This is a genomic window from Alloprevotella rava, assembly GCF_014195585.1.
GTDB classification, from domain to species: Bacteria; Bacteroidota; Bacteroidia; order Bacteroidales; family Bacteroidaceae; genus Alloprevotella; species Alloprevotella rava.
The window spans coordinates 115,343-173,013 of record NZ_JACICA010000002.1; the positions used below are offsets into that span (position 1 = coordinate 115,343).

The 57,671-nt window shown below is 45.3% G+C and carries 52 protein-coding genes, 2 tRNA genes and 2 pseudogenes (2 of these 56 running past the window's edge); 36 read left to right on the forward strand and 20 right to left on the reverse strand.

What is annotated here, in order from left to right; genetic code table 11:
- The 19 genes from pnp to FHS60_RS02545 form a co-directional block, all read left to right on the forward strand.
- Positions 1-823: the final stretch of a polyribonucleotide nucleotidyltransferase gene (gene pnp / locus FHS60_RS02455; protein ID WP_183694518.1), read on the forward strand. 1,466 nt of this gene lie to the left of the window's left edge; only the last 823 of its 2,289 coding nucleotides appear in the window; its start codon lies beyond the left edge, outside the window; its stop codon occupies positions 821-823.
- A 241-nt stretch (positions 824-1,064) separates the two neighbouring features.
- Positions 1,065-2,333 (forward strand): phosphoribosylamine--glycine ligase, encoded by a 1,269-nt coding sequence (purD, locus tag FHS60_RS02460; protein WP_183694521.1) that lies wholly within the window; start codon positions 1,065-1,067, stop codon positions 2,331-2,333.
- 109 nt (positions 2,334-2,442) lie between these two features.
- The gene (locus FHS60_RS02465) at positions 2,443-3,408 is read left to right on the forward strand and encodes a hypothetical protein (RefSeq protein ID WP_183694524.1); all 966 of its coding nucleotides are present in this window, start codon (positions 2,443-2,445) and stop codon (positions 3,406-3,408) included.
- 13 nt (positions 3,409-3,421) lie between these two features.
- A complete protein-coding gene (locus FHS60_RS02470) occupies positions 3,422-3,874 on the forward strand; it encodes a YqaA family protein (protein ID WP_009347657.1) in 453 nt (150 codons plus the stop codon).
- 4 nt (positions 3,875-3,878) lie between these two features.
- Positions 3,879-4,751 (forward strand): metal ABC transporter solute-binding protein, Zn/Mn family, encoded by an 873-nt coding sequence (locus FHS60_RS02475; protein ID WP_183694528.1) that lies wholly within the window; start codon positions 3,879-3,881, stop codon positions 4,749-4,751.
- Entirely contained in the window at positions 4,726-5,364 is a 639-nt protein-coding gene (locus tag FHS60_RS02480; protein ID WP_183694531.1) for a metal ABC transporter ATP-binding protein, read from the forward strand. The genes FHS60_RS02475 and FHS60_RS02480 overlap by 26 nt, the downstream gene beginning before the upstream one ends.
- A 178-nt stretch (positions 5,365-5,542) precedes the next feature.
- The gene (locus FHS60_RS02485) at positions 5,543-8,932 is read left to right on the forward strand and encodes a DUF2723 domain-containing protein (RefSeq protein WP_183694534.1); all 3,390 of its coding nucleotides are present in this window, start codon (positions 5,543-5,545) and stop codon (positions 8,930-8,932) included.
- Between the two features lie 88 nt (positions 8,933-9,020).
- Entirely contained in the window at positions 9,021-9,632 is a 612-nt protein-coding gene (locus FHS60_RS02490) for a polysaccharide deacetylase family protein (RefSeq protein ID WP_009347653.1), read from the forward strand.
- A gap of 441 nt (positions 9,633-10,073) precedes the next feature.
- Entirely contained in the window at positions 10,074-11,009 is a 936-nt protein-coding gene (locus FHS60_RS02495) for an IS982 family transposase (protein ID WP_183694537.1), read from the forward strand.
- A gap of 417 nt (positions 11,010-11,426) precedes the next feature.
- Positions 11,427-11,582 carry a hypothetical protein gene (locus FHS60_RS02500; RefSeq protein ID WP_009347652.1) on the forward strand — a complete coding sequence of 52 codons (156 nt, stop codon included), beginning with the start codon at positions 11,427-11,429 and terminating at the stop codon, positions 11,580-11,582.
- On the forward strand, positions 11,563-12,522 hold the full coding sequence (queG, locus tag FHS60_RS02505; protein ID WP_183694539.1) for a tRNA epoxyqueuosine(34) reductase QueG: 960 nt from the start codon (positions 11,563-11,565) through the stop codon (positions 12,520-12,522). The genes FHS60_RS02500 and queG overlap by 20 nt, the downstream gene beginning before the upstream one ends.
- A gap of 119 nt (positions 12,523-12,641) precedes the next feature.
- Positions 12,642-13,154 carry an RNA polymerase sigma factor gene (locus FHS60_RS02510; RefSeq protein ID WP_183694542.1) on the forward strand — a complete coding sequence of 171 codons (513 nt, stop codon included), beginning with the start codon at positions 12,642-12,644 and terminating at the stop codon, positions 13,152-13,154.
- A complete protein-coding gene (locus FHS60_RS02515; RefSeq protein ID WP_183694546.1) occupies positions 13,144-13,662 on the forward strand; it encodes a hypothetical protein in 519 nt (172 codons plus the stop codon). Before FHS60_RS02510 ends, FHS60_RS02515 begins: the two co-directional genes overlap by 11 nt.
- On the forward strand, positions 13,659-14,129 hold the full coding sequence (locus FHS60_RS02520; RefSeq protein WP_183694549.1) for a DUF4252 domain-containing protein: 471 nt from the start codon (positions 13,659-13,661) through the stop codon (positions 14,127-14,129). Before FHS60_RS02515 ends, FHS60_RS02520 begins: the two co-directional genes overlap by 4 nt.
- A gap of 448 nt (positions 14,130-14,577) precedes the next feature.
- Positions 14,578-15,849 (forward strand): TolC family protein, encoded by a 1,272-nt coding sequence (locus tag FHS60_RS02525; protein ID WP_183694552.1) that lies wholly within the window; start codon positions 14,578-14,580, stop codon positions 15,847-15,849.
- Between the two features lie 15 nt (positions 15,850-15,864).
- Complete coding sequence (locus FHS60_RS02530) at positions 15,865-16,797, forward strand: HlyD family secretion protein (protein ID WP_183694555.1); 933 nt, start codon at positions 15,865-15,867, stop codon at positions 16,795-16,797.
- A 15-nt stretch (positions 16,798-16,812) separates the two neighbouring features.
- The gene (locus FHS60_RS02535; protein WP_183694558.1) at positions 16,813-18,279 is read left to right on the forward strand and encodes an ATP-binding cassette domain-containing protein; all 1,467 of its coding nucleotides are present in this window, start codon (positions 16,813-16,815) and stop codon (positions 18,277-18,279) included.
- 33 nt (positions 18,280-18,312) lie between these two features.
- Positions 18,313-19,371, forward strand: a complete 1,059-nt coding sequence (locus FHS60_RS02540) for an ABC transporter permease (RefSeq protein WP_183694561.1) — start codon at positions 18,313-18,315, stop codon at positions 19,369-19,371.
- A gap of 6 nt (positions 19,372-19,377) precedes the next feature.
- Complete coding sequence (locus FHS60_RS02545; RefSeq protein ID WP_183694564.1) at positions 19,378-20,463, forward strand: ABC transporter permease; 1,086 nt, start codon at positions 19,378-19,380, stop codon at positions 20,461-20,463.
- 426 nt (positions 20,464-20,889) lie between these two features.
- Here FHS60_RS02545 and FHS60_RS10510 read toward each other — a convergent pair.
- The 12 genes and pseudogenes from FHS60_RS10510 to FHS60_RS02600 form a co-directional block, all read right to left on the reverse strand.
- Positions 20,890-21,054 (reverse strand): annotated as a pseudogene (locus FHS60_RS10510) (IS982 family transposase); the annotation flags it as partial.
- 9 nt (positions 21,055-21,063) lie between these two features.
- Complete coding sequence (locus tag FHS60_RS02550; protein ID WP_183694567.1) at positions 21,064-21,696, reverse strand: WbqC family protein; 633 nt, start codon at positions 21,694-21,696, stop codon at positions 21,064-21,066.
- 28 nt (positions 21,697-21,724) lie between these two features.
- Positions 21,725-22,327: a S26 family signal peptidase gene (locus FHS60_RS02555; protein ID WP_183694570.1), complete on the reverse strand. Its 603-nt coding sequence runs from the start codon at positions 22,325-22,327 to the stop codon at positions 21,725-21,727.
- A 100-nt stretch (positions 22,328-22,427) separates the two neighbouring features.
- Complete coding sequence (locus FHS60_RS02560; protein ID WP_183694573.1) at positions 22,428-23,909, reverse strand: S26 family signal peptidase; 1,482 nt, start codon at positions 23,907-23,909, stop codon at positions 22,428-22,430.
- A 5-nt stretch (positions 23,910-23,914) separates the two neighbouring features.
- Positions 23,915-24,667: a 4-hydroxy-tetrahydrodipicolinate reductase gene (gene dapB / locus FHS60_RS02565; RefSeq protein ID WP_183694576.1), complete on the reverse strand. Its 753-nt coding sequence runs from the start codon at positions 24,665-24,667 to the stop codon at positions 23,915-23,917.
- A gap of 96 nt (positions 24,668-24,763) precedes the next feature.
- A complete protein-coding gene (gene dusB / locus FHS60_RS02570) occupies positions 24,764-25,822 on the reverse strand; it encodes a tRNA dihydrouridine synthase DusB (RefSeq protein WP_183694579.1) in 1,059 nt (352 codons plus the stop codon).
- Entirely contained in the window at positions 25,819-26,640 is an 822-nt protein-coding gene (locus FHS60_RS02575; RefSeq protein WP_183694582.1) for a CPBP family intramembrane glutamic endopeptidase, read from the reverse strand. The genes dusB and FHS60_RS02575 overlap by 4 nt, the downstream gene beginning before the upstream one ends.
- The gene (gene ribF, locus FHS60_RS02580) at positions 26,637-27,584 is read right to left on the reverse strand and encodes a riboflavin biosynthesis protein RibF (RefSeq protein WP_183694584.1); all 948 of its coding nucleotides are present in this window, start codon (positions 27,582-27,584) and stop codon (positions 26,637-26,639) included. The genes FHS60_RS02575 and ribF overlap by 4 nt, the downstream gene beginning before the upstream one ends.
- Before the next feature lie 75 nt (positions 27,585-27,659).
- Positions 27,660-28,319, reverse strand: a complete 660-nt coding sequence (locus FHS60_RS02585) for an HAD family hydrolase (protein ID WP_183694588.1) — start codon at positions 28,317-28,319, stop codon at positions 27,660-27,662.
- A gap of 10 nt (positions 28,320-28,329) precedes the next feature.
- Positions 28,330-29,574 (reverse strand): peptidase U32 family protein, encoded by a 1,245-nt coding sequence (locus FHS60_RS02590; RefSeq protein ID WP_183694591.1) that lies wholly within the window; start codon positions 29,572-29,574, stop codon positions 28,330-28,332.
- Between the two features lie 617 nt (positions 29,575-30,191).
- Positions 30,192-31,277, reverse strand: a complete 1,086-nt coding sequence (locus FHS60_RS02595; RefSeq protein WP_183694595.1) for a mannose-1-phosphate guanylyltransferase — start codon at positions 31,275-31,277, stop codon at positions 30,192-30,194.
- Positions 31,204-31,509: a hypothetical protein gene (locus FHS60_RS02600; protein WP_183694598.1), complete on the reverse strand. Its 306-nt coding sequence runs from the start codon at positions 31,507-31,509 to the stop codon at positions 31,204-31,206. The genes FHS60_RS02595 and FHS60_RS02600 overlap by 74 nt, the downstream gene beginning before the upstream one ends.
- 25 nt (positions 31,510-31,534) lie before the next feature.
- Here FHS60_RS02600 and FHS60_RS02605 point away from each other — a divergent pair.
- The 3 genes from FHS60_RS02605 to FHS60_RS02615 all read left to right on the forward strand — a co-directional run bounded on the left by FHS60_RS02605 (position 31,535) and on the right by FHS60_RS02615 (position 33,214).
- Positions 31,535-31,616: transfer RNA gene (locus tag FHS60_RS02605), tRNA-Leu, on the forward strand.
- 202 nt (positions 31,617-31,818) lie between these two features.
- On the forward strand, positions 31,819-32,436 hold the full coding sequence (locus FHS60_RS02610) for a DUF559 domain-containing protein (RefSeq protein WP_244957406.1): 618 nt from the start codon (positions 31,819-31,821) through the stop codon (positions 32,434-32,436).
- Positions 32,437-32,692: 256 nt separating this feature from the next.
- Complete coding sequence (locus tag FHS60_RS02615; protein WP_183694601.1) at positions 32,693-33,214, forward strand: pyridoxamine 5'-phosphate oxidase family protein; 522 nt, start codon at positions 32,693-32,695, stop codon at positions 33,212-33,214.
- 3 nt (positions 33,215-33,217) lie between these two features.
- On the opposite strand, the gene FHS60_RS02620 is transcribed toward FHS60_RS02615, so the two are convergent.
- The 3 genes from FHS60_RS02620 to FHS60_RS02630 form a co-directional block, all read right to left on the reverse strand.
- Positions 33,218-33,775 carry a sugar O-acetyltransferase gene (locus FHS60_RS02620; protein ID WP_183694604.1) on the reverse strand — a complete coding sequence of 186 codons (558 nt, stop codon included), beginning with the start codon at positions 33,773-33,775 and terminating at the stop codon, positions 33,218-33,220.
- Between the two features lie 294 nt (positions 33,776-34,069).
- Positions 34,070-36,031: a DNA topoisomerase (ATP-hydrolyzing) subunit B gene (gyrB, locus tag FHS60_RS02625; protein ID WP_183694607.1), complete on the reverse strand. Its 1,962-nt coding sequence runs from the start codon at positions 36,029-36,031 to the stop codon at positions 34,070-34,072.
- Positions 36,032-36,405: 374 nt separating this feature from the next.
- The gene (locus tag FHS60_RS02630) at positions 36,406-39,825 is read right to left on the reverse strand and encodes a hypothetical protein (protein WP_183694610.1); all 3,420 of its coding nucleotides are present in this window, start codon (positions 39,823-39,825) and stop codon (positions 36,406-36,408) included.
- Positions 39,826-40,077: 252 nt separating this feature from the next.
- On the opposite strand from FHS60_RS02630, the gene FHS60_RS02635 reads away from it, so the two are divergent.
- Positions 40,078-40,827 carry a tetratricopeptide repeat protein gene (locus FHS60_RS02635; RefSeq protein ID WP_183694613.1) on the forward strand — a complete coding sequence of 250 codons (750 nt, stop codon included), beginning with the start codon at positions 40,078-40,080 and terminating at the stop codon, positions 40,825-40,827.
- Between the two features lie 192 nt (positions 40,828-41,019).
- Complete coding sequence (gene greA, locus FHS60_RS02640; RefSeq protein WP_183694616.1) at positions 41,020-41,487, forward strand: transcription elongation factor GreA; 468 nt, start codon at positions 41,020-41,022, stop codon at positions 41,485-41,487.
- Between the two features lie 597 nt (positions 41,488-42,084).
- Here the strand turns inward: greA and FHS60_RS02645 are convergent.
- On the reverse strand, positions 42,085-43,293 hold the full coding sequence (locus FHS60_RS02645) for a GDP-L-fucose synthase family protein (RefSeq protein WP_183694619.1): 1,209 nt from the start codon (positions 43,291-43,293) through the stop codon (positions 42,085-42,087).
- 3 nt (positions 43,294-43,296) lie between these two features.
- On the reverse strand, positions 43,297-44,391 hold the full coding sequence (gene gmd, locus FHS60_RS02650; RefSeq protein WP_183694622.1) for a GDP-mannose 4,6-dehydratase: 1,095 nt from the start codon (positions 44,389-44,391) through the stop codon (positions 43,297-43,299).
- A gap of 240 nt (positions 44,392-44,631) precedes the next feature.
- Between gmd and FHS60_RS02655 the strand changes: the two genes are divergently transcribed.
- The 12 genes and pseudogenes from FHS60_RS02655 (at position 44,632) to FHS60_RS02710 (ending at position 53,369) form a co-directional block, all read left to right on the forward strand.
- On the forward strand, positions 44,632-45,033 hold the full coding sequence (locus FHS60_RS02655) for an HIT family protein (RefSeq protein WP_183694625.1): 402 nt from the start codon (positions 44,632-44,634) through the stop codon (positions 45,031-45,033).
- Between the two features lie 79 nt (positions 45,034-45,112).
- Positions 45,113-45,186: transfer RNA gene (locus FHS60_RS02660), tRNA-Ile, on the forward strand.
- Positions 45,187-45,952: 766 nt separating this feature from the next.
- Positions 45,953-46,831, forward strand: a complete 879-nt coding sequence (locus FHS60_RS02665) for a WG repeat-containing protein (RefSeq protein WP_183694628.1) — start codon at positions 45,953-45,955, stop codon at positions 46,829-46,831.
- A 15-nt stretch (positions 46,832-46,846) separates the two neighbouring features.
- On the forward strand, positions 46,847-47,263 hold the full coding sequence (locus FHS60_RS02670) for an aspartyl protease family protein (protein WP_183694631.1): 417 nt from the start codon (positions 46,847-46,849) through the stop codon (positions 47,261-47,263).
- A 2-nt stretch (positions 47,264-47,265) separates the two neighbouring features.
- Complete coding sequence (locus FHS60_RS02675) at positions 47,266-48,720, forward strand: hypothetical protein (RefSeq protein ID WP_183694634.1); 1,455 nt, start codon at positions 47,266-47,268, stop codon at positions 48,718-48,720.
- Positions 48,721-48,745: 25 nt separating this feature from the next.
- The gene (locus tag FHS60_RS02680; RefSeq protein WP_183694636.1) at positions 48,746-48,994 is read left to right on the forward strand and encodes a hypothetical protein; all 249 of its coding nucleotides are present in this window, start codon (positions 48,746-48,748) and stop codon (positions 48,992-48,994) included.
- A gap of 24 nt (positions 48,995-49,018) precedes the next feature.
- Complete coding sequence (locus FHS60_RS02685) at positions 49,019-49,321, forward strand: hypothetical protein (RefSeq protein ID WP_183694638.1); 303 nt, start codon at positions 49,019-49,021, stop codon at positions 49,319-49,321.
- Positions 49,299-49,751: a hypothetical protein gene (locus FHS60_RS02690; RefSeq protein WP_244957407.1), complete on the forward strand. Its 453-nt coding sequence runs from the start codon at positions 49,299-49,301 to the stop codon at positions 49,749-49,751. Before FHS60_RS02685 ends, FHS60_RS02690 begins: the two co-directional genes overlap by 23 nt.
- A gap of 357 nt (positions 49,752-50,108) precedes the next feature.
- Positions 50,109-51,200 carry a TraB/GumN family protein gene (locus tag FHS60_RS02695; protein ID WP_183694643.1) on the forward strand — a complete coding sequence of 364 codons (1,092 nt, stop codon included), beginning with the start codon at positions 50,109-50,111 and terminating at the stop codon, positions 51,198-51,200.
- A 61-nt stretch (positions 51,201-51,261) separates the two neighbouring features.
- Positions 51,262-51,804, forward strand: a complete 543-nt coding sequence (gene rbr, locus FHS60_RS02700) for a rubrerythrin (protein ID WP_183694646.1) — start codon at positions 51,262-51,264, stop codon at positions 51,802-51,804.
- Positions 51,805-52,749: 945 nt separating this feature from the next.
- Positions 52,750-53,080 (forward strand): annotated as a pseudogene (locus tag FHS60_RS02705) (type II toxin-antitoxin system RelE/ParE family toxin).
- Positions 53,064-53,369 carry a helix-turn-helix domain-containing protein gene (locus FHS60_RS02710; RefSeq protein WP_183694649.1) on the forward strand — a complete coding sequence of 102 codons (306 nt, stop codon included), beginning with the start codon at positions 53,064-53,066 and terminating at the stop codon, positions 53,367-53,369. The pseudogene FHS60_RS02705 and the gene FHS60_RS02710 overlap by 17 nt, the downstream one beginning before the upstream one ends.
- A gap of 325 nt (positions 53,370-53,694) precedes the next feature.
- Here the strand turns inward: FHS60_RS02710 and FHS60_RS02715 are convergent, their stop codons facing one another.
- From FHS60_RS02715 to FHS60_RS02725, 3 genes are all read right to left on the reverse strand, one after another.
- Positions 53,695-53,862, reverse strand: a complete 168-nt coding sequence (locus tag FHS60_RS02715) for a hypothetical protein (RefSeq protein WP_183694652.1) — start codon at positions 53,860-53,862, stop codon at positions 53,695-53,697.
- A 39-nt stretch (positions 53,863-53,901) separates the two neighbouring features.
- Positions 53,902-56,277 (reverse strand): hypothetical protein, encoded by a 2,376-nt coding sequence (locus FHS60_RS02720; RefSeq protein ID WP_183694655.1) that lies wholly within the window; start codon positions 56,275-56,277, stop codon positions 53,902-53,904.
- A gap of 156 nt (positions 56,278-56,433) precedes the next feature.
- Positions 56,434-57,671 carry the 3' portion of a histidine phosphatase family protein gene (locus FHS60_RS02725; RefSeq protein WP_183694658.1) on the reverse strand. The gene runs 52 nt beyond the window's last position, so 1,238 of the gene's 1,290 nt are visible here — the last part of the coding sequence; the start codon falls outside the window, past its right edge; its stop codon occupies positions 56,434-56,436.

Sequence of the window (57,671 nt, forward strand, 5' to 3'; positions counted from 1 at the left end):
CATCCTCGGCGATGAGGACCACTTGGGTGATATGGACTTCAAGACTACAGGTACTGTAAACGGTCTGACTGCAACGCAGATGGACATCAAGTGCGATGGTCTGAGCTACGAGATTCTCGAAAAGGCGCTCGAACAAGCCAAACAGGGTCGCGAACATATCCTGGGCGAGATGCTTCAAACGCTCCCCGCTCCTCGCGAAGACTTCAAGCCGCAAGTTCCTCGCATCGTACAGTTCACTATTCCCAGAGAATTTATTGGAGCTGTCATTGGCCCGGGCGGTAAAATTATCCAGGGTATGCAGGAAGAAACTGGTGCTACTATCACTATCGACGAAGACGAGAGAGGTGGTGTCGTACAGGTTAGCGCTCCCAACAAGGAAAGTATCGACGCAGCAGTTGGTAAGATCAAAGCCATTGTTGCTGTTCCCGAAGTGGGCGAAGTTTACGATGCAAAAGTTATTAGTATCATGCCTTACGGCTGCTTCGTAGCATTCATGCCGGGCAAGGAAGGTCTGCTCCACATCTCTGAGATTGCTTGGAAGCGCCTCGAAACAGTTGAGGAAGCTGGCATCAAAGAAGGCGACACAATCCAAGTGAAGCTCCTCGAAGTTGATCCGAAGACAGGCAAGTTCCGCCTCTCTCATCGTGTGCTCGAAGAGAAGCCCGAAGGTTGGGAAGATCGCCCACAGCGTCGTCCACGCCGCGAGGGTGACAACCACGGCGAACGTCGTCCGCGCCGCGAAGGCGGTTTCCGTGACCACCACGAGCGTCGCAACTTTGGCGAAGAGCAGCAAAAGCCGGAAGGCAGCAGCTTCGACTTCTAATCAGAAAATTTATATGATAAAATAGCCATAGGCACTTTGGAATTCCCCGCAGGTATAACCACCAGCGGGGAATTTTTGTTGATCGCTTTCTCTCTTGAGTTTTCTTCCTATCAGTTGGGCTAATCTGACATTTCCAACCTGTTCAAGCTCTGCTCCCTGCGACACAAAAAAGTATAAAACTTTTGTTATGCAGGGATATTGGCGTAATTTTGCTTCTCAAACCTCTATAAACATCAACGTTATGAAACTCTTGCTTTTAGGGAGCGGCGGACGCGAACATGCTTTAGCGTGGAAAATAGCACAAAGTCCAAAAGTCGAAAAACTCTACATCGGTCCTGGCAATGCTGGAACGGCTACCGTTGGAGAAAATGTGGAGCTGACGCCAACCGACTTCGATGAGGTGGCAGACTTTGTTATCAACTACGAAATTGACATGGTGATCGTTGGGCCAGAAGTACCGCTCGTTAAAGGTATTACAGATTATTTCCAAAACCATAGTTTGCTCCGCAAAGTGAAGATTATCGGTCCTTCCAAGGTGGGTGCTCAACTGGAAGGCTCTAAGGATTTTGCCAAGGGCTTCATGAAACGCCACAATATCCCCACGGCTGCTTACGCTACCTTCGATGGCGAACACGTGGAAGAAGGTTGCCGCTTCTTAGAGACACTCTCAGCACCTTACGTCCTTAAAGCCGACGGGCTTGCAGCAGGAAAAGGCGTTCTGATTGTCCCAACGCTGGAAGAAGCCAAGAAAGAACTCCGCGAAATGCTCGGCGGAATGTTTGGCAACGCCAGTAGCCGAGTGGTTATCGAAGAGTTTCTGAGTGGCGTTGAATGTAGTGTTTTTGTTCTGACCGACGGTAAGAACTATCAGTTGCTCCCCGAAGCCAAGGACTACAAACGCATTGGCGAAGGCGACACAGGACTAAACACAGGCGGTATGGGGAGTGTCACTCCCGTTCCTTTTGCCACTCGCGAATGGATGCAGAAAGTAGAAAAAGAAATTATACGCCCAACAGTGGACGGTCTTGCAGAAGAAGGCATCGACTATAAGGGTTTCATTTTTTTTGGCCTCATCAACTGCGATGGTCAGCCAAAAGTTATCGAATACAACTGCCGCATGGGCGACCCCGAAACAGAAAGCGTTATGCTTCGCTTGAAGAGCGACATAGTAGACCTCTTTGAAGGTGTGGCCGAGGGCAACCTCGATCAGCGCAAAGTGGAATTTGACGAACGCGCGGCAGTCTGCGTCATGCTTGTCAGTGGTGGCTATCCCGGCGATTATAAGAAAGGATTCCCCATTACGGGAGCCGACGTTGAGGGAAGCGTTGTGTTCCACGCTGGAACAACCATCAAGAATGAGCAACTCGTTACGGATGGTGGGCGCGTCATTGCCGTCAGCTCTTATGGTAAGACGCAGCAAGAAGCCCTTGCTCAAAGCATGAAGGGGGCAGAACAAATCCAATACGAAGGTAAATACTTCCGTCGCGACATCGGAAAAGATGTACTGTAAGTAGGTACAGAGAAATCGGCGCAAAATGTTGCTGCTCCGCACGCTTCTTCGCGCTGTTAGGCTCTTTGGGTAGTTTCCCAATAGCTCTCTCGCGACTTTATTCATAAGAATGATTGACAGAAGTTTCAGAAACAAAGTAGTCACTGGGCCGCTCACGTTGCCCATCATGGTCGTCATCGCCAGCGTTCTCTGGTTTGTAGTCGACCCCATAACTATTTGGAGTGTCGGAGGTTTGGCCTCGACACTCCTCATGGCTTATTTGCTGATGGAGCTCAACAATCGCAACCAACTGCTACGCATTCGCTCTCGCATGGTGAGTTGCTCCTTTTTGGCACTCTCCCTTGCTTGCACATTCACACATCCGCTCAGTTGGCAAATAGTGCCTGCCTATTGCTTACTCGTTTCCTATCTTCTTTTCTTTAACTCCTATCAACAGTCGCGTCCAGAAGGCATCATCTTCCACACCTTCTTCTTCCTCGGTCTCGGAAGCCTTGTTTTCCCACCGATGCTTTTACTTCCCATTCTTTTCTACCTCGAAATGGCTGTTCAGTTGCGTTCGCTCACTTGGCGCACATTCTTAGCGGGCATTTTCGGACTTATTATCCCCTATTGGTTTCTTGCCGGCTGGGCTGTGTGGAAGAACCAGCTCGATACGGCTTTTCTCTATCTCCTCCCCTACTTTGAATATCAAACTCCCGACTACAAGAGCATTCCTCTGTGGCAGTACATCAACTTCGGTTTTATACTGATGCTCGTTTTGTTAGGACTCATCCACTACTATCGCACGAACTTCAATGACAAGATTCGTGTAAGGATGTGTTTCTACATATTTATCATACAAGAGCTGGCTATTATCGGCGGAATGGTGGCTTACCCTTGTTTCTTCCATTATCTCTTCCCTCTTCTGCTCGTCAATAGTTCTCCACTCATTGCTCACTATTTCACCCTTGCAAAAGGGCGAGTGCTCATGAACATCTGGTTCATCTTTTGGTTACTCATCACCATCGCACTCTATTGTTATAATTCAGGATTACTCCCTTTGGAGAGTTGGTTGAAAGACCTACTCCCTCTATAAACAAACTCACACTATGCTCGAATCCCTCCAACAACTCCTCATCGAAAATGGTGCTCTCGGAATGTTCCTTGCGGCCTTTCTGGCAGGAAGTTTCCTCCCGTTCAGCTCCGAAGTTGTGATGGTTGGTCTGCTCACAGCAGGTACTCCCGCAACTGGGCTTCTCATTTGGGGAACGCTGGGAAATGTTCTTGGCGCACTCTTCAACTATGGTATCGGTTCTTTAGGAAAAGAAGAATGGATACAGCAATGGACGAAGGTTTCCCCCGAAAAGTTAGAACGAGGAAAACGGAAAGTACGCAAATACGGCTCTTGGGCGGGACTCTTAGCATGGATTCCTCTCTTGGGAAGTGTCATCACAGTGGCCATGGGCTACCTCCGCACCAATCTTCTCTACTCTGTGTTCAACATTGCCGTAGGGAAATTTGCCCGTTATGCCATACTTATCTCCGCCTACAAAGCACTATAAAGAAATGAAAAAAACTCGTTTTGTCCTCCTCCTTATCATCAGCGTCCTCCTCACAGGTTGTGCTGGCGAATTGACGGACACCCGTCCGCGCATTGCCGTCAGTATCGAACCGCTGCGCTACTTCACAGAACAGATTGCAGGCGATCGCTATAAGATCACTACACTCATGCCAACAGGAGGAAGCCCTGAAACTTACGAACCCACGCCCCACCAGATGGTAGAACTCAGTCAGAGTCAGCTCTTCTTTGCGGTGGGCACGCTGGGCTTCGAACAAACCCAATTGGGCAAAATGGCAGAAACAGCCCCCGAACTGAAAATCGTTCCGCTCATGAAGGGCGTCAATCTCTTGGCGGCACATCATGGCGGCAACACTTCCAACTCGGCCGACCCACATGTATGGATGTCTACGAACAACGCCCGCATTCTGGCCAGCAACATTTGCGACGCATTGTGTGAAGCCGACTCCGCCAATGCCAAAACATACACAGACAACCTCAAACGTTTCGATGCAAGCGTCGACAGTATTGATGCCGTGATTCGTGCAGAGCTCAAAGATGTGAGTCACCGCACTTTCCTCATCTATCACCCAGCTCTCGGCTATTTTGCTCGCGATTATGGTCTGCGCCAACTGGCTGTGGAGCAAGACGGCAAAGAATCTTCCGCCGCGCGCATGCAACAACTCATCACAACGTGTAAGGCCGAAAACGTTAGAGTGGTATTCATAGAAAAGGAATATAGCGGGAAATCCGCCCGCCGCATAGCGGAACAATTGGGTGCAAAAGTAAGTATCATCAATCCGCTCGGCTACGACTGGCCTGCGGAACTTTCCACTATTTCAAAGGCTTTGAAAAATGAAGGAACTACTCAAGTTCGATAACCTCTGCCTTACTTACGGGCGGAATACCATTCTCGACCATGTCAGCGCATCCATATCGGAGCGCGACTTCATCGTTCTGACAGGTCCCAATGGTGGAGGTAAGACCACATTGCTGCAAATCATTGCAGGACTATTGCCCCCTACTGCAGGAAGTATCGTTTGCCGACCAGGACTCACGCTGGGCTATCTACCACAGTATAGAGGTATCGATCGCGACTTTCCTATCACTGTGGGCGAGGTAGTGCTGAGCGGACTGCAAAACCGCAAACGCCTCTTTGCAAGCTTTTCGCGTCAACAAGAAGAACAAGTCGACCGTGTGCTCGAACGCCTACAAATCAGCCAGCTGAAGGAGCGACCCATCAAAGGCCTTAGTGGCGGGCAGTGGCAGCGCGTTTTGCTGGGGCGTGCCATTGTTTCGCAGCCCGATCTCCTTCTCCTCGACGAGCCCGACACGCATCTCGACCTCGAAGGAAAGGATTTTCTCTACAATCTCTTGCGCGAAGAAAACAGTCGCAGTGCTGTGCTCCTTGTTAGCCACGATGCCACAGTTAGCAACACCATTATGTGGGAAGTTAAAGACGGTCAGCTCCGTTCCGTTCGCGAGATAGTGTAAAGCGCCCTTATTTTTACCCTCAAAGTCCCTCACCTCCTTTCGCCCAAACCGCTCACGCAATAAGGCTGTCGGCTCAATAATCCCGACTTCCTTATTGGAATGCCGAAAAATCTTTCTACTTTTGTAAATTGTATTAGATTGCAAATCAAAAACTATCATAATATATTCAAACACATCAATGAAGCAGTACAAAATTACCAACAACATCATCGGTTGGATTGTTTTTGCTATCGCCGCCTTTACCTACTGCATGACAGTAGAACCTTCGGCGAGCTTCTGGGATTGTCCTGAGTTTATCTCCACGGCAACAAAACTGGAAGTAGGTCACCCGCCCGGTGCACCATTCTTTATGTTAACGGGTAACTTCTTTACCCAATTCACAGGCGACCCTGCCAAGGCGGCTTTTTGCGTCAATATCATGTCGGCGCTCCTTTCTGCCTTGTGTATTTTGTTCCTCTTCTGGACCATCACCCACCTCACGCGGATGCTCATCTGCAAGGACGGAACGGTCACCACTTGGGGACAAATCATCACCATTATGGGTTCGGGCGTTGTGGGCGCTTTGGCCTACACTTGGAGCGACACATTCTGGTTTTCAGCCGAGGAAGGTGAGGTTTACGCCTACTCCTCCATGTTCACCGCCTTGGTGTTCTGGCTCATCCTTAAGTGGGAAGACCACGCCGACGAGCCACACAGCGACCGCTGGATTGTACTGATTTTCTATCTTACCGGATTGAGCATTGGCGTTCACTTGCTCAACCTTCTCTGCCTCCCCGCCATCGCTTTGGTTTACTACTACAAGCGCCATCCGCAAGCCCAGACAAAAGGCTCTTTGGTGGCTCTGCTCGTAGGCTTCCTACTGGTAGCCGCCGTGCTCTATGGCGTTGTTCCGGGCATTGTGAAGGTGGGCGGCTGGTTTGAGCTGTTCTTTGTCAACATGCTCGGAATGCCGTTCAACACAGGTATGGTGGTCTACATCCTTGCTCTCATCGCAGTTGTCTTAACGGCCATTTGGAGCACCACAAAGACCAACCGCACCCTCACCAACGGACTCTACCTTGCCAGTGTCGGAATGCTCGGTATTCCGTTCTTCGGAAAAGGTTTCATGTCCGTGCTCATCGGTATCATACTGCTGAGTACGCTCTACTTCTTGCTCAACATGAAGCGCAAGGACGGAAAGATGCTGCTGCGCAAGCGAATTCTCAACACGAGCCTCCTCTGTATGCTCATGCTGATGATTGGCTACAGTTCTTATGCTGTCATCGTGATTCGCTCCGAGGCCAATCCGCCAATGGATCAGAACTCCCCCGAGGACATCTTCTCGCTGGGTAGCTATCTGAGTCGTGACCAATACGAACAAGCTCCGCTTTTCTTCGGCCAAGCTTTCACTTCTCAACCCGATTTCGATGCCAGCGGACACGCCATTTATAACAACACAATAGAACATCACCGCAAAGAAAAGACGCAAGCTGACGAAGCCGACACTTATGAAGATGTTGAGAGTCTGGAATCTCTGCAATATCCGTCGGGTATGAAGATGCTCTTCCCTCGTATGTATTCCAGCGTACATGCGCAGGCTTACAATGATTGGATGGGTGGAAATCTCCATCTCCGTGATGTCAACTACACCACCTCTGGTGGCGACTTCCAGTATGGCCAAATGCCCTCGCAGTGGGACAACCTGAATTTCTTCATGTCCTATCAGATCAACTTCATGTACTGGCGCTACTTCATGTGGAACTTTGCGGGTCGTCAGAACGGCTTTCAAAGCAATGGCGAGAAGGAACACGGCAACTGGCTAACTGGTATCCCATTCATCGACAATGCCATGTATGGCAACCAGAAAGAGCTGCCCAACGAATTGCAGCAGGATAAGGCTCACAACGTGTTCTATATGTTGCCACTCCTCCTCGGCTTGCTCGGCCTTTTCTGGCAAGCTTTCCGCGGCGACAAGGGCGTGAAGCAATTCTGGGTGGTATTCTTCCTCTTCTTCATGACAGGTCTTGCCATTGTGCTCTATCTGAACCAGACACCGATGCAACCTCGTGAGCGCGACTATGCCTATGCTGGTTCGTTCTATGCCTTTGCCATCTGGATTGGTATGGGCGTGGCTGCTTTGGCCGATCTCTTGGGCCGTGCGTTAAAGGCAAGAAAGAAAGCCACGGAAGAGTTTGGCGTACTGCCAGCTGCTATCGCCTCTGTGCTTTGTGTACTCGTACCGCTCCAAATGGTGAGTCAGACGTGGGACGACCACGACCGTTCTGGTCGTTATGCTTGTCGCGACTTCGGTTTGAACTATCTCGACACTATGCCCGAGAAGTTGGCCGACGGAACACCTGCCAACCCGATCATCTTCTCGAATGGTGATAACGATACCTTCCCCCTCTGGTACAATCAAGAGACCGAAGGTAAGCGTACGGATGCCCGTGTTTGCAACTTGGAGTATCTACAGACGGAATGGTACACCGACCAGATGGTGCGCCCTGCCTACAATTCTCCATCGCTCCCCATTGCGTGGAAGCGTGCCGAATATGTGGACGACGGCAAGCATGGATTCTTCCCCATCGTGGATCGCAAGGCCGAGCTCGACGCCTTCAAGAAGGCCAACCCCAATGGTCCAGATCCCTACGAGCTCACTTATATCATGGACAACTATGTCCGCACGAAGCAGATCTTCCCTACCGACTCTGTTGTGGTGAAAGTGAACAAGCAGAACATTATCAATCAGGGCATCACCGTACCTGCAGGTATGGAAATCCCCGACCACATCAGCCTTTCGCTGAAATGGGCCGGCAGAGGAATGTACCGCAAGCAAGTGATGATCTACGAAATGTTGGCGCGCAACGACTGGAAGCGACCCATCTATATGAGTGTAACGCTTGGTACTGAGAATTATGCCGGCTTGCAGGACTACTTCTGCCTCGAGGGTTTGGCTTATCGTCTCACACCGTTCAAGCTCGGCCAAAGCCGCATTGATACGGACAAGATGTACACCAACCTCATGACGCGCTTCAAATATGGCAACGTAGCCATGCCGACAATCTATCTCGACGAGACCAACCTGCGCATGGCACAGACCCACCGCCGTATGTTCTCAATTCTCATAGAACGATTGCTCAACGAAGGCAAGAAAGACAAGGCGCTCGCCGCTCTGCGCATGTGCGAGAAAGTGTTGCCACAAGCCACCGTGCCTTACGAATATGCGGATGTTGATCTTGCTACGCTCTGGTTCCGTGCTGGCGATAAGGCCAATGCAGCAAGAGTGGCAAAAGAGGTGGCGCGCCAAAACTGGCAGTATCTCAATTGGGCCAACACGCTGCCGCAGGAAACAGCGTATGCCTATGCCAACAGTTGCACAAAGACCTTCCTCTACCTCTACCGCTGCGTAGCCCTCCTTCAGGATATGAAGGACAAGGACTTCGCCCTGTGGAACAACCGCGTCAATGCACTGAGCCGCACCACGGCAGGTAGCATCGGTTCACAAGGTGTGATGAAAATGATGCAACAGCAGGAAGCTCCACAATCGGAGGCTGATGCAGACGAGAATAGCTATAATCTCGCAGATTAACCCCATACTCATGGAGAGAAACGGCCCTTATGGGGTCGTTTCTCTCTTTTTCTTTTTAGCACAACACTCATAAAATCTCTCCCGAAATATGTTTATCGAACAACCCACCAAATGGCTCCGATGGCTCTACCCGCTGGCTCTCTGGCGGATGGACAAAAACGTTCGTGCCGTTTATCTCACCTTCGACGATGGACCTATCCCTGAAGTGACGCCGTGGGTGCTCGACGTATTGGACCATTACGGCATCAAGGCCACCTTTTTCATGGTGGGCGACAATGTGAGGAAGCATCCCGAGATTTATGAGATGGTCAAGCAGCGCGGACATCGCATCGGAAACCATACTTTCAACCATATCGGCTCGCTGCGCCATGGCATCAACAGCTATATGCGCAACGTGGAGAAGGCCAACGCCTACCTCCGTACCGATCTCTTCCGACCGCCCCACGGCTGGATGAAACCCGCTCTCTATGTGGCCGCCCGCTTAAAGTATCGCGTGGTGATGTGGGACCTCGTGACGCGCGACTACAGTAAGCGCCTCAATGGCCGCGATGTGTTACGCAACGTGCAGCGTTATGCTCGCAACGGGAGTATCATCACTTTCCACGATTCGCTCAAATCCCACGACAAAATTCTCTATGCCCTCCCTCGCGCCATCGAATGGCTTCGCGATCAGGGCTATGAATTCAAAGTGTTCGATTAGGGCACGGCAAGCGGCAAAAGTTCTCGCATTCCTTGACATTGTTCTACACACAAAGAGATGGCAAAAAATCTCCATTCAGCGCCATCTGCGGCTTTCTGCATGAAATCTGCCCTTGTGGGTGATAGATGTAACATGCAAAAAGCCCCAGATGGCGCTGATTTTCTTGTTTTTCCACGGATTTTCTCTAAAACAAAGCAAAATTAAGCGGGAGATAGCAACAGTTTTCCTTATTGTGTCAGCCAACGCAATAAGGATGTCAGCTGGGGCAATAAGGGTGTCAGCCCATAGCCTTATTGTATCTGCCAACAACCTTATTACCCCAATTCGGGATAAGCAGTTCTTCTTTTTCCTCAAAAAAAGTTTCAATAAAAGCCTAAAAAGAGGATTGTTTTTTGTATATTTACTGTTGATTATCAATCATATAACAAAAGAACAATCCTCATGAAACTTGTCAGCAAAGTTACGGAAATCTATTGTATTGCAGATGATTTCTGCAAAGAATATCATTTAGAATTGAACAAAACCTCTCTTTCGCTCTCAAATCCCTCTGCCAATAGTCCAAAACATCGCAAGAGAAAAGGACGAATGAGTGATGCTGAAATGATCACAATTCTTATATTGTTTCACAGCAATACATTTCGGAATTTCAAACATTTCTATCTCTTCTATGTTTGCCGAGAACTAAAAAAAGAGTTTCCCAATCTACTCTCCTATACACGCTTCGTTGAACGTATGCCTCGTGTTGCAATCCCTCTCTTGCTTTTTCTCAAACTGGGATTAATGGGAGAATGCACAGGGATAACCTTTATCGATTCCACACGTATTCCCGTGTGCGACAATAAGAGACAATCCCGTAATCGCGTATTCAAAGGGTACGCCCAGAAGGGGAAAAGTACGATGGGATGGTACTATGGATTCAAACTTCATCTTTTGTGTAATGAACGAGGCGAACTACTCAATTTTGCACTAACCCGAGCCAATGTAGACGACCGTAACCCAAAAGTATTCAACGATTTGACGAAGGATTTATTTGGAAAATTATATGCCGATAAAGGGTATATTTCTCAATCTCTTTTTGCTTCACTCTTTGACAGAGGTGTACATATCGTAACAGGGATACGGACTAATATGAAGAACAGATTAATGGATGTGCATGATAAAATCATGCTTCGCAAGAGAAGTATCATAGAGACTATCAATGATATGTTGAAGAACGTTGCACAGATAGTTCACACACGCCATAGAAGTATCGCTAATTTCATCGTTAACCTTTTAGCTGGCATAGCTGCATATGCTTTCTACGACACCAAACCTTCCATCAACATGGAGTTTGAGAGGGATGCAAAGCAGAGTGTAAAACAGCTTACTTTATTCTAACCTATAATTTGCGTGAAACAATTATACTTCGGTTTTAGGTCAAGGCCGAAAGGATGCGTGTGCGGTTTAAGAAACTCATGAAAGAGCGTTTCTTAAACCGAATTGGGGTTTATTCTCCCACTCATCCAGCAGGCCTCATCCAAAAACTAATTTACTTCCTGATGAATTTAGAACCATTCGCAGAGCCTGAAAAACAAGAATTGAATTGACAGAAAAAGGCAGCTTAAGAAAAGCTCCGTTCCACTGAAAAAGTAGAACCTGTCAGACCTATCTGAGAGCCACTAAATATCGAAGAGAAATGAGCAAAATTTCAGTGTTTCAAGATTTTTAAGAATAAAAAGTTGCACGATAGACGGATAAAAGCATAAATTTGCCTTATTCCTTCCAAAGAGGGAATAACATCTAAAAACTATTGCTATGGATTACGTTAGAGAAGACTACAACGACCGCGACGAACGCTATCGCGAAGAGGCTGAAATGGACGACATGAAGCTCCAAACTGCCTACGAACGCCGGCGGCGCATGCAAGAGAAAGACGACTGGTATTCGATTCATGACGAAGAAAACCCCTGATGAGCCTTCTTTTCTGACAGAAGGCATACTGAAAGCATCACTTATCAAAGCCGAGGCACTGCGTCTCGGCTTTTCGGCGTGCGGACTGGCACCGGCAGAACCGGTGGATAAGGTTCATGCCGAAAGAAGGCTACAGTGGATCAGCGAGGGACGACATGCCGATATGCAGTATCTGGAGCGCAACATGGACAAACGGCTTGACCCGCGATTGCTGGTAGAGGGAGCACGAACAATAGTTTCCGTGGCGCTCAACTACTATCCGGCTGAAAAACTCAGCGGGTGGGCGCTCTCGCGCTACGTTTATGGGCAGGACTACCACGAAGTGATGAAAGCACGCCTCCGACAACTGGCTGAGCATATCCCGCCCAAAGAGGGGTATGAAACGCGCGTGTTTGTGGACACCGCTCCGCTTGATGAGCGCTACTGGGCCTGGCGGTGCGGACTGGGCTGGCAGGGACGCTCTGGACAGCTCATCCTGCCGAAAGGTGGGACATATTTTTTCCTGGGAGAAATCGTTCTGCCCTATGAAGCCGACATCTACGACACGCCGATAGAGAACCGCTGCGGCACGTGCCATGCGTGTGTCGACGCCTGCCCTGGCCAAGCGCTTCGGGGCGATGGCACGCTCGACGCCAACCGCTGCTTGAGCTATCTGACCATAGAAAATCGTGGCGACCTACCACCGGGGACGGGACAGAAAATGGGGACGTGCTTCTACGGTTGCGACCGCTGCGCCGAAGTTTGCCCGTGGAATCGATTCGCCAAACCCACCGAAGTGGAAGAGTTCCGCCCCAGTAAGCAACTGCTACAAATGACACGCGAGGATTGGGAACAACTCACCGTCGAACAGTACCGCGCCATTTTCAAAGGGTCGGCAGTGAAGCGCGCCAAGTTTGAAGGATTGAAAAGAAATATAAAAGCTTTAGCTAGAAAAAAATAAAATTTATTTTTCCCTGTGTTTCAGAACATTAGATACAACATACAGAAAAATGTGAGAAAAAGCATTCGTGGGAGTGTAACTTTTGTCGGGGTTCTCCGTCCATATAACAGAGAGTGATTATGCAAGACATTGACTTCAGATATGATTTGTTGCCTCTGAAGAATAAACTCTTCAGACTTGCCCTGCGCATCACACTCGATTCGGCAGAGGCCGAAGATGTTACGTCTGACACACTGATAAAAGTTTGGAACAAACGGGAAGAACTGAAAGGCGTTGAGAGCATCGAAGCTTACTGCATGACCGTTTGCCGCAACCTTGCCCTCGACCGCCACGAAAAGAAGGAAGCACAAAACCTTTCGCTCGAGGCCTACGAGATAGACGCCACCGACAATTCCTTTACGCCGGATGAGCAACTGGAACGCGACGAAAAACTACGCAAGGTGCACGAACTCTTCAACCAACTCCCCGAGCGACAGCGCACCATCATGCAGCTCCGCGACATTGAGGAAAAATCCTACCGCGAGATAGCAACCATCATGGGAGTGAGCGAAGAAGTGGTCAAAGTGACACTCTTCAGAGCACGCCAAGCCATCAGAAAGCAATACGATAAAATTGAGAACTATGGATTATAAGTATATAGAACAACTCCTGGAACGCTACTGGGTCGCCGAAACGACCGAGAAAGAGGAAAGTATCCTCCGCGCGTTCTTCAGCCAGCCCGATGTGCCCGCACATCTGCTGCAATACAAGGGTTTGTTCTCCTACGAACAATCCCAAGCCGAAATATCCTTGAGCGACGACTTCGACGAGAAGATTCTCAAAAAGATAGGCGCAGCAGAACCTCAAATAATCGTGGTTCGCGCAAAGCGACAGAGCTTTTTCCGCTCTCTGCGCCCGCTCTACGAAGCTGCCGCAGCCATCGCCATCGTTGCCATGGTGAGCTACAGCGCAAGCAGCTATCTCAACAAACAGAATAGCCAAAGCCCATGGGACTACAATCCCGCAAGCTATCAGGACTCCTACCAGTCGGCCCAACAATCCTATAAAGTGGTGCAGGACGGATTGGAAATGTTCCAGAAGACAGCCAGCGCTGACTCAACAAAACAAAACAACAACCTAAACAGCGCGCACGAAGAATGAAACGCCTTCTCAGCATACTACTGCTGGCGCTGATGTCCATGGCAGTTGCGGCACAGAATGAAACCGACTTTGCGCTTCACTTCATGAAGATGTACGCCCAGGGCACAAGCCTTACGTGCAAAACAGTGAGCCCAACCATGATGTCCGCCATGTTGCAGTCCGACGCTATCAACAAAGACAAGGACACGGAGAGCCTCCTACGACAAATCCGCAGCATCCGCACCATCTCTAACGACAAAAGTTCGGAAACGCAAGCTCTCCACGAAAAGGCCGAGACTCTCATCAAAACCAACAAAGGACGCTACCAGCTCTACGATACTTTCGATGGCAAGAACCTCTACACACGCAAACGCGGCGAGACCTTCGTGGAAGTGGTGCTCATAACAAAACAAGAGGGACATCTCTACATCATCGATCTGACAGGAAGAATGACGGAGGCCTTCATCAAAAAGATTACAAACACATAAAAGATATACATTGGTTAGCCCCGAACCGCGGGGCTTTGAAGAAACAAACATCGCTGCTCAATTATTAAAACAATCAATCACGACCCAGCCCCCACGGCGACAACGGTTGGACGAAATCCGATGGGATTACAAAAAAGGGAGACTCTAACGAGCCTCCTTTTTTCGTGTATTCAGACAGGTTATTACAGCATCTTCATTAAAAAAAACTTCACCTTGTTACTTGAAAAGATCCTCTAAATCAATATCCTCTAAAGAAAACTGACTAACAACTTTTGATTCTTTCATAACTTGCCTTTTTGTACGATATATTTGCAAAATAAACTGATTCTCTTGAAGAGAAAAAAAGAAAACAAGAAGAATCGTACAAAAAGGAAAATATATCAGTGTAAAATATAATTATATAATATAAAATCACCGTACTTTTGCCACAACAAAACACTTTAGAGAAATGGAAAAGAAAATAATAACCATCGCCCTAATAATGATGGCTATCATCAGCCAAGCACAGACATTAGAAGAATGTCAGCAAGCTGCAAAGAAAAACTATCCTTGTATCAAAAAGTATGATCTAATTGATCAGACAACAGAACTAACGGTTAAAAACATAAAAAAAGGATGGTTGCCACACTTTACTGCATCAGCACAAACCACCTACCAAAGTGAAGTTGCATCCTGGCCTCAAAGTATGCAAAGTATGTTTCAGCAAATGGGGCTTAAGATGAAAGGGTTGACCAAGGAACAATATAAAGTGGGAATAGAACTGCAACAAACCATTTATGATGGCGGCATAATTAGCAATCAAAGCCAGATAGCACAACAAGAAGGAAAAATTCAAGCAGCACAAAACGAATCGGACCTGTATCAAGTGCGAAAAAGGATCAATGAGATGTATTTTTCTCTCTTACTATTGGACGAACAAATTAAGCTAAATGAAAATCTTAATGCGCTGCTACTTTCGAGTGAAAACAAACTTGCAGCCTGGGTCAAAGTTGGAACAGCTTCCATCAGCGATTTTGATAATGTAAAGGCAGAACGCTTAAGCACAGAGCAACAAATGGCAAATTTGAAATCGCAACGCAAAATATTACAGCATGTATTAAGTACTTTTTGTGGCATAGAAGTAAGTCAAACTCAAAAGCCAAGTATCCTCCACTCTACAATATCTACGAACAACCGCCCAGAACTAAGAATTTTCGATAATCAGCTAAAACTTACAGATATACAAGAGAGGGCCTTAAATGCACAATTAAGACCCAAGTTTGGTCTTTTTGCCCAAGGCTATTATGGCTATCCAGGATTGAACATTTTTGAGGACATGATGAGTAATAAGTGGAGACTGAATGGTATTGTAGGGCTAAAGCTTTCGTGGAATATAGGAGCTCTCTATACTCGAAAAAACGACAAGGAGAAGTTGAAGAAACAACGAGCCATGATTGAAAACATACGTGACGTCTTTCTCTTCAACAATAATATAGAACAGATACAACAGACAGAAAATATTAGCAGACACCGCAGTTTGATGCAAAGTGATGATGAAATAATTGTACTGCGCACCAATGTTCGAAAGGCTGCTGAATCGAAGCTCACCCATGGGATCATTGATGTCAATAGTTTGCTGCGAGAAATATATAACGAGAATTCGGCAAAGACACAACGAGCAATACATGAGATTGAGATGCTCCAGGAAATGTATAATCTGAAATATACCAACAACGAATAAAAACAACCGACAAATATGAAAAAGATTTTTCTATTAGCCAGTATTACTTTTCTGCTGGCATCGTGTAGCGACCATAAAAAAGATTATGATGCAACAGGAACGTTTGAAGGTACGGAGGTGACGGTTGCAGCAAAGTCTTCGGGAGAACTTAAAAGTTTCAACCTATCAGAAGGACAAAACGTACAAGCAAACCAAGTTGTAGGAAAGATAGACGACTTTCAGCTACAACAGAAACAAGAAGAACTAACAGCAACAGAACAACAATTGGACGAAAACGCCTCAGCAACAAGTAGTCGCCAATTGAATATACAGGAACAGTTAGCATCACTGTCTGAGCAAATCTCTAATGAAGAAAAAGAACAAAAGAGATACGCCGAATTGGTAAAGGATGGTGCTGTTCCACGCAAGCAACTCGATGACATTAACAATCATATAAAAGTATTACAACGACAATATGATGCCACACGCAATCAAATTAATAGTAACAACACTTCACTTAAAAAGCAAGCTCTTGCTATCAATGCACAAAAGCAGGGTATAAAAGCACAGAAACGTCAGATAGAAGATCAAATCAACAACACTCAAATATCCTCCCCCATATCAGGTGTAGTTTTGGAGAAATATGTAGAAAAAGGCGAATTCATTTCCATGAGCAAGCCGCTCTTTAAGGTTGCAGATACAAAAACAATGTTCATCCGAGCCTATGTTACCTCTAAACAGCTAAAAAATATCAAACTGGGACAAAAGGCGACAGTTATGGCAGACTACGGAAATGGACAAAAGAAACAATACAATGGCATTATCACATGGATTTCAAGCCGCTCAGAATTCACACCCAAAACAATTCTCACCGATGATGAGAGAGCCGATTTGGTTTATGCTGTTAAAATACAATTCCAAAACGATGATTATGTAAAGATAGGAATGTATGGAGAAGTGAAGTTTTAAGCTTTTCTCAAAACAATGAAAGCAATCGAAGTAAATAATATATCTAAGCACTATGGTAAGGTGCAGGCACTACGCAATGTCAGTTTCTCTGTGAACAAAGGCGAGGTGTTTGGAGTTATAGGTCCTGATGGAGCTGGCAAGACATCCATGTACAGAATTCTTTGCTCGTTGCTTCTTCCCGAATCAGGTACGGCTGAAATTGACGGTTTTGACGTTGTGTGCCAAATGAACGAGATACGTAAGCGAGTGGGATACATGCCAGGCAAATTTTCACTTTATCAAGACTTGACGGTAGAAGAAAATCTTCACTTTTTTGCGACACTCTTTAATACGACAGTAGAAGAAAACTACGACTCTATCAAAACCATCTATTCACAGATTGAACAATTTAAGGATCGCAAGGCAGGAGCGCTCTCTGGCGGTATGAAACAAAAGTTGGCGCTCTGTTGTGCACTTGTACATCGTCCGAGTGTTCTATTTCTTGACGAACCTACGACAGGTGTTGATCCTGTCAGTCGTAAAGATTTCTGGGAAATACTTGCACAACTAAAAGAGCGCAACATAACAATCGTTGCATCCACACCTTATCTCGATGAAGTGAGAAATTGTGAGCGTGTAGCTTTTCTTTCAGAAGGCATTATAAAGGGAATTGGATCTCCTGAGGAAATTCTTACAGAGTTTAGAGATATCTTTAATCCTCCTGGTATCGAACATAGAGAAAGCTATAACATCAACAAGACGTCTGAAAATGTCATTGAAGTAGAACATCTCGTCAAAGCCTTTGGTACTTTCCATGCAGTAGACGATATTTCCTTTACCGTCAAGAAGGGAGAAATCTTTGGTTTCCTTGGTGCTAACGGAGCAGGTAAGACCACGGCAATGCATATGCTCACGGGGCTCAACCAACCAACAAGTGGAACAGGCAGAGTGGTAGGTTTTGACATACGAACCGAGTATGAACAGATAAAGAAACACATCGGGTACATGAGTCAGAAGTTCTCGCTCTATGAAGACCTTACTGTTGCAGAAAACATCTCTCTCTTTGCAGGCATCTACGGTATGACAGATAAGGAGATTCGACGCAAGACAGATAGGTTATTGCAGAAATTGGATTTTTCCGAGCATCGCAACACCTTGGTAGCCAGTTTACCTTTAGGATGGAAGCAGAAATTGGCTTTCTCTGTCAGCATTTTCCATGAACCAGGAGTTGTGTTTCTCGACGAACCAACGGGAGGAGTTGATCCAGCAACGCGCCGCCAGTTTTGGGAGCTTATCTACGACGCTGCTAAGCGAGGAATAACGGTCTTTGTCACTACTCACTATATGGACGAAGCTGAATACTGTGATCGTATTTCTATTATGGTAGATGGTAAAATCAAAGCCTTAGGTACACCCAACGAACTTAAGCAAAAACTCAACCAGCCCGATATGGACCACGTCTTCACTTATCTGGCACGCCAGGCAACGAGAAGTTCAGACTAACGATTATATTCAAAAAATAATGCCCAACATAGAATGAAGCAGTTTATTTCATTTGTCATCAAGGAAGCTAAACACATTGTTCGCGATAAGCGCACAATGCTGATACTATTTGGAATGCCTATTGTCATGATGCTTCTCTTTGGCTTTGCTATCACCAACGACATAAAGAACGTACGGATAATTATAGTCACGAGCAATGCTGACTATGCCACCCAACAAGCAACAGATCGCTTAGCTGCATCTGAGTTTTTTACGATTGCAAAAGTAGTTGCCACACCTTCCGAAGCAGAACAATCCATTCGAAACCAAGAGGCTGATATGACAATTGTCTTTTCTCAAGACTTTGCAAGCAAGAAGTCGGGTTTTCAACTCATTGTTGATGGTGCAGACCCTAACATGGCGCAGCAGTGGTCAAACTATGCCCATTCTATTCTTATGAATCCGAAAGAAAACATCATAAACACAAAGCTGCTATACAATCCGCAAATGAAATCCGCCTACAACTTCGTACCTGCAATTATGGGTATGCTCCTAATGCTGATTTGTGCCATGATGACTTCTATTTCCATTGTCCGCGAAAAAGAAAAAGGAACAATGGAAGTATTACTGGTTTCACCTACGCGCCCCCTGATGATTATCATTGCTAAAGTAGTACCCTATTTAGTGCTTGCTTTCGTCATCTTGATAGCAATACTTCTTATGGCCACTTTTGTATTAGGCGTACCGGTACAAGGTTCTCTATTTTGGATATTCCTTATTTCCACCATATATATTCTCTTAGCTCTTTCGTTGGGTTTACTTATTTCTACGGTTGCCCAAACTCAACTTGTGGCATTGTTGCTATCAGCGATGATATTACTAATGCCCATTGTCATGCTTTCAGGCATGATCTTTCCTATTGAATCAATGCCTCAAATTTTGCAGTACGCATCAGCCATCATCCCCACACGCTACTACATTAGTGCTATGCGAAAACTAATGGTAATGGGGGTTGGAGTGGAGCAAGTATATCATGAAATGATAATCCTTACAAGTATGCTTGTTGCATTACTTCTTCTCTCGCTCGCTAAGTTTAATAAAAGATTAGAATAGAATTCTATGATACTGAAATATCTCTTACGGAAGGAATTCACTCAAATTCGCCGAAACTCATTTATTCCAAGGCTTATCATCGTCTTTCCCATTATAATTATGTGTGTTACGCCATGGATAATGAACATGGAGGTGAAAAATATTGTGGTTGATGTAGTAGATAACGATCGCTCCACACTTTCTCAACAATTAGTACATGAAATAGAAGCAAACAAATACTTCATCTTCCATGGGCAACAACCCACATACGCGGCGGCACTCAACAATATAGAACATTCCGAGGCTGATATAATAATGGTAATCCCGCAGCACTACAATCGAGACATCACCTTAGGGCGTATGCCGCAAGTTCTCATTGCTACTAACGCCGTTAATGGCACAAAAGGTTCAATGGGAGCAGCTTATCTTTCCCAAATTGTATATACCAATGCTTCACCTTCTGCTGCTGCCATACAATCTAAAGTATCTACACTATACCTCTACAACAAACACTTAAACTTCAAGTTATTCATGATTCCGGCCCTCTTTGCCATCGTGATGATGCTAATAACAGGATATCTACCAACGCTCAACATTGTGAGCGAAAAAGAAGCGGGCACAATCGAACAGATAAACGTAACCCCTATAAGCAAGTGGACATTTATTCTTGCCAAACTCATTCCTTACTGGTTTATAGCTTTCTTCGTCATTACAGTCTGTCTATTCTTAGCTTGGATTATATATGGCATAACCCCAAAAGGTAATATTGCCCTTATCTATTTATTGGCAATGCTGCTAGCACTTTTCTTCTCATCCTTCGGACTGATCATTTCCAACTACTCCGACACCATGCAGCAGGCTATCTTCGTGATGTGGTTTTTCGTGGTCTTTCTCCTTTTACTTTCAGGTCTCTTCACGCCTACGCGTTCTATGCCTTCGTTAGCCTACCTCACGACATACATCAATCCTGTAAGCTACTTCATAGACGCAATGCGCACTGTCTTTATTCGTGGTGGTAATTTTAGCAATATTATTCACCAAGTATTTGCGCTTTTCTGCATAAGCATATTTATGGGAGGTTGGGCTGTAATAAGCTATAAGAAGAACAATTAATCTAAGTGCTCTTTTTACAATCATTGTATATATGAACGTAAATATCCTTATTGCATTTCTAAATACAATAAGGCTGTCGGCTCATATCCTTATTGTGTCAGCCGACGCGCTTATTGTAGGTGTACATAGAAATAAGAGAAGAAGAAAGAGGAAGTATATACGCTTCTCTCCTGTATTGTTTTTTTGTTGTCACGTCGTCACGTTGTCACATACAGCCATTATCTCTCTGAAAAACAGCCAACTACAAGCGTGACAACAAGGTGACAACAAAATCAGGGTCAAGAAGTGTTGTCACACAGTTAAGCATTTAGTTATCAGAACATTTCTAACATCTGTGACAACGTGACAACAAAATACAACTTTTTTTAATGGGTGTAGGAAGAAGAGCATACAGCAAAGTGAATTCGACGAATTCCAAACAGAACAAGCTATGTGTGTATTGATGGTTCTTTGTACATTGATGCACGGCTTCTTTGGCAACAGACAATAGGCAGCAATAGCACCTAATAAGTTGACTATGAAATTGTCAAAGCATCTCTGTCTGGAGTACTCCACTTGTGCAATATTCTTAAATTCATTATTCACCGTTTTCTATTTTACTCAAACCAAGCTCTTCTTCAGCACTAAGCGCGATTCGGGGCCCATATTGAACAAAAGATCTACGATGCTCAAATTGGGGAGAAAGCCCAAACGGGATTGGAAAACTTGATAGTATGGCACGATGCGGAAACGCGCGTCTTCCGAAAAGCTCACCTTCGGACGGATAAGATCGCGACAGTCTTCAATCTCGGGCGCGGGAGTTTTGACATACTCCGTGGTGGGACGTATATCAGGCGTCAGCATGAGTAGTTCACAAATCTTGGTTTGCAAGGCGTCGTTGAAATCAATCAGATATTCGTAGGGCTCTTCATAGAACTGGCGAAAATCGTCCTCATAATAAGGGAAATATGGACTTTGTTCGTAGGCCGACACCAGAGCTGTCCAATGCAGACGGCGCCAACGACCGTGGTCGCTAATACGTAGGGCGCGCATGGGCTGATTGTTCTCACCCGTGCGAACAATGGGGACGGTCAGTGCCAGCGGCCCGTTGCTCGATGCGATAACAGCTCGGTTGCGATAAGTTTGCTTGACATAATGATCGCAACGTTCGGCCAGTATCTGATCGGCAGCATAGAGGCGCGCGAAATACTGAATGGGAGGAAGATACGCGGAGGAGAGTAAGACTGTGTTCAAGGGAAAAACGAAGAATAAAAAGGAGCAATCATAGAGGGCGCAGGAAACGATTCCAGCGCGGTTGCCAATCGCGACTGCTATAAGTGATGCAGAGCGCGGGACCAAGGATAAAACTCTCGGGAAGAAGGCCTACACCTTCGAGCCAATAATAGTTCTGACTGAAATGTAGGCGCGTTGCGGGAACACCGCCTATATGCAAACGCTTACCTACCATCTGCACCGCTCGCGCCTTTTCGTAATGGCGAAGCACATAACACAGTAGCGAGGCACTCTGCAGTTGCACATCAACAGGTTCGCAATGACCTGGCACCATAAAGGAGCTCTCTATGCCTGCGCGCTTCTGAAAAAAAACTCTCTGCTGCTGATTGTCCACCCAGAGGGAGTCGCCAGGGCGGGCAATGATGCGCGCTAACTCTATCTTTGCTGTTGAGGGATGACGGAAAGCCACTATCGTTCCGCGCTTCATTCCTGCCGAAACGTATCGCCCTACCAGCAAGCGATCGCCCTCTTGCAAACGCAGCTCGGGCAGAGCTGTTTGCACCTCGTAGTGGGTGACGAAGCAGCAGCGCACGAGCAAGAGCAGGAAGATGGCTACAAGCAGAGGCAATATGTAGACTTTCAGTAGATGCAAACTTTGGAGAAATGAAAAAAGTGCAAAAGATGGAATATGCTAATAGGCTAAGACGCGAGCGTCTTATGGGACTGATTAGCACATTCCAGCTTTGGTAGATTTACTTTATGTTGCTAACATTTTTGAAAAAGCGATCCCAGCGAATTTTACCACTCAGCCAGCCGTAGTCTTGATTGAGCGACATCCAAACAAAGAGCGGTTTACCCACTACATGGTCTTCTGGAACAAAGCCCCAGAAACGGGAATCGGCAGAATTGTCGCGATTGTCGCCCATCATCCAGTAGTAGTCCATTTTGAAGGTGTAGCGATCCGTTTGACAGCCGTTAATATAGATTTTCCCATTGCGAACTTCCAACGTATTACCTTCGTAGACGCGGATGCAGCGTTCATAGAGCGGCAACGTTGAGAGCGACAGCAGTTTGGTGGCTCCGCGCTTCGGAATCCAAATAGGACCGTAGTTTGAAGTAGACCAATTTTTGGCCATATTCTGCGGGAAGAGCCAGTCCGTTGCACTGGGGAAAGGTTCGATATTCGCAACCAGCCCTTTCTGGCTCGTGAGGTATTTCTTCACGACCTGAGTGAGCGGCATGACATAGGTGTTCGTTTGCGGAACGTTTGAAGAGAGATCCTCAGCCGTTATGCCCAAATCTTTTATCTCATCGGCACTCGGCAGCGAGTTGAATGTCACGCTATAGTTATACTGTACGTTTTCAGGTTCAGGGTTCGGTTTACCATCAAGATAGATGCGATTGTTGATGATTTGGAGTGTCTGTCCCGGCAGTCCTACGCAGCGCTTCACATAGTTCTCGCGGCGGTCCGTTGGACGGCTCAACACTTCGCCAAACTCCTGCTCGTTGGCATCCATATAAGCCCGTCCGGCAGCATATATCTTACTATAAACAGCTTGCTGCTCTGCATAGGGCGTTGTCGGGGTCAGCGTGGCCGAGAAAGGCTGCTGAAGTCCCAGTTGTTGCGTAAGCATTTGGTCGCCCAACTGATATGCCAAGCGATAGAAGTCTTGCTGCTGCACATTGGCTACCACCGTGTCGCCAGCAGGATAGTTGAAAACGACGATATCATTCACTTGTACATGGCCCAGTCCCTTCACGCGGCGGTAATCCCAATGCGGATGTTCCAGATAGCTCTTACAGCCAAAGATGGGAAAGGTGTGCTGCATAAGGGGCATAGAGAGCGGCGTTTGCGGAATGCGCGGGCCGTAGCTCAACTTACTCACGAGGAGATAATCGCCCGTCAGAAGCGTCTTTTCCAAAGAGGAAGACGGAATGACAAAGTTCTGGAAGAAGAATTGATTTAAGAAATAAACGGCCACTAAGGCAAAGACGATGGCGTCGACCCATGCCATGGCGGACCGAGCTGTCTTGTTCTTGAGTTGCTTCCACCAACTCCAATTTATCTTACGAGTCACATAAGCATCGAAGAGGAAAGGGAGAACGATAAGTCCCCACCAACTGCCCACCCAATAAAGGAAAGCGAGGTAGAGAACGGTATAGATGCTAAACTTCACCCAGTTGGGCTTTTTCGGTGTGGCTTCCACCTGAGTCTGTGTTTTTTCTGTCGTCATCTTTCTTAAAATTTAAAAAGGTCGTCAGTAGTGAGCAAACCTGTATGAGTAGCAGTGAATTCGGCAGCTAAGACAGCACCGAGTGCAAAACCTTTGCGACTATGAGCATCGTGCGTAATGGTGATGCTATCTGCCTCGCTGTCGTAGGTGATACTGTGAATACCGGGCACTTCATCGCGGCGAATGGCATCGATGCGCAGCTTGTCGGTCGCTACATCTTTCGTGCCTTCCACTGTTCCATCGGCTTTATGAAACTCGCCCAATACCCAGTCGGTTTTGCGATCGAGGCGCGCCACAATATCTTCGGCCAACGTGATGGCAGTTCCGCTGGGCGCATCGAGTTTATGGACATGGTGCACTTCCTCCATACTCACCTCATAGCCAGGATAAGCGTTCATGATACGGGCTAAATACTGATTGACAGCACTAAAGATGGCTACACCCAGAGAGAAGTTGGACGCCCAAAAGAGCGTATTGCCCTCGGCAATCAGCGCCTCAACCTCGTGGAGATGGTCTTTGCGCCATCCCGTAGAACCACTCACCACTTTCACACCCTGCGCAAAAGCTTTCTTATAGTTGCCAAAAGCCGCGGTAGGATTGGTGAATTCGATGGCCACCTCGGCCGAACGGAAAGCGTCAGTATCAAAATCGTCGGGGTTATTGATGTCGATGATAGAAACTATTTCGTGACCACGACTGCGAGCTATCTCCTCAATCATGTGTCCCATCTTGCCGTAACCAATCAAAGCGAATTTCATATCTTCCTTATTTTATAATGCCACAAATATAATTATTTCTCAAATGATAGCGAAACATTACCCGACACAAGTAGCGAACAATGAATTGCTTCCGTTTTATTCTTCCACCACTGCTTTCATTTCTTCCGGCCGCTTACCGTCGTAGCGTCTTACCAAGGGGCGCACCTGCTCCATGAGGTCGAAGAGCTCGTCTTGTGTAGTGGCGCGAAGAATGGCTATGCGGGTGTCGCGGAAATTGGGGATTCCCTTGAAGATCGGACTAGCAGCCAGATGGCGACGAACATGGAGTATGCCGCGGTATTCATCGATACGGGCAATGCTCTGCCGCACCTGTTCTTTGAGCACATCAAGTTTCCAATCGGCCGATAAAGGTGCGTAGTCACTCTCTAAAGCGTGTTCCAGCAGATGTTCGCCAGAATGAACGGTATCTACCATCTCTTTGAAAATCCAAGGCTGGCCGAACGTGGCACGTCCCACCATGACGGCGTCAACGCCGTAGTCATCGAAAGCACGACGGGCTTCTTCACCCGTACAAATATCGCCGTTACCAATAATGGGAATGTGCATACGAGGATTCCGTTTCACTTCTCCAATCAGCGACCAATCGGCATCACCTTTATACATCTGTGCGCGGGTTCGTCCGTGAATGGTGAGGGCTTGAATACCGCTATCCTGCAACTGCTCTGCGAGGTCTACGATGATCTCATGTCCGCTGTCCCAGCCCAGGCGTGTCTTTGCCGTCACGGGTATCTTCACGGCGTCCACCACGCGGCGAGTGATTTCCAGCATCAGCGGAACGTTCTGCAACAGGCCCGCACCTGCGCCTTTCCCTGCTACGCGCTTCACGGGGCAACCGAAATTCATGTCGAGAACATCGGGATGGGCCACTTCCTCAACGATTTTGGCGGCTTCGGCCATTGCATCGGGATTTTTCCCATAGATCTGGATGGCCGTGGGGCGTTCGTCGTCGCTGATCTTTAGTTTCTCGAACGACCGCTTCACGCTGCGCACCAGCGCATCGGAGGCCACAAATTCCGAATAGACCATGGCCGCCCCCATGCGGTGGCAAAGCAAGCGAAAGCCTGCATCCGTCACATCCTCCATCGGAGCGAGCAAGAGGGGGCGCTCGCCTAAATCTATCTTTCCTATTTTCATTCTATAGCAGGGGGATTGTTCTGAGGCTCACTCTTCTTCCACCAATGACTGAAGAGGAGAAAACCTGAGATTAGCAGTACTGAACTAAAGGCTACCAAGGGATAAACGCCAACAATCTTAGTCAGGTCGTCGGCTTCCGATACTTGGAACAAGAGTACAGCCAAGGTATTGTTTAGCACATGAGCAGCGGCCGACAAACGTATGTCGCCCGTTCGAGCATAAAGCAGGCCCAAAGCATAACCCAAAAAGAAGGCGGGCACAGATTGTGCAAGATTCAGATGAATCACACTAAAGAGGGCAGCAGATATAATTATGGCCCATTTCATCGGCACTTTTGAAGCCACTAAATGGCGCTGGATACCCTCGCGGAAAACAAACTCTTCGGCAATAGGACCTATGAGCGTGAGCGACAGAAAGCAGATGGGATTATCTGCCATTCCTTGAAACATTTGCGTTGTCCCACCATCGCTCAAGTCAAGAGGAGAGAACACTCCGTTTACCCCAAAGACCACGAGGAAGAAGGCAACAATGCCCCAGCCCCAACCATGTAACGTTCCGGCGGGAGGAGAGGGGAGAAAATTGCGCCGCACCAAGCGGAAGACCCACATAAGAACCATCATGATAAGATTACCAAAAAATAAGGCGATGCCTACCCAACGAGCATCAGCCAATAAGGCTTTCTGATCTAAAGGCAGCCCTGCCATCAGATTGTTCCAATTTCCGGCAACCAAAGCTACAGCTCCAGCCAGCACCTGAACTATCAAATAAAGACCTATAATAATGGCAATCTTTGCCACATACGATTGTTTTTCTGTCATTTCAGTATTTCTTTAGCAGCTTCTGCGTCCTGTTGAAGCTGGAGTTTAAGTTCGTTGAGAGAATCAAATTTCTGTTCGTTGCGCAAACGGCTTTCAAAACTCACCGTTAGGTTTTTGTCATAGAGATCTCCATCGTAGTCGAAGATATTAACTTCCACCGTGATGTCTTCTTCATTGTTCAGCGTGGGGCGCGAACCGATGTTGAGCATTCCTTTATGTTTTTCTCCGTCCCAACAAACATAAACGGCATAAGCTCCGCGAGCGGGCAACTGCTTGTTGGGGTCGTCCACTTCTATATTGGCTGTGGGGAATCCCAGTTCACGCCCCAGGCGATACCCCTCCACCACTCGGCCAGAGAGGGAATAGGACCTACCGAGACATGCGCGGGCCATATCCACATTTCCGCCTTCAAGGAAGCGGCGCACAGCACTCGAACTGACGTGTAAGTCGCGCCCGTCAAATTCTTTTGCCCGCACCACGTCCATTCCAAGTTCTTTGCCGTAGAGCTTGTACTGCTGAAAACCATTCTGCACATCAGAGCCGAAACGATGGTCATAGCCAATGACGAGACACGTCACGCCCATTTTGTCGCGCAGATACAGTTCCATAAACTCACGACTGGTGCGCATGGCCATGAGCGGTGAGAAATCGAGCACCACGCAAATGTCGATACCCGCAGCCTCGATGAGTTCGATTTTTTCGTCTAAAGTGGTGAGCAACAGTGGGCGGTAGTCGGTTTGCACCACCGAGCGCGGGTGTTCGGCAAAGGTCACCACCATCGACAGGCAGCCTCTGCGCGTAGCTTCCTCCTTCACTTGGTCGAGCAGAAAGCGGTGGCCGCGGTGCATCCCGTCGAAAACGCCAATCGTTCCTACGGCAGGTTGCAACGTCCGCAAGATGTAATTCTGTTTGCTGTATTTGGTATATTCTCTTATAATGAGCATAATCGTTTGTATTACTTTTCGCTTCGGCTTCTCAATGCCGTTTTGGATGAAGTATGATAGGCCGACACATTGGGACTATTCACCTATAAAAATCCCGCTTTCATCGAAGAATTTCAACCATTCTCCGTCTTTCTTTGCTTCGATTGCTTGAAAGCCCAAGGCACAAGCAGCAGCACAATTGACGGGGGAATCATCAAGGAATAAGACTTCGCCGGGCGCAAAAGGCAGGCCGTCGCGCACTTTCTTAAAGATGAGCGGCGAGGGTTTCTCAACGCCGAGTTCGTAAGAAAGGAAGATTTCATCGAAGAAATCGTACACTTCATGACCGTCATATCGGAAATAACGCTCACGCCCCAACGCCCAATGCACGGGATTGGTATTGCTCAGCAAAGACAGGTGATAGTGGTGCTTTGCTTTGAGCAACAAGCGAAGACGATTCTCTGGAACATCCACCAGGAACTGCTCCCAAGCAGACAGAATCATTTCATCGGTCAGCTCGGGCTTTGCAAATGTTGAGCGAATGGCACTGCAAAATTCATGGGTATTGGCTTGTCCACTTTCAAAAGCGGACAAAACGCCCGACTGCTTATAAGTGCCTATAAATGGGCGCAGATCTATGCCCAATTCATCGAAGGCTCGGAAACAGCGCTCTTTATCGAGATCAACGAGTACTCCACCAAAATCGAACATCAGTGCGCGCACTTCTCGGGGGTTCACTTGCAGTTTTTCTCCCATGATAGTTGGTTTAGTTATTCTCTACGGGACAAATGCGATAGAGCTTATCGGAAGGACGGACTTTCTCGGGCACGGGCAGCGAAACATTTCTGCCTTTTCCGCCAACTTCAACGGGGTCGAGATCGTAACGGATTTCTTCCGCAGTGAAATAGAGTGCACCGGTGGTAGGTCCAGTGACGAGCAGTTTGTCGCCTTTGCGAATTTCGCCGGCTTCCAACTTAAACTCGGCCACGCCCAACTTGGAGAAATATTTCACGCCTTTACCAACATAGGCCTTCTTTTCTGTTGCCATCGAACCATAGCGGTCATTCCATTCGCCCAAACGTTGACCCAAATAGTAGCCATCCCAGAAACCACGATTGAACACTGTGCTCAGACGCGTGTTCCACTCATCTACTTTCTCCTTTGAGTAGGTGCCGTGGAGCACTGCATTGATGGCTTCGCGGTAGCACGATACCACTTGCAACACATACTCTGCCGGACGAGCACGCCCTTCAATCTTGAAGACGCGAACACCGGCTTCCATCATTTTATCGATGAAACCGATGGTATTCAAGTCCTTCGGACTCATGATATACTTATTGTCCACATCCAGTTCGACGCCGGTTTCACGATCCTTCACCGTATAGCCACGCCGACAAACTTGCATACACTCACCTCGGTTGGCCGAATGGTTGAGATTATCGAGCGAAAGATAGCACTTACCGCTAACGGCCATGCAAAGAGCACCGTGGCAGAACATCTCTATACGTATCTGTTTCCCACTGGGGCCGCAGATGTTCTGCTCCACAATCTGGCGATGAATATCAGCCACTTGCTCAAGATTCAGCTCACGCGCCAATACTACGACATCGGCAAATTGGGCGTAAAACTTGAGGGATTCGATATTAGTGATATTGAGCTGTGTGGAGAGATGCAGTTCCTGGCCAATCTGATGACAATAGGAAAGCACAGAAACATCGGAGGCTATAATCGCACTGATCTTTGCTTCTTTCGCTGCATCACAAATTTTGCGCATCAAGGTGAGGTCCTCACCATAGATAATTGTGTTCACCGTCAAGTACGACTTCACACCATGTTCTGCCGTGATTTGGGCAATTTCATGCAAGTCGTCGATGGTGAAATGATTGGCAGAATGAGCACGCATATTGAGCGACTCTATACCAAAATAAATAGAATTTGCACCTGCTTTTAAGGCTGCTGCCAAGGACTCTCGAGAGCCCACGGGGGCCATTATTTCGTATTCTTCGTTCATAATACTATTTTAGAGGACAAAAGTACGACAAGCGGCCCGTAACACAAAAAACATTCTGTGAAATAGTGTTGTAAGTAGGCAGAAGTAGGCCCTTTGTGGACTTTCTGAACCTACAAAATACGATGATTCAAAACCAAAACGAGCAAAAAGAGATACTTTCTGACAAGAGGAAGAAAAAAAATCACCTTCTGCTGAAACTTCATCTTTCCCGCTTGCACCTCATCATTACATATATAGAAAAATGGCGCACATCTGAAACAACCTTCACCATGCAAAGTTTTATCTTCCACATACCTTATTGCATATCAATACATTACAGAGAAGACAACAAATCCAAAGCTTTTCCCAATCAGTTTCCATGAGAGAGGAAAACAATACTTAAAAGGGCGTCGTAAATATCCTTATTGCGTTTGAAAATACAATAAGGCTGTCAGCTGACATCCTTATTGCGTCAGCTGACACAATAAGGATATTTTTCGCCAGGTGCTTTATAAGGAAATCGCATATAAAAAGACCATCCGCAATGCCTTCTCTGCGACATTGCGGATGGTAATAATTCTTTATTGAGTCAGCACATTCTGTTTTGTCCAACTCTTCTGATTTCTCACAGTTTCTTATTATGCAAAATCTTCGCCCAATTGGATGCGAGCTTCTTTGGCCAAACGCTTGACAAGGCCAGGATCGTTGTTCGGACAAATAAGTAGGACATTTCCCTTGTCAGCTACCAAATATCCGTCCAAACCACAAACGATGGCGGCTTTCTGCGAAGGTATCATCACGAGATTATTCTGACTGTCGGAGAGTTCCACGTGTCCTCCACCTATCACAGCATTACCATCAACGTCCTTATCAACAACATGATAGAGTTCGGGCCAACAACCAATATCCGCCCAGCCGAAACTGCACTGCATAACATAGACATTCTCACACTTATCCAAGATAACGAGGTCTATACTGCGGTGTAAGTTAGCAGGGTAGAGTTGCTGAACAAGATCCAGCTCACGTTCGGTTTTTATGCTGCCATTTTCCTGCAACAACTGCTCTTCCAGCACAGGCATCATCTCGTGTAGCAGTTTCCGGAATGTGCGAGCGTTCCACACGAAGAGACCTGTGTTCCAAAGAAACTCTCCACTCTGCACAAAAGTCTCAGCGTATTCCGCATCAGGTTTTTCCAAAAACGATTGAACTTTATAGAGCTTTTCCTCGATGGAATCGCCCATTTGGATATACCCGTAAGCCGTATTGGGCTGTGTAGCTTTCACGCCCAAAGCCAGAAATACGCTGTGGCTACTCGCGAAATCGAGTGCCGCCCGCATCTCTTTTTCAAAAAGGTCTTCGTTGAGAATCATCTGGTCGCAAGGCGTCACGAAAATAGTAGCATCGGGATCGCGCAGAATGATGTGATAAGCCGCCCAAGCTGTAGCGGGCGCAGTGGACAACTGCACCGGCTCGGCCAATATTCGCTCCACTGTCACCTCCGGCAACTGCTGCTCAACGAAAGGCACATATTCCTCGAAAGTGGATATATAAATATGGTCGGTAGGCACAATCCGTGCAATGCGATCATACGTCTGTTGCAACAGAGTACGCCCCGTACCAAAAAAGTCCAAAAACTGCTTCGGCATATTCTTACGACTGCTCGGCCAAAGGCGCTTGCCAAGCCCTCCAGCAAGAATCACGCAATAGTCTTTGTGTTTCCCCATTTTGTGTAAGTTTTATTGATACCGCTAAAATAGACCTATTTTCTATTCTTTGCAACTCCTTTGCCATTAAAAAAACAAAAAAACGCCTCCCTGCCAATACCTTCCCCGCAACATCCCTCACTTTTCCCTCAACCTCACAACGAGCCTCACCGCCACCTTTCGCCCTTTTTTCGCCCACTTTATCCCCTCCACCCTCACATTTTTCTAATTTTATTTTGCCATTACTATACATTCCCCTATCTTTGCACCCGAATCAAGCCCAGATGGCGGAATCGGTAGACGCGATGGTCTCAAACACCATTGGAGCAATCCGTGCCGGTTCGACCCCGGCTCTGGGTACTAAGTAAAAAGCTAAGTAATTGACTAATCAATACTTAGCTTTTTCTTATTTTAGAAATCTTCCCAGATTATTCCCAATCAGTCTTGACTCTGACTCCAGAAGCTATAGGGGATAATGGAAAAAGCTATTTTATAAAAGCTAATTAAGAGGCCTATAAGCTATTGAACTATCATCATTTCAAAACTATGAAAGATAATTAATATGGATGTTAAAAAGCATAAGTGGGGTTTCCTTAGAGAAACGAAAGGCATGGCTGAGAAAGCTGGAATAGACAACGTCACAGGTCTTCATAGAACAGGAATGGAAGACTATCTTAAAGTAATATTTCCAGAAATCCCTACCGAAGAATGGATTCATAACAAGACTATTAAAGGATACAATCGCAAAAGTAGACCAGATTATAGGTGTGAACGTCTAAAACTTATTATTGAGTTTGATGGTGTGCAACATTATCAGAAACCTGAACGCATAAAGGCAGATTTTGAAAATCAAAAGTTTTATGAAGAGATTGGATATAAAGTTGTGAGAATTCCTTATTTTATTCAATTAAGTAATAATGTTGTTAAATCTATATTTGGCAGAAATATTGAAGAACCTTTATTTGATGAGTCTATTCCATCAATGGGTATCAAAGGGAAAAACACCCCAGCCTATTGCTGTTATGAGGGGCTTAAAAGAATGGCAAGAGAATTTCGTCAGAGTCCAGAGCAATATGATGTAAATCTAAAAGCTTTAGAAAATGAAAACGATGAGATTCTAACAGGAGTATCAATACTTAAAGAAGAATATATCAAAGCAGGTTATGAAAAGACTACATGAAATTATAAGGTTCATCCCCGAATTGTATAGGTATTTATGAGTAAAGAAAAGTACCAAGGCAATTCGGAGAAGAACCACAAATATTGAGTTGATAGGCGGATGGATTCTCTTTTGGGGAATCGTTCTCTATGGGTTAAAAAAATACGAATACTGTGAGAAAAGGACAAACGGAGATTTGAAGAAAAACTTATAAAATCAAGCAACAGAACTGTGGGAGTTGGTGTATCTTTGCCAGTATAAAACAAAAGAAGGAAAAATGAAGTACGATAATTCTGGGGTACGGCGACAGGATAGGTTGCTGGATGAGGAGAGTGCGCTGGAGTTGCTCAAGGCTGCTGACTTCGGATTTTTGGCGATGCAGGCAGAAGATGGCGGCGGGTATGGCGTTCCACTCAACTATGTTTATGACGAAAGTAAAGAGGTGGTATTTCTACACTGTGCGCCAGAGGGGCGGAAGTTGAGATGTATAGAGCGGGAGCCGCGCGTGACATTTACGATTATCGGGAAAGACTGCCACGTAGTGCCTAATAAGTTTACAGAAGCTTACAAGAGCCTTGTATTAACATGTAGGGCGGAGATGGTAAAAAATGAAGAAGAGCGGCGGCGAGCGATGCGGCTTTTCGTGGATAAACTGAGCCCGAACTATCGTATTGTGGGCTACAAATACGTAGAAAAGAGCCTACACCGTACGGCTATCATCTGCCTGCACGTGGAACACTTCACAGGAAAAACGAAGCGCGTTACGGCGCAAACGCCTATTATCAGTAAGGGAGATTAAGGATTAGAGTTTTCGAAGTACTCGACAAGGATTGCCGGCGGCAACAACGCCGGCGGGAATATCGCGCGAAACAACACTGCCTGCACCTATGACAGAATTGTCACCAATGGTGACACCCGGAAGCACACAAACCTGCGCTCCAATCCATACATTATTGCCCACACGGATGGGCTCGGCACGCTCTTCGCCACGATTGCGCTGCTCAACATCGAAGGGATGAATCGCTGTATGAAAACCACACATAGGACCGACGAAAACATTATTGCCGAAAGTTACACGCCCGCCATCGAGGATTTGGCAGCCTTTGTTCATAAAAAAATGATGACCTACGCTGATATTCACGCCATAATCGCAAAGGAAAGGTTGGAGAATGCAGCACTCCTCGCCCACCTGCCCCAGAATCTGACGAATGAGCGCATCGCGCCCCTCACTATCGGACGGGTGCAGGCGGTTGTAGTCGTAGAGCAAAGCTTGCGTACGCTTCATTTGCTGCCGGAGTTCGGGGTCGGCTGCAGGATTATACCACTGCCCCGATAATGCTTTTTCTCGGTCTGTCATCATTCCGCAAAGATACACAAAATATAGAAAAAGTTCGAGGCCCTCGGTATTCGCATACGGAGGGCCCCTAGATGGTATTATTAAAACTTTACAAAATTTACTGTACTTGAGATTCGCATCTGAAGAGACAGCGGAGATGATAAATACTATAATAGATGAGTGTTATTATCATATTCCTCGGAAGGAGAGTCTTTTGCTCTCTTTTCCTTATTGTTGACGCAAAGATATAGGTTAAATCCAAAACTACCAAGCGTCTGCTCAATTATTTCTCAAGATTTACCTATATTTTTGTAAAGTCTATGCATCAATATTGGCATATGTAGCATTTCGCTCAATAAACTCGCGACGAGGTCCAACATCTTCACCCATGAGCATAGAGAAGGTGAAATCGGCGTTGGTAGCGTTTTCGAGCGTTACTTGCTTGAGAAGGCGCGTTTCGGGGTTCATGGTAGTTTCCCAGAGCTGACTGGGATTCATTTCACCCAAACCTTTGTAGCGCTGCGTCACGATATTGTCTTCTGAGCCTTCGCCGTAGTCTTTGATAAACTGCAAGCGTGCTTGTTCATTATAGCAATATTCTTCGTGGTTTCCCTTCTTACTTTTGCAACGATAGAGGGGCGGCATGGCAATGTAAAGATAACCATCCTCAATGAGTTGTGGCATATAGCGATAGAAGAGAGTCATGATGAGCGTTGCGATGTGCTGACCATCGACATCGGCATCGGCCATGATGATAACCTTGTGATAGCGCAGTTTCTCAATGTTGGCTTCTTTACTTTCACCGTCCAGGCCGAAACGAACGCCCATAGCCTGAATGATGTTGTTGACCTCATCGCTCTCGAAAGCTTTGTGCCACATGGCTTTCTCTACGTTGAGAATCTTACCACGGAGCGGCAGAATGGCTTGCGTGCGGCGACTGCGTCCCTGCTTGGCAGAACCACCTGCTGAGTCACCCTCGACAAGGAAAAGTTCGCATTCAGCAGCATCTTTGCTAGAGCAGTCGGCCAACTTACCTGGCAAACCGCCACCCGTGAGCGGACTTTTGCGCTGCACACTCTCGCGTGCCTTTCGCGCAGCGATGCGGGCTGTTGCTGCCAGAATCACTTTGTCGACAATGAGCTTTGCCTCCTTAGGATGCTCCTCCAAATAGTTGGTGAAAGCCTCACCCACTGCTTGATTGACGGCACCTGTCACTTCACTGTTGCCAAGACGCGTTTTGGTTTGCCCCTCAAACTGAGGTTCGGCCACCTTAACGCTGATGACAGCTGTAAGACCTTCGCGGAAGTCTTCACCACTGATTTCGATTTTAGCTTTCTCAATCTGTTTTGCTGCTGTCTGCTCAGCGTAGTTTTTAAGCACACGCGTGAGAGCCTGGCGGAAACCTGTCAAGTGAGTACCACCTTCTATTGTGTTGATATTATTGACATAGGAATGAATATTTTCAGCATATCCTGTGTTGTACATCACAGCCACATCGATGGGCAAGCCATTTTTGTTGGTTGAAATATGGATAACATCGTCGAAGAGATGTGAACGACTACTGTCCAGATAGCGAACAAACTGCGGCAAACCTTGCTCGCTGAAGAACTCCTGCTGACGAATGTTACCTTCATCGTCCTTGCGAAGATCGGTCAGCGTGATTTTCAAGCCCGCATTGAGGTAGGCTAACTCACGCATACGGTTGGAAAGAGTTTCGTAGTTGTAAGTCGTTGTAGAGAACACCGTATCGTCGGGCCAGAACTGCTGGCGAGTGCCTCTAACATCGGTTTCGCCAACAACCTTTACGCTGTAGAGCGGCTTTCCTTTTTCATATTCCTGTTGGTAGATTTTACCATCGCGGAACACTTGCGACTTCATGTGACTGGAGAGAGCATTAACACAGCTCACACCAACGCCGTGAAGACCGCCGCTGACTTTATAGGAACCTTTGTCGAACTTACCACCGGCATGGAGCACGGTCATAACAACTTCGAGGGCAGAACGATGCTCCTTGGGGTGCATATCTACGGGAATACCACGACCATTGTCTTGCACAACGATAGAATTGTCCTCACAAATCGTCACTTCAATGTGAGTACAATAGCCAGCAAGGGCTTCGTCGATAGAGTTGTCCACCGTCTCATAAACCAGATGGTGTAAGCCGCGTTCACCTGTGTCACCAATGTACATAGCAGGGCGTTTGCGCACCGCTTCCAGACCTTCAAGAACCTGAATATTGGAGGCGGAATAATTGGAGCCTTTCTGTTCGATTTCTTCCATATTTATGCTTTGTTTTTGTCTTGTCTTATATAGGTTACAAATATACGATTTTTCCCAAGTAACAACAAAGGTTTAAGCACAAAAAGGACGATACCGCTCTGCTAAAAATTACACTTCTCTACACCTCTTTGCCTTCGAGGCGTAAATACAATAAAGATGTTGGCTGACAGCCTTATTGTATCAGCTGACGCAATAAGGATATCCGCCAGCTTCCTTATTGCATTTTTAAGCCTAATAAGCGCGTTTCTCTGCAGCTTGAAAGTAGGAAAGATTAGGACAATACGACCGACGCAAAAAAACAAGGTTTTAAACAAAAAAAGGACTGCCTCCGTTGTGGGAGACAGCCCTTGAGAAATATTAAAGAAATGATTTGATTACTTTACCAAAACCTTCTTACCATTGATGATATAGAGGCCAGACTTCACGTTCTGTACGCGACGACCCTGGAGGTCATAAATTACGTTAGCCTTGTTAGTCTCTATCACACGACCAATACCTGTGAGGTTCTCATCAAGAAGTTCCTTAGCAGTAACATTGTTAGGCAGAGCAACCTGGAGGTCGCCAGCTTCAGTTGTCATTGCCAAGCCAGAGAAGTAACCGCTATTTGCACCTACATTTCTCATGTATTCGGGGTTAGAAGCACGTACGGGAGAGAGAGTTGCAGAGTAGAAGTTCAGAGAAGTGAACTTAGTGATCTTTGCACCATCTACAGTACCATACATACCGTTGTTGTTCTTACCCTCGAAAGCAAATGTCGGTTGACCATTGCTATTGAGCGTTACACCAACGCTAACTTCGTTTTCGTCAGCAGCAGCTACGTAGTAAACAGGAGTACCTGCAGGGATTGCGCCAGAAATTTCCTGGAATGCAAGAACGGTGTCAGTGCCAGTAGCATAGAGACCCAAGAATGAGTAAGCCTTACCATTACCATAGTAACCCTCGATATCGAACGGCATAGTAAGAATCTGGCCCTTACCCTTAGCAACTGCCAAGAAAGTACCGTCAGTGCTGAGAGCAGACTCAGTCATTGTAAATGCACCATTATTCAAACCGCCCTTGATATCACCTGTATAAGCTACGATACGACCAGCAGCACCAGTGTTGAGATACTTATCAGTACCCACCTTGATATTCATTGCGCCAGAGTTAGCATCATAAGCAGAAGAGAGCTGGATGTCGCGAGCTGTGTCAGAGAGAGTAACACCTGCGTTCAATTGGTTCTGGAGATCCATATAGCGGCCAGTACCCATATTCTTCAGACGTACAGTCTGGTTAGCAGCATCAACGCTTTCAACAAGCCAGTTGTAACCATAGTGGTCGTCCACCTTCACTGAGTCAGCACCAGCCTGGTTAGGAGCCATGTAGCGAATTGCAGTACCAAAGCCGTTATTTACAGCGTAAACAGGAGCGTTAGCTGCACGACCGTCAGCAGTGCTGTTGGTTGCAGTGCGGATGGTGTAGATCTTACCAGCTGTTGGGAGAACCATCGTAGCTTCGAGATTCTTCTTAGCCTCAGCCAACTTAGCTTGAGTAGCCTGAAGTTCAGCAACAGTCCAGTCAGTAGCGTTAGGCTTGCTGTTTGCAAGAGCAGAAACCTCGTCTACAACAGTCTGCGCTGCTGCCTTAGCACTTGTGGGGAAGAAACCAATAGAAGGAGTATCTGAGAACGGAAGCTTAGTGAGCTGAGTCTTCAGCGCATTGAGCAGAGAGTTAACAGTAGAAGGATCAGGCAGAGCAGCCTTCACGTTATCGTAAGCTTGTGTAAGAGCGTCGATAGTAGCTTGTGTTGCCGCCTTATTGTTCAGCTCACGACGAGCATCAGCAAGAGCTGTCTCAAATGCTGCAACTTGAGCTGCGGGCACCTGAGAAATAGTAGAGCGAGCAGCGTCGAGCTGTGCGTTATTGTACACACGGAACTCACCGATGTGGAAGAAGTCATATCCGTTGAGCTGCTGTGAACCAGTAGACTTGAGGCAGACAATGCGGAAGAACTTATAAGCCTGAGAGAGCGTTGGAGCAACCATAGCTGCGCCATTCTTGATAGTATCGTTACCTACGATAGTGTTCTGATTGTAGCTAACACCATAGAGGCCTTCATCATTCCAAGTACCTGTCGTATCGTTCGTAGCGAGCAAGCGGAAGACCTGAAGGTCGTTAACGCCATTTGCATTGGAACGCTTAGCAAACTGGAAGAGAGGTTTCTGAACAGCATCGTTGAGGTTAACCTGCAGATAGTGATTCTCTCTGATATTACCTTGCCATGCAGAGTGGAAATACCAGTTAGTACCTGTTGCAGACTTACCGTCGATATTGTCGATAAGACCTTCAAAAGTACCTTCATTACCTTGCTTAGCGTTAGAAGAGAACTGTTCTGCATCTGTCACCAAACCTGGCTGATCGAAAGTTACATAACCTTCTGCGGTTCTGTTGGGAACGTCACAAGTGTAAACGCGGCACTGTGAGTTGAGAACAGCAGCTTTCTCGTAAACGCTATTAAGCGCCACATTGAGCTTGTTCTGAGCCACCTGACCTACAAGCGCTGTGATTTCAGCTTCAGGGATCGGAGTAAATACGAAAGCATTACCTGGATCCTTCTTGTCGTTCCACTGAGAGATGAAGCCCTGGCTTGTGTATGTATTCCAAAGACCATCGCTCTCCGTCTTACCAATATTGAATGTGCTGCTATTGAATGTACTCTTAGATACAGTCCAAACAAACTGATCAGAAGAAGTTGCATAAGCCGTATTAGCACCTGTAAACTTCACATAGTTGCTCGTACCGAAGTTCTTGATGTAGAACTTGCCTTCCTCACCTGTTGGGATGAACTGGAAGATGTAAGCAACATCGTTAACAGTAGCGGGAGATTCGTGAGTAACACCGCCCTTGATCAACAGCTTAGAACCATTATCATAAGCATGGTTTGCATTACCGCGGCTGTCATGCAGGTAGTAATAACCAGCAGTTACAGGGTTGGTATTTTTCAGAGCTTCAGCAGTAGATTTGAGGTTCTGAACGAGAGTTTCAGCCTCAGCGTCCGTCAAAGCAGGATTAGCCTGAGCCGTAACAGCTGCTTGGAATGCAGCCTTAGCAGCATCCAACGTTTCTTGAGAAATCTGACCAGGAAGAGTACCTACAGCATACTGTTCTGCAGTGGGCTCGCCATTGGGATAGTACATATTGATGGCATTGCCGATATACTCTGCACCATGAGCTTCAGATACAGTGAAAAGAAGCCACTCTGTACCACCCGTCCAAGGAGCAAGATAAGGATGTACGTGCTCAGCTTCAAGATAAGTTGCTGTCAGGGTGTTGTTGTTCATGTACGTGTAAGTTGAAGCAAACACAAAACCACCTTCAACAAACTTACCAGTCACCTTTTTACGGAAGTCGGCACTGTTTTTTTCAGCAGGCATTGCTGTAAAAATGAAAGCATCAGCTGGATCGGATGTATAAGGAATCCAATCGCCACCCATATCCTGAGTGTCCATACCTCCAGAAAGAATTACATTCTGGATGTACTTGCCGGTAGAAACTTGCTTCAGGCGATAAGTGGGTTCACCATCTACCTGATCGCCTGTCAGCTCGAAAATAACGAGGCTCTGATCACCCACTTGGGCAGTCAAATCAGCATCGCCATTCCAATACTTGCTATGCCCTACATTCTGAATAACAACCTTGCTTCCATCTGTTGGAATCTCCGACAGCTGTTCGCCAAGACTGTACTTCTGGGCATACGCATTTACTCCTATCAGTGACAGAAGTAATAATGAAAAAAGGTAAGAAATCTTCTTCATTACGTAACAGTTTTTTGAATTTAACAATTTATTTTATTCTCTCTTTGTAATCTTTACATGCAAAAAATGCAGCAATATGCATGATTTTAAGCCACACTTTTTCGTATAAGACGGACAAATATAATACCTTTCTTAAAACATACCAACTTTTTGCAAAGTTTTAACTACTTAAAATGACAAGAGCACTGTACAAAAGAGAACATAAAAGCAGAGTGATTCAGCAGAAATACGTAATTTCGCACATAAAAAAGAATGAACAACGAAGAAGATTTACGCAACAAAGCATTGGCTGGCGATGCCGAAGCACAGAGAGAACTGGGCAACCGCTATCGCGAGTTTGACCTCATGATTGCTCCCGCCGAGGGGGAAGACCGCTTCGAGCCCACGCTGAAAGAAGCAGTATATTTTCTCTCTTTGGCTGCCGAGCAAGGACTCGTCGAGGCCCAAGTGGACTTAGCTAACATGCTTTCGCTCGAGCTCCCCACACAAGCCAACTACGCAACGGCACTCACCTGGTACGAACGCGCAGCGAAGAAAGGCAACCTCAGCGCGCTGATTCGTCTCGGGATGATGGCCGAACAAGGACAGGGACAACCGCGCAACTATCCGCTGGCGGCTAAATACTACGAGCGGGCGGCAGACAAGGGGCACATGCTGGGAATGTTCAACCTCGCGCTGCTCTATCGCTCAGGGCGCGGTGTGGAGGCCTCGCCCAAGAAAGCTATCAAATACTTCAAAAAAGCTTCCGACAAAGGCGATCTCTACGCTCCTTATTATATAGGAGAAATGCTCGAATTTGAAAATCCCGACGAAGCGCGCAGCTGGTACGACACGGCGGCGGCTCGAGGATTGCTCGAAGCAGAACTCAAAATCGGACAGCTACTCCATCGCCAAGGACACAACCGTGAAGCTCTTCCCCACCTCCGTCGAGCGGTCAAACTCGGTGGCGCAGCAGCCCGACAAGCCCTGACCACCTTAGAGGAAATCGGTTTCGAGCAATAGGCAAAGTCCCTCTTCGCCACAGCACTATGGGGTTAAAAAGTAGTAAAAATTTGGTATGTCTGAATTAAAAGCCTACCTTTGCCAGCAGAAACGAAAAATAACATACAGGATGTAAAGGATTCTCACTTATCTAAAAGCGAGAGTTCTTTTGTTTTTGTACTATTGTTGAACAACTAATAACAACAAATAACAATGGCTTACATGACCCAAGAGGGCTACGATAAGATTGTAGCCCAGATTCACCACATGGAACGAATCGACCGTCCCGCAGCCTCTGCAGCGATTGCAGAAGCGCGCGATAAAGGCGATCTGAGCGAGAATAGCGAATATGATGCAGCAAAAGAAGCTCAAGCTATGCTCGAAATGAAGATTAACCAACTAAAGGAAACTATTGCACACGCAAAAATCATTGACACCAGCAAGCTCAGCAACGAGACTGTACAGATTCTCTCTACCGTAGAAATGAAAAACGTGAAGAACGGTATGACAATGAAGTACACCATCGTGAGCGAAAGCGAAGCTAACCTGCGCGAAGGTAAAATCAGCAGTCGCACACCGATTGCTCAAGGACTCCTCGGCCACAAAGTGGGCGACACCGTTGAGGTGAAGATTCCGCAGGGCACTATCCAGCTCGAAATCATGAGTATCTCTATTGCCTAATCCGCAATTCCCCTACAAGCAGCGAACGCACAACGCTCTCCCTCACAGAGACCACAGCGTTCGCCGCTTTTTTATATCTCCGCACTATTGAGAGAGTAAAAACACGCATGAATATGCGTCGCACCAAAAGTGTGAAGGAAGAAAGACAACCACAAGGATACACTCCCTCCCTATAAAAAACTCCTTCTTTTGTTGTCACGTTGTCACAACCACACAAAACTCTCTGATAAATAAACACTTACCCGCGTGACAACAATTTTTTATTCGTCATTTTGTTGTCACACTGTTGTCACGCATATAACACAAACAAATTCAATGCGTTACTCTGCAACCGTGACAACGTGACGACGTGACAACAGAAAAACAAGACACAGGAAGAGCATATCCCTCCCCACTTCCATTCTCCTTATTGCTGCTTCCAGCATAATAAGCGCGTTAGCTGACGCAATAAGCCTGTCAGCTCACACCCTTATTGCGTTTGAGAACACAATAAGGATATCCACACCTTCCTTTATTATATCTATACTTCTCCTTCAGAAAAAAAGAAAAAATCTTCAGAAGATTCTGAAGATTTTCAACACATTGGTGTGATTTATTCTAATGTTGAAGACTTTCTTTGTACCAGCGATAGAGACGACTCACACCTTCTTCAATTTCCACGCGATGAGTCCAGCCAAGACTATGGAGTTTGTCAACATCGATTAGTTTTCGTGGCGTACCATTGGGTTTGGTTTCATCCCATACGATTTCGCCCTGAAATCCGACAGTATGAACGATGAGGTCAGCAAGGGCACGGATGGTGATTTCCTTACCTGTACCGATATTGATGTGGCAATTGCGGATTTCACCCAAATCTGGAATAGCCCCACCTCGTCCTTCACTATTATCGCGGTTTACAGCGCCATCAGTACGTGTTCCGTAAAAAACACTGGAGTATTTCTCCACACCAATAATGTCCTTGAAATCAACATTTAGCAGTACATGAACACTGGCATCTGCCATATCTTCGCTCCAAAGAAACTCGCGGAGCGGACTCCCATTTCCCCATAATGTGACACGATTGTCTTCGATGCCGTAGAAAGCCAATGCTTGAAGAATGCGCTCTTTAGAATCTTCACCATCCACATTGCCCTCACCTATCTGTGCTCGTAGATTGTCCGTAGGATTTATAGGACGTTTGTTCATATCGGTTCGAATGGCGTCCCAATCGTTGTCATGGATGAGTCGGGCAAGGTATATTTTTCGCATCATCGCTGGCATGACGTGTGAGTTTTCCAGATGGAAGTTGTCATTAGGACCATAGAGATTTGTGGGCATAACAGCGATATAGTTTGTGCCATACTGCAAGTTGTAGCTCTCACACATTTTTAGCCCTGCTATTTTTGCAATGGCATATTCCTCATTGGTGTATTCGAGCGGCGAAGTGAGCAGACAGTTCTCCTTCATGGGCTGGGGAGCATTCTTTGGATAGATGCAGGTGGAGCCCAGAAAGAGGAGTTTTTGAACTTTGTGTGAGTAGGCACTACTGATGACATTGCACTGCATCTTCATGTTTTGCATGATGAAGTCTGCGCGATAAATCGAATTGGCCATGATGCCACCCACGAAAGCTGCTGCAAGAACTACAGCATCTGGGCGTTCCTCATCGAAAAAATGCTCAACGGCGTATTGATCCGTCAAGTCGAGTTCTTGATGAGAACGTTTCACAAGGTTTGTATAACCACGCTGTAGGAGGTTTTCACAAATGGCCGACCCAACAAGTCCGTTGTGTCCGGCAACGTAAATTTTAGCTGTTTTCTCTAACATGTTTTACTTAACAATTCCCTTCTCCAAATATTCCACAAGGTTTGTTCTGACTTGTTCACTAGCACGTTCTGCCGCCACTTTAGCCATATCGCTATCAACCATAAGGTTGACGAGTTCTTCAAAACTGGTTTTATTCGGATTCCAGCCTAATTTTGCTTTAGCCTTTGTCGGGTCACCCCAAAGATTGACAACATCGGTAGGGCGGAAGAAGTCGGGCGACACTTCAATAAGCACTTCCCCCGTAGCCTTGTTGATGCCTTTTTCATTGATACCTTCTCCATGAAATTCAAGTTCTATGCCCACACGCTTAAAAGCGTGGTAGCAAAATTCGCGTACGCTATGCTGAACTCCTGTAGCGATAACGAAGTCCTCGGGGACTTTGTTCTGCAGGATGAGCCACATACATTCCACATAGTCTTTGGCGTAGCCCCAATCGCGCAAGGAACTAAGGTTTCCCAGGTAGAGCTTTTTCTGTTTTCCTTGCTTGATGCGTGCAGCAGCAAGGGAAATTTTGCGCGTCACGAAAGTTTCGCCACGGCGCTCGCTTTCGTGATTAAACAAAATTCCCGAACAGCAGAACATGCCATAAGCTTCGCGATATTCGCGAACAATCCAATAGCCGTATAGCTTTGCAACAGCGTAGGGGCTATAAGGGTGGAACGGCGTGTTCTCGTTTTGCGGCACTTCCTCCACTTTGCCGTAGAGTTCTGAAGTTGAAGCTTGATAAATGCGGCAACTGTCCGTCAGTCCCGTATTGCGAACAGCCTCGAGAATGCGCAAAACACCCGTAGCATCAATGTTGGCCGTGTATTCCGGAGAGTCGAAACTCACCTGCACATGACTTTGTGCCGCCAAGTTGTAGATTTCAGTAGGGCGCACCCTACCAATGACTCCCATAAGACTCATAGAGTCGCCTAAATCGGCATAGTGGAGATGAAAGTGCGGATGTCCTTCAAGATGGGCAATGCGCTCACGAAAGTCCACAGAAGAACGGCGAATAATGCCGTGCACTTCGTAATCTTTATCTAAAAGAAATTCGGAGAGATAAGAACCATCTTGTCCTGTTATACCCGTGATGAGTGCGATGTTCTTTGCCATATTTTCTTAATGTACTAATAAGTAAAAGTACCCATTCCGTTATTGGGTTTCTCTCTTTGAGAGATTACAAAAATAGGAAAAATTGTCAGACGAATACATTATTTTTCTTACGAAAGGGAGGAAGCTACTACAACACAAGTATGCTACACCACAAAAATTTCTGAATAAACCTAAGAGAAAACAAGCCAATTCCAGCGAAAGTCCTTATCTTCGCCCTATATCATCAAAACATCATTTAGCATGACACTATTTAGCAAAATCGTAGCAGGCGAAATTCCTTCCTATCGCTGTGCAGAAAATGAAGAGTTCTACGCTTTCTTAGACATCAGCCCACTCTCACAAGGGCACACCCTCGTCATCCCCAAGCGCGAAGAGGACTATTTCTTCGACCTCACCGATGAAGAACTGAGCCGCATGATAGTATTCACGAAGCGCGTAGCTCGCGCCATCAAAACGGCCTTCCCCTGCCTCAAAGTGGGTATGGCGGTTCTGGGACTGGAAGTGAACCACGCCCACATCCACCTCGTCCCGATGCAAACAGAAGGCGACATGGATTTCCGCAAGGAGAAACTCCAGTTCTCCGCCGAGGAAATGCAGCAAACAGCCCACAAGATTCTCACCGCTTTCGAGGCCGAAAAGTAAATTTTAGTCCCCTCATTTGGTAGAATCCCCAACTTTTCCTATTTTTGCACCGCAAAGTTCGCTCACCGACCTTTGCGCTGGACTTGTAGCTCAGTTGGTTAGAGCAACAGACTCATAATCTGGAGGTCCCAGGTTCAAGCCCTGGCTGGTCCACTGATAAACTCCTGTAAGTTAAAGGCTTATAGGAGTTTTCTTTTTACCTGTAGTTTATGAATATTGACAGAAATACATCTGAAATCAGCTAATGTTGGTCTATTGTTGTTCCCAAATTATTTGAGATAACATGCTGACATTCAAAGCAGAGGTACTAAAAAGCAAACAGAAAAGTGATGGAATGGATACGTATCAATCAATTCAAGGCTAATCAGGAACTTTTTTAAGGACTATCTCTCCTATCTTGATTACCTTGTGTTAACAGGAGTATTGGAAACAGAAGGGCAATATATCCGAGGGAAACAATCAAAAGGATATAGGTTTACAGAAAGATATGCAAATGCCCCTTTAGTAAGGTATGAAAAACAGTACTTTTGTATAGAGCAAGGGGAGACATTTATCATCCCTTCATGACAAGAAATTGCCCACACCTCTGACGCTGGTATGAATTGGCTTTTATAAAATTTGCAGATTTGATGCTTGTTTCGTGCAGAATTATCGTAATTTTGCAGTAACACTAAAAATAGTTGGCAATGAAATAGAAGTTTAACAAGACATACTAGAAAAAGAAGTGTTTACTTCTTGCTTGATGTATTCTGAAAATCGCCAAATTAGAGGAATATAACCATCACAGCATGAAAGTGAATGCTTGCACCATAGGTGTGGGCTTCCTTGTTGTATGGTTATAGGTGTTTGGCGATACCTCAGAATAGCAACAGGTAGAGTCTGCACCTTTCTTTTTGTGGTATGGCTACAAAAAGAAAGCATGGATAAGGAATATATCATATTTCAAGAGGATGGCTTATTTGGAGCTAAGAACCAAAGGGGAGAAGTTGTCATTCAACCTCAATACATGGAAATGCAGCCATTTAGCTGTGGGCTGTCATTAGTCAGAAACCACCAATATCAGTATGCTTACATTGATATTAACAACAAGGAAGTGGTTCGTTTTGGCATATATTCTTGGTGTGACCCACAATTTACTTGTGGATTTTCTCGTGTAATGGGATATTTGAAAAATAAGTGGGGAATTATTGACACCTTGGGAAATATTGTTGTTCCACTGAAATATGATAAAATATGGGTTATAAGGGAAGAATATCTCTTATCTCTTAGGGCTTTTCTCGGTGATAAAGAAGAAAGAATAAACCTTCATCTATTAGGCAATAAAGTCATCTTTGATGGTTTAACCTACATCTGTACTTATTCAGTAGAAGCATTTAAGGAATTGGTACATTGCAAGGAACTATATGTAAAGGTTCAACCTAATACAAGACAATTGTATTTTACCTTTGGAGCCAATATAGGTTTTGTTTCTTTAAAAGGGATGCCCAAAAAGCCTGTCATCTCCATTGTTGCCAATAGTAGTGGCAAAATATTTCCTTTGCTAATGGAAAAATCAGATATAGGTAAAGCTACATTATCTCCTACTAAAGCAGTTCCTAAAAAAAACATTTCAAGAAGAACATTCCACAAAACATCCTTTTGGGAGTATGAATCTGAAAAGATGAATGATACAGATAATTGGAGTGACCCTTACGGAGATGAGCAAGCCTATTATGGTGGATGGAGTAGAGAAGATATTGAAAGTGGATTGGCAGATGCTTATGAAGGAGATATAAATGCAAGATGGGATAATGATTAAAGATGTAATAAATATATGGAATTTCCACTGAATTTAGGCTTACAAAAGACAGGCTTACCACTGATTGTAACATCAGGTAAACTAAAGAACTTGTGTTTTCTTGTTGATACAGGAGCCACACATAATGTCCTTTTTACTTATGTGTTTGAACACTTCAAGAATGAATTTAAAGTGCTTGAAGAACACCAAAGCACAATGGGTATAGAAGGGAATTATAAAGAATGTCCAACCATTGAAGCAACATTCAACTTTGAAGGAACTGACTACACTTCCACTTTCTCCGTGCTAGATGCGACTGATGCTATTGCGCAAGTACAAGCGGAAACAGGTGTTCAGATACATGGGGTGCTGGGCATCCAGTTCCTTGTAGAGAACAAGTGGATTATTGATTTTGACAGATTGGCAATAAGTACAAGCAATAAAAAGGAATAATAATGGCAATAAAAATATATAATAATTGGTATTCCATTATCGTCAAAGTAGATAGTATAATGCGAATTTATGGGGAGAATGGTTTAGACGCTTTCTTGAAAGATTTTTTTCCGGGACCCCATACTTATAAGAGGAAACTAACAGAGAAGAGGCAAAGCAAAAGTTTTCAGTCTCTGTTCTCTAAAAGTAAACCCGTCGAAATTGAAATAGAAGAGTCTTATTCGCTTGAAGATTATTCATATCAGTATATTGCTGAAAAGTTCAATCATATAACAGGTGCTTACGGCCATGATGGGAACCTTGTGTACATCTCCTCGCTATATGAAGAAAAGATATCTGCGTGTTGTGAATGGCTAAACCAAAAAGAATTTTACGGATATAAGAGCGTAATCTATGTGGAAGATGTAGATTACGTTATATTTGAGAAAGATGGTTTCCCCATAGATGCCTCATGGTTAGAAATCGTCGAAGTAAATAAGGGCTCTAAATGTACAACTCCATATTACGTATATTCGATATCTCCATTTAAGCGACCTATGCATCCTACGTCATTCCCAAGTATTCAAGGTGGAATTCGCTATGAAACAGAATTTCAGTGGAATTTGAGTCAAAGATATATACAGAACAAAGAATTTAATAGATTCAGAGAATTGCGTGACGTTTCTCTCCTTTATACAAATTGTAGTGGCAGAGATATCGTAGAAAGTATAGACAATTGGCTTAGAGCGTATGATACTCCAATTGATTTGTCCAAACTTTCAGGAAATATGGAATATAAATTACTTTCCATCTTTGGAGATTGCATAAACACTCGCAACTTCATTTCTCTCTACCGCTTTTTGGATGATATACCCATATGCCGATTTGGAATGGATGAAGCAGAAAGTCCTGTTTCCAAGCATGATTTAACTATAAAACTAACGAGGTTATTTGAAAAGGGAAAGAAAAATTACAGTATCCAATTTCAACCAAAGAAGAACAAATACGTTGGATTAATTCAAGGAGAAGGGATAAAAGAAATAGTAGATATTAACGTCAGACATGATAAAATAAACACATTATGGATGATTAAAGAGGAATTTCATCTTTTACTCAAAGATGCTGTTCCAGTTCTCAAACAAATTGCAAACGAATGTAATCACGGAAATCCATTATATATAGAAAGATACCTTGCTGAAAATTTCAAATATACTTTCTATGGGGAACGAGAAATCTTTGGGAGTCATGTACTAAGCAAACGCCAATTTATCATATGGTGGGAAGTCGCATATAAAAATTATGCGAAATCGGGGGCTATTTTCCAAGTCTTTTATGACAGTGGAGGCGATAACGGTATTTGCTGTGTAATAAAAGAAAAAGGACTTGCAATATATACAACTTTTGATATTGTAGACGGTATTATTATTTCGGCAAAAGAAGAAAGAATAATACCATTCGAAGATATGAGAAGAATGTAAGTTTAAGTAATAAACATAAAGCATTATGACAAAAGAAGAATTACGTTCATTGACCATTGAGCAACTTAATGGCATGACAGAAGAACAACTTGACGTGATTGCAAACCAAGTTATTGAGCTCCTTGAAGAAGATGAGATAAAACAGCTTCCGAAAGAGGTTAGGAACAAGCTCAAAATCTCACGAGAAGGAGGTTTAGGCAGTTGGGAAACATGGATTGCCTTAATCATTTCCGCATTGGTAATGAGTTTGATGCAATTAATCATGGGTAAGTAGGAATCTGTCACGAATAAGAATACGATGATTGAAGCAATAGCCATACTTGCCATAGGAGCGGCGATACTCCTCTATGCGGAATGCCAGTCCAACAAAAAGACGATAGAAGAGCTAAGCTATAAAATAAGGCATCTGACAGGCAATTTGAATGAAGATGACAAAAGGGAAAACCAACAGCTCCTCGATGATTACCATTTTGATAAGATTGTCAGAGATTTGAAGTCGGAAGATGAATATGCCCAGCTTGAACCAGATGATGTGATAGAAGAAAGAGCAAGGGCTAAGTTCAAAAGTCTGTATGGATATGAATATAGGAAAAGCAAATGAACTCTTCATTCAAGTCAAAAGAGTAGGTTTTGCTGCTCTTATAGACAAGAGAATAAGACACAATTTTATCAATCCGGCACTCTTGGCTTTCTTCAATCTAGGGGAGAGACGGATGTATTCACTTCCTGAGAATAATATAGGAGAAGTGAATACAAGGCCAGCGTATGACCACTCCCAACCCTTTCTTCCTGACTATGTAAATGGCATCAGCGCTAATGATGTGTTCCATTATGTGGGGAAGAAAGTGGGAAAATGCAAAGACAATAAGTTGAGGGTATGCAAAGTGTTTAGGCTTGAATTTGAGTATGAGGGATGCACTTTCTCTTTTCCTTTCCTTCTTGACAAGAGTTTGAATATTCCAGCCATATTAGGACAAGAATCATTTAACCGAATAACAAAAATAGTTATGGAAGAGAAACAAGAAACTTAGCACTCCTCAAGTGCATTCATTGGCTTAGTATAAACTTAGCCATTGTTGGTCAATAGTTGTTCTATTGGCTTTTCAAAAGATTATTAACAGACTGACACATAATTGTTTCAGGCAGATTTATCTGCAGACTCATAATCTGGAGGTCCCTGGTTCAAGCCCAGGCTGGTCCACACAAAGAAGCTATCAGCGATTTAGAAATTATCTAAATCGCTGATTTTTCTTTTTGCAAAATCACTACCCTGTTTATCTTTTAATGTTAGGAACTTCAGCTTCCAAAGATGATTTTCATATTTTTATATGCACATTCATATGAAAGACATTATTTTGTTTCTAACTTTGCAATAGAAAATAATAAAAATGATAAAGAAGATTTTATGGGGCTCTGGAATGATCAGAGCTGTGGTTATTCTGATGCTGGGAGTTATCAGCATCTCTGGAGTTTCGGCTCAAACGGCAAAGAATGATACAATTCCGAGTGCGCTGATGTATCGCATTTCAGGGAATGGGCTTACTACTCCTTCGTATATCTTCGGGTCTATGCACATCATACCTCATGAGTTTGTAAATCGTAGTCAGAAGTTTATGGACATTGCACACAACGTGCAGCGCATCGTCACGGAAATTGACCATCAACAAAGCAAGCTATTTAACGATTCAAACATGGCATCTGCTAAGGCTCTTGCCGAACAGATGCTCCCCCATCTCGTGCTCCCTGCAGACAGCCAAATGCAGGTCATCGCCCCCGAAAAATTCTACACCGTTGATTCGCTCTTACATCGCTACCGCCTGGTGAAGACTCTCGTTCCCAACGACACTTGTTGGTGGCGCTACGAACCAGGCGTGTTTACAGCAGCAGCCACGCAAATAACAATGGGGATGTATATTACTTTAGGACAAGAATATGTCAGGGTGAAACCAGAGCAAACATCAGCTATGATAGATGAATATATGAGCATATTGGCCGATTCGCTTCAGAAGGAATACGCTCAGTTGGAGTCGCTCGAATATCAGAAAAGTCTGCTTCCTCAGCTCATTATAGACTACCGAAAAATGAAAATCGACTCCACCTATATCAACAATCTGTGCCGTGGCATTGCCAGTATGGGTGATATCCATAATAGAGCGAATATGCTATACGAAGTCATGACATCGCTGGACAATGCGATGATTTATGGGCATCAAATGATGGATGCATACATGAAGCAAGACGGACAGCGCACGGCTCAAGTCCTCATGGTGGCCAACCAGCAAGCAGGGCAGCAAACAGGGGAACAGATAGCGCTCAGAGAGCGCAACGATCGCTGGATGAAAGTGATCCCCTCCATGCTGAAGGAGAAATCGAACCTCTTCGTCGTTGGCCTCTTCCACCTCACCTCCACGGATAACGGACCTGGCATTGTGGAAATGCTCAAGAAAGCGGGCTACACCATTGAACCTGTACGTATCTAACAGCAAAACAGAACATCGAGAAAACGAACATAACATATTGTTTCACATAACAAACATAACAATGAAAGATTTAAAAGGAACTAAAACAGAAAAGAACCTGCAGACGGCGTTTGCAGGCGAGAGCATGGCTCGCAATAAGTACACTTTCTTTGCCTCTAAGGCAAAAAAAGACGGATTTGAGCAGATTGCAGCTCTCTTTGAGGAAACCGCTCAAAACGAGAAGGAACACGCCAAAATGTGGTACAAATACCTCAATGGTGGCAGCGTAGGCACTACCAACGAAAACCTCAAGGAAGCTGCTGACGGCGAAAACTACGAATGGACGGATATGTACGCCACCATGGCAAAGGAAGCACGCGAAGAAGGCTTCACGGAGATTGCTGCTAAGTTCGAACTCGTAGCTGCCATTGAGAAGCACCACGAAGAGCGCTACCGCAAGCTCCTTGAGAACATCGAGGAAGGCATCGTGTTTAGCCGCGACGGCGACCGCATCTGGAAGTGCCGCAACTGTGGCCACATCGTGATCGGCAAGAAAGCTCCAGAGATTTGCCCCACTTGCAACCATCCGAAGAGCTACTTCGAAATCAACGCTGAAAACTATTGATGCGACGAGGGAATCGCTCTGCGTGTCCGCCCATAGGCTCTATCGGTTCGGCGGCAAACTGAGCGCAAACCTCTCACAACTTAGTTTCCACAACTAAACATTCAAGGCTGTCATTTTGATGCTTCCCCAGCATCTATGACAGCTTTTTTAGTGGGTAATATACTCGCCCATCTCTTCATTTCAGCTTCTTTCATATCAGAAGTTGATACTGCCTATAAAAGTTTTAAATAAAACCATTACAGCGCAAAAACACAAATAATAGTTCAAATCTCACAACCATAGATGAGCATATAAAAAACATATTCGAAAGAGAAGAAACATGTATTCCCCTGCTAATAACGATGAATATCCTTATTGCATTTTCAGATACAATAAGCCTATCCGTCGACAGCTTTATTGCGTCAGCCCACGCCCTTATTGTAATAGAGTGGGCAATAAAGGGAGCAGAGAAGTCTGTTATATCCTCTCTCCTTAGCTCTTGTTTTTTGTTGTCACGTCGTCACGTTGTCACACTTCGAGCATAACTACCTGAAAACCTATATATTATGAGCGTGACGACGTGTGACAACAGTGTGACAACAGTGTGACAACAAAAATTTTCATTGTCACGCTCTTAAGAGATTGTTTATCAACGCTTTCCCTTCTCCGTGACAACGTGACGACAAAAAATGAGTTTTTCTTAGGTGGGAGAGAGGGAGAAAGTTCTCTCAACGCTTGCTGTGTGACACCGGCGGTGTCGGAAGTTGGTAGTGTCCTGTTTATCCGCGGGTTCACCCTCGCTCCGCTTGGGCATCACCCGCGGTTAAGCATAGAGTGCCTCCGCCGGAGGCGGCAGGAAGTTAGCCTTGCTGCGGCTTATCTTTGGAGAAATATTTCCTTCTATATATTTTTTAATAAACCAGAAAAAGTTGCTTTATATAGAAACTTTATTTCTATCTTTGCCACATGAACAGAAAGATAAGAGTGTATAAAAGATACTTTTTAGACTTTATTGAACAGTTAAACGACGGAGAGCGACGAAAGATTGATTACGGCTTACAGCTACTGAAAACACAGGAGTGGCTTTCTACAAAGTTTGTAAAACTCATTCGGGATGGTCTCTCTTGAATTACGCACGGAATGTAATGGGAATATCTATCGTGTGTTTTTCATCTTTGATGATGGGCAAATAGTTGTTTTGTTCAACGGATTTCAGAAAAAGACACGGAAGACATCGAACAAGGAAATAGAAAAAGCATTAAAAATAAAGGAAGAATACTATGCAGAAAAAGAATAATATTATAAACTATGATGCCATATTAGAATCACGATATGGTAAAGAGGGCAGCCCTGAACGCTTGCAATTTGAAGAAGAAGCCAAGGCTTTTTATGCAGCACAACTACTTCTTCAAGCACGCAAGGAAGCCAAAGTTACACAAAGCGAACTTGCCCTGCGTGTAGGGACAACAAAGTCTTATATCTCTAAAATTGAAAATGGAGTGATAGAGCCAGGCGTAGGATTGTTTTTTCGCTTGATCAATGCACTTGGCTTGCGTATTGACATTACTAACCCGATAGGGATGTAAAGCAAAAGAAGAGGGAGCGAAGATGCTCCCTCTTTTGTGTTCGCGAATAGATTGTTTCGTACCCTAAATTGTATAGAAGAATTCCCTGCAGTGTGGTATTCGCCTAAGCTCATCCACAGTCCCCGGCGGGGACACACTATGCGTAACCGCAGGTGATGACCGAAGGGTGAACCCGTAGAGGTGAAGATCTCTCATCCTCCGACACCGTGGGTGTTGCGCAGCTGCTACGCTGCGCAGAGAAGCGCGCAGGAAGATATAATACGACAAAGGGAGAATCTCACAATAGTTGAGATTCTCCCCATTCTATTCCTTTAAAGATAAAGGATTATTCTTCGTCTTCTGACCAGTCGGAAGCGTTCCAGCCTTGGTTACGTGTCCAACCACCATTTTCACCAGTGGTTGTTGTGCCTGGATCAATAGGTAAAGATCCAGCAAGAACGCTTTCTGTTTCAAGATTCATTGCCTTTACGGCAGGTTCGATATACTTCTTCATGTGTATTCACTTTTTATTTGTAAAGATTAGGGATGTTATTTAGAAAACAACTTTCTTACCGTTTACGATATAGAGCCCCTTCTGAGCCTTCTGAACGCGACGGCCCTGGAGGTCGAATACCTTCTGAGAGGCGTTCTCGAGAGTTGCAGCATTCACACCAGTTGTAGTGTTATCGAAGAGCAGAGCGCGAACGCCAGCAGCTGTAGCTGCAGGGATGTATGCGCGGTTAGGAGCCAGAGAAGTACCAGCCCAGTCATAGAAACCAACTACACCTTCGCTATTGCCAAGGAAGAGGTCACCAGCTTCTTTTGCATGAGGAGCGAGCGTACCTACCAAAGCATTGCCAGCAAATGTTGCTGCCGCATCAGCCTTGATTGTAACAGTTGCAGTTGCAGCACCGTTTTCGTTCACAAGGAGAACACCCGTGTTAGCAGGAATTTCAGCGATTTCGTTGAGAATAACGCGTGTCTTGCTTTCATTCATCCCCAGCGTGTTGGCCTTCGTTTCAGCAACCGTTACACCGAAAGGTGCGCAGAAAGTTGCATAACTCTTACCGTCAACAGCGTGGAGAGCAACATCAAAGCTTGTTGCATCTTCTACAGTCCATTGAGAAGCAGGAGCTTTAGCCTCCCAACCTACGAGAGCATAACCTTGACCTGCACCTGAATGCAAGTAAGAGAATGCATCATCTGGATTAGCAGTAAGGGCAACTACACCTGGTTTTTGAATTTCAGGATAGTAATAAATCGGGGTATCAGACATACTAACAATTGCACTATTAGTAGCTCTATTAACATACTTATCTTGAATCTTGATAGTATAGAAAACATAACCTTCATGAATCTTTTTCTCAAGATAGACAACAGTATTCACACCTGTTTTAGCTGCATTACCGTAAATTTTCACTCCATCACCGCTGATATAGCCATACTGACTGCCAGCAACGCTCTTCAAGAAATAGTAGCCTGTTTCAGGATATTTCAAAAATTCATGAAACTCTTCTGCAAAATGATCGTATTCTTCACTGGTACAAGTTTCTTTCAGGTGAGTATACTGAGTCCCAAGAGCAGTGTAAGTTTCCATTGGAAGAGAGAAATAAACATCAAACGCTGGTTCTGTTTCAACATCGAACCAGCCAGAGAACTCATCAATGAGTTGAGTATTATAATTATCTTCAGTATCAACAGCTTCCACTTTGAAAGTAGAACCACCATCTGTAGCTACGCCACCCCATTCGCTTACAGAGCAAGTCGCAATATTTGGCTCACGATTGTGGAGATAACAAGCAGGATTTTCTGTTGCACGAAGTGTGAAACCATTATTATTCTTATCAAGAATCCAAGTCATTGAGCTTTCTTGCATAAGTTTAATAGTACTTCCGGGTCTGTTAACCTGTATATTACCTTCATATGCCAGAACAGCTTCATCACCTGTTAATTTGTTGATAACCTTTACTGCATAGGGATTACCAACAAAAGCCCATTTGTATTCTGCTGTATTATAGAATTTTTCGTGTCCCCTCATTTGTTCTATGTCAGCACAGAGGTAGGAATTTTTATAACCAGGACGAAGTTGAAGTTTGTACCACTGAGCCGTTGCAGCATTTTCAGAGAACTGGAAAGGCAAATTGCTTACTGTAGCAGTTGCAATAATAGTAGTGTGTTCAGCATCTACCGTTGCATTGCTGAATGTATAAGTGCAATAAGCATTTTGCAAAGCAGCAGGCAAAGCAGCAGGAGTTCCAGAGAACTGAGTGGAAGTTCCAGTAGCCACCGTCTTACCATCAATTACTACATTATAAGTAATGGTCAAAGGAGCTTCTTCAGAAAAAGTAACAGGATAGATAAACCAGTCGTTGTTACCACCGATTTTTTTCACTTCTCCACTGCCCCAGAAAGCCAAAGTGTAACCAGCACCGTTGTTGTCAACGATATTTTTATAGTCTGCACCATCTGAAGAGAGATTCCAGCCAAAATCGCCTGTGCTATTACCATTGATAGCATAGAATTTATATTTACCTGGAGTAGAACCTGACTTCAAATCATTAGTAACATAACGACCATTGGCAAACTGGATGTTGTATGCACCATTGTCTGTTGTAATGAAGCGCACCAAAAAGTCCGTATTTTCAGCTGCTTTCTTTGTATTGAAGTAGCTGGGAGTATAAGTTGTAGATTGACGCTTCAGAGTTTGTCCATCACCAGCATCATAAGCAGCTGATTCACCATTACGCTTCTGAGTAAGAATATACCAGTGATCATTGTCAGTTGCTGCAGTAGCAGCAGTTACCGAGGTTGCGCGCGCTGCTGTCACCTGCATTGTGGCAGTGGACGAGCTTACGTTCGGTGTCCAGTCTTGTGCTGATGCACCCACAGCAAATAGCGAGCACATCAAGAGTGAAGTAATTTTCCTCATGTAAATAAATTGATTAAGTTAATAGTTTTATTGTTTTTGGTAATCTGGTGAGCGCAAAGATAAACAAAGAAATAATAAATAAAAAATATTTTTATATTTTTTGATGAAATTCAATTACAAAACGCCTACAACGAGTGTTGCAGGCGTTTGAAAATGTCATTTTTCAGTAGGGATTTGGAATCGATCAAGCTTTTCTTGATAGTATTTTTTCACATCCTCCCACCGATAGTACGGTGCTTGCTCAGTAGCAATGGGGAGCGACATCTCGTGTTCGTTGAGTAAAACTTTGACGAGAAGCTCGTTACTATTTTTTTTGCGATAGAACACCCACTGAATGTTGCATGCCATGGGGAAGATGTCATAATTGCGCCATTTTTCTGCCAACAGATTCGCATCGCCTCCCTGCTGTTTGCCACAATCGCCGAGCTCCATCAAACAAGCTAAAGGCAGAACCACCACTTCGTGACCAAACCGGAGCGTTGCACCTGGTACGGACTTTTGCAAGCAACTGTCAGTTGTAGTCAGGAAATTGCGCAAGAGATTGTTCTGCAAATAGGGCATCATACCCTTCGAGAGGCTATTATCGCCATAACGAATGCTCCACTCCAAATTTCTGTACTTCCAAATGCCGTAGCACTCTTCGGGCGTAAAAAAGCGGTAGAGATCGAGCTTTGTATCACAGCTTTGCATATTGGCCGCCACGGAGAAGAAGTTGTTAACGAAAGAAGCCACGTTGACACTATCGCGAACATAAGCCGCATCACGAAAGAGAACGCTCATGAGGTGATCTGTCTTTACATTCTCCTCCCAAGCTTTAGCGAGCGCTGCCTTAATAGTGTCGTTATGGCGGAAGCGTTGAATGGCGGGTTGGTCTTCATTGTTCATATAATACATATCGTGATAACTGGCATCGGTCTTTATGCGCAAGCGCGGATTCTCCGCTTGCAACTGCAAACACTCATTCGCCATGGAGAGGATGCAGCGGATAACAACCGTTGAGCGGGCATCTACCACAGCGCCATCAGCAAAAACCGTGGGGAAGTTTTTGTACATACGCTGCGCAATACCGCGATGCTGGCGCGCGCCTTTTTCCGTGAGTTCGCCAAAGCGTTTGTTTGCCATGCGATACACGCTATCCACTGCAACGAGCGCCTGCTGCCCTTCGGCCGTAAGCATCCCTGCCGCAGCGGCTTTCTTCAATATCTGCAGCGGCTTAACGTACTGATCAGGATTGATGAGCCAGCGCGAACCATGCCGAGCATACGCACTGATATAAACAGGTTCGTATCCCTTCGGCGCGGGAGTCAGTTTGGCATTCGGAGTGGGATAAGCATAATAATTAGCTGCCGAGCGATGAACATCGGCAAAGATTTCTTCGCGCGCCAACTGCGCCC

Coding starts and splice junctions, on each gene's coding strand:
- FHS60_RS02655 (WP_183694625.1), top strand. CDS start 44,632: ATGACACTATTTAGCAAAATCGTAGCAGGCGAAATTCCTTCCTATCGC.
- queG (WP_183694539.1), top strand. CDS start 11,563: ATGACGAAGAAAACCCCTGATGAGCCTTCTTTTCTGACAGAAGGCATA.
- FHS60_RS02675 (WP_183694634.1), top strand. CDS start 47,266: ATGGCAATAAAAATATATAATAATTGGTATTCCATTATCGTCAAAGTA.
- FHS60_RS02715 (WP_183694652.1), bottom strand. CDS start 53,862: ATGAAGAAGTATATCGAACCTGCCGTAAAGGCAATGAATCTTGAAACA.
- FHS60_RS02610 (WP_244957406.1), top strand. CDS start 31,819: ATGGATGTTAAAAAGCATAAGTGGGGTTTCCTTAGAGAAACGAAAGGC.
- FHS60_RS02620 (WP_183694604.1), bottom strand. CDS start 33,775: ATGATGACAGACCGAGAAAAAGCATTATCGGGGCAGTGGTATAATCCT.
- FHS60_RS02630 (WP_183694610.1), bottom strand. CDS start 39,825: ATGAAGAAGATTTCTTACCTTTTTTCATTATTACTTCTGTCACTGATA.
- rbr (WP_183694646.1), top strand. CDS start 51,262: ATGAAAGATTTAAAAGGAACTAAAACAGAAAAGAACCTGCAGACGGCG.
- FHS60_RS02500 (WP_009347652.1), top strand. CDS start 11,427: ATGGATTACGTTAGAGAAGACTACAACGACCGCGACGAACGCTATCGC.
- FHS60_RS02615 (WP_183694601.1), top strand. CDS start 32,693: ATGAAGTACGATAATTCTGGGGTACGGCGACAGGATAGGTTGCTGGAT.
- FHS60_RS02540 (WP_183694561.1), top strand. CDS start 18,313: ATGAAGCAGTTTATTTCATTTGTCATCAAGGAAGCTAAACACATTGTT.
- FHS60_RS02645 (WP_183694619.1), bottom strand. CDS start 43,293: ATGTTAGAGAAAACAGCTAAAATTTACGTTGCCGGACACAACGGACTT.
- FHS60_RS02510 (WP_183694542.1), top strand. CDS start 12,642: ATGCAAGACATTGACTTCAGATATGATTTGTTGCCTCTGAAGAATAAA.
- FHS60_RS02520 (WP_183694549.1), top strand. CDS start 13,659: ATGAAACGCCTTCTCAGCATACTACTGCTGGCGCTGATGTCCATGGCA.
- purD (WP_183694521.1), top strand. CDS start 1,065: ATGAAACTCTTGCTTTTAGGGAGCGGCGGACGCGAACATGCTTTAGCG.
- dapB (WP_183694576.1), bottom strand. CDS start 24,667: ATGAAATTCGCTTTGATTGGTTACGGCAAGATGGGACACATGATTGAG.
- FHS60_RS02685 (WP_183694638.1), top strand. CDS start 49,019: ATGATTGAAGCAATAGCCATACTTGCCATAGGAGCGGCGATACTCCTC.
- FHS60_RS02560 (WP_183694573.1), bottom strand. CDS start 23,909: ATGACGACAGAAAAAACACAGACTCAGGTGGAAGCCACACCGAAAAAG.
- FHS60_RS02690 (WP_244957407.1), top strand. CDS start 49,299: ATGAATATAGGAAAAGCAAATGAACTCTTCATTCAAGTCAAAAGAGTA.
- gmd (WP_183694622.1), bottom strand. CDS start 44,391: ATGGCAAAGAACATCGCACTCATCACGGGTATAACAGGACAAGATGGT.
- FHS60_RS02635 (WP_183694613.1), top strand. CDS start 40,078: ATGAACAACGAAGAAGATTTACGCAACAAAGCATTGGCTGGCGATGCC.
- FHS60_RS02720 (WP_183694655.1), bottom strand. CDS start 56,277: ATGAGGAAAATTACTTCACTCTTGATGTGCTCGCTATTTGCTGTGGGT.
- FHS60_RS02485 (WP_183694534.1), top strand. CDS start 5,543: ATGAAGCAGTACAAAATTACCAACAACATCATCGGTTGGATTGTTTTT.
- FHS60_RS02695 (WP_183694643.1), top strand. CDS start 50,109: ATGATAAAGAAGATTTTATGGGGCTCTGGAATGATCAGAGCTGTGGTT.
- FHS60_RS02490 (WP_009347653.1), top strand. CDS start 9,021: ATGTTTATCGAACAACCCACCAAATGGCTCCGATGGCTCTACCCGCTG.
- greA (WP_183694616.1), top strand. CDS start 41,020: ATGGCTTACATGACCCAAGAGGGCTACGATAAGATTGTAGCCCAGATT.
- FHS60_RS02590 (WP_183694591.1), bottom strand. CDS start 29,574: ATGAACGAAGAATACGAAATAATGGCCCCCGTGGGCTCTCGAGAGTCC.
- FHS60_RS02480 (WP_183694531.1), top strand. CDS start 4,726: ATGAAGGAACTACTCAAGTTCGATAACCTCTGCCTTACTTACGGGCGG.
- FHS60_RS02470 (WP_009347657.1), top strand. CDS start 3,422: ATGCTCGAATCCCTCCAACAACTCCTCATCGAAAATGGTGCTCTCGGA.
- FHS60_RS02670 (WP_183694631.1), top strand. CDS start 46,847: ATGGAATTTCCACTGAATTTAGGCTTACAAAAGACAGGCTTACCACTG.
- FHS60_RS02600 (WP_183694598.1), bottom strand. CDS start 31,509: ATGTATAGTAATGGCAAAATAAAATTAGAAAAATGTGAGGGTGGAGGG.
- FHS60_RS02545 (WP_183694564.1), top strand. CDS start 19,378: ATGATACTGAAATATCTCTTACGGAAGGAATTCACTCAAATTCGCCGA.
- FHS60_RS02680 (WP_183694636.1), top strand. CDS start 48,746: ATGACAAAAGAAGAATTACGTTCATTGACCATTGAGCAACTTAATGGC.
- FHS60_RS02515 (WP_183694546.1), top strand. CDS start 13,144: ATGGATTATAAGTATATAGAACAACTCCTGGAACGCTACTGGGTCGCC.
- FHS60_RS02585 (WP_183694588.1), bottom strand. CDS start 28,319: ATGGGAGAAAAACTGCAAGTGAACCCCCGAGAAGTGCGCGCACTGATG.
- FHS60_RS02575 (WP_183694582.1), bottom strand. CDS start 26,640: ATGACAGAAAAACAATCGTATGTGGCAAAGATTGCCATTATTATAGGT.
- FHS60_RS02475 (WP_183694528.1), top strand. CDS start 3,879: ATGAAAAAAACTCGTTTTGTCCTCCTCCTTATCATCAGCGTCCTCCTC.
- FHS60_RS02665 (WP_183694628.1), top strand. CDS start 45,953: ATGGATAAGGAATATATCATATTTCAAGAGGATGGCTTATTTGGAGCT.
- FHS60_RS02465 (WP_183694524.1), top strand. CDS start 2,443: ATGATTGACAGAAGTTTCAGAAACAAAGTAGTCACTGGGCCGCTCACG.
- ribF (WP_183694584.1), bottom strand. CDS start 27,584: ATGCTCATTATAAGAGAATATACCAAATACAGCAAACAGAATTACATC.
- FHS60_RS02495 (WP_183694537.1), top strand. CDS start 10,074: ATGAAACTTGTCAGCAAAGTTACGGAAATCTATTGTATTGCAGATGAT.
- FHS60_RS02710 (WP_183694649.1), top strand. CDS start 53,064: ATGCAGAAAAAGAATAATATTATAAACTATGATGCCATATTAGAATCA.
- gyrB (WP_183694607.1), bottom strand. CDS start 36,031: ATGGAAGAAATCGAACAGAAAGGCTCCAATTATTCCGCCTCCAATATT.
- FHS60_RS02535 (WP_183694558.1), top strand. CDS start 16,813: ATGAAAGCAATCGAAGTAAATAATATATCTAAGCACTATGGTAAGGTG.
- FHS60_RS02530 (WP_183694555.1), top strand. CDS start 15,865: ATGAAAAAGATTTTTCTATTAGCCAGTATTACTTTTCTGCTGGCATCG.
- FHS60_RS02525 (WP_183694552.1), top strand. CDS start 14,578: ATGGAAAAGAAAATAATAACCATCGCCCTAATAATGATGGCTATCATC.
- FHS60_RS02595 (WP_183694595.1), bottom strand. CDS start 31,277: ATGGGGAAACACAAAGACTATTGCGTGATTCTTGCTGGAGGGCTTGGC.
- dusB (WP_183694579.1), bottom strand. CDS start 25,822: ATGAAAATAGGAAAGATAGATTTAGGCGAGCGCCCCCTCTTGCTCGCT.